The organism is Streptomyces sp. NPDC001728 (genome assembly GCF_040297565.1).
Lineage (GTDB): Bacteria > Actinomycetota > Actinomycetes > Streptomycetales > Streptomycetaceae > Streptomyces.
This window is the reverse complement of sequence record NZ_JBEOZK010000024.1, coordinates 57,287-114,957: the sequence shown is the minus strand read 5'-3', so window position 1 is coordinate 114,957 and position 57,671 is coordinate 57,287. Positions and strand designations below refer to the sequence as shown.

Below are 57,671 nucleotides of genomic sequence, written 5' to 3'. Positions count from 1 at the left end.
GCCAGCGTCTCGTAGAAGTGCATGAGGCCTAGGTCGTCGACCGAGCCCGCGTTGACCGCCTTGGCCAGGGGGGTGCCCTGGAGCAGGCGCTTGACCGGGACTTCGATGCGCTTGCCGGTGAGGGTGTGCGGGACGCCCGGGACCTCGATGATCTCGTCGGGGACGTGACGCGGGGACAGTTCCGCGCGGATCGTGCGCTTGATGCGGGCGATCAGCTCGTCGTCGAGGGTCGCGCCCTCCACGAGGTGCACGAAGAGCGGCATCCAGTAGCCGCCGTCCGGCTCCTCCAGGCCGATCACGAGTGACTCGCGGATCTCCGGGAGACGCTCGACCGCCTCATAGATATCGGCGCTCCCCATCCGCACGCCCTGTCGGTTCAGGGTGGAGTCGGAGCGGCCGTGGATGACGACCGAGCCGTGGTCGGTGATCGTGATCCAGTCGCCGTGGCGCCAGGCGCCCGGGAACATCTCGAAGTAGCTGTCGCGGTAGCGGCTGCCGTCGGGGTCGTTCCAGAAGTGGATCGGCATGGACGGCATGGGGTTGGTGACGACGAGTTCGCCGACCTCGCCGATGACGGGCTTGCCGGAGGGGTCCCAGGACTGGAGGTCGGTGCCGAGGCCCGCGGCCTGGAGCTCGCCGATGTGGACCGGGAGGGTGGGGACGGCGCCGGCGAAGCAGGAGCAGACGTCGGTGCCGCCGCTGACGGAGGCGATCCAGAGGTTCTCGCGGACCTCGTCGTGCAGCCAGCGGAACCCGTCGGGGGGCAGCGGGGAGCCGGTGGTGGCCACGCACTTCACGGAGGACAGGTCGAAGTCCCGGCCCGGGTGCACGTCCGCCTTGGCGCAGGCCATGACGTACGCGGCGGAGGTGCCGTACAGGGTGGCGCGGGTGCGCTCGGCGACGCGCCACTGGGCGGCGGTGTCCGGATAGCCGGGGCTCCCGTCGTACAGGACGACGGTCGTACCGGTGAGGAGGCCGGAGACGAGGAAGTTCCACATCATCCAGCCGGTGGAGGTGTACCAGAAGAACACGTCCTCGGGGCCGAGGTCGCAGTGCAGCCCCAGCTGCTTGACGTGCTCGACGAGGATGCCGCCCTGGGACTGGACGATCGCCTTCGGCAGGCCGGTCGTGCCGGAGGAGTACAGCACCCACAGCGGGTGCGAGAACGGGACCTGCTCGTAGACCGGCTCGACGTCGGCGGCGACGAGGTCGGCCCAGGCGAGGGTTCCCTCCGGGGCCGGGGTGCCGAGCAGCGGGATGTGGACGACGGCGCGCAGGGTGGGCAGCTCGGCGCGGAGTTCGGCGACGGTGTCGCGGCGGTCGTGCTCCTTGCCGCCGTAGCGGTAGCCGTCGACGGTGAAGAGGACGACCGGCTCGACCTGCTGGAAGCGGTCGAGGACGCTGCGGGCGCCGAAGTCGGGGGCGCAGGAGGTCCACACGCCGCCGACGGCCGCGGTGGCGAGAAGGGCCACGACGGACTGCGGGACGTTGGGCAGGTAGCCGCTGACGCGGTCGCCCGGCCGTACGCCGAGGGCGCGGAGCTCCGCGGCGAGGGAGCCGACCTGGCGGCGCAGCTCCGACCAGGTGGTCGGCATCGTCTCATGTGTCTCGTCCACATGGAGCAGTGCCGTGTCATGGGGGCGCTCGTCGGCGGCGCGCAGGGCGTGCTCGGCGTAGTTGAGGGTGGCGCCGGGGAACCACTCGGCACCGGGCATGGAACGGTCGCCGAGCACCCGCTCGTACGGGGTGGAGAAGCGGACGTCGAACCACTCGACGACCGCGTTCCAGAAGGCTTCGAGCTCGTCGACCGACCAGCGGTGGAGCGCCGGGTACCCGCCCTCGGCGGGGGCGCCGTGGTGCTCGGCGGCCCAGGCCTGGAAGCGGGTGACGGCGGCCGAGGCGATGCGTTCCTCGTCCGGCTGCCAGAGCGGCTCGGTCTGCGCGGATGTCATTGGGGCGGCTCCCTGGCTGTACACGGGGTCGGCGTGTGTCCCGCGCACGTGCTGGGGTGTGCGCGCGACGCGGCTGACAGGACGATGCCATGTGATCGTCTTTCGCACCAGGGCTGCCCGCCCATGGTCAGGCAGTTGAATATGTGCTCCCACCACGGGTGAACGGTAGTTGAACGGAGCCTGTTCCGCCCCGGACGGATGGCAGGCTGAGCTGCATGGACGGTCGTGGACTGGTGCGTTCGATCAAGGTGTTCGGTTCGGTGCGGGGGTTGCGCACGGTGCGGGTGGCGTGGCGGCAGCGCCGTACCGATGCATGGGGCCTGCCGGCGAGGGGTCCGGAGCGGGCCAGGGTTCCGGGGCTCGCGACGGGGGCGGAGGCAGCGCCGGGCGGGGGGACCGTCAGGTTCGCCCGCTCCTCCTTGCGGGTCTCCGTGTCGGCGGGCGGGACCGTCTTCTGGGGGTGGGACGGGGCCGAGCCGCTTCCCTCGTACGCCTTGGCCGGCGAGGCGCCCGATCCGGACCCCCGGGCCTCCCTGGAACCGGACACGGACGGCGGCTGGCGGATCGTGTCGGAGCGGGTGACGGTGGCGGTCTCCCGTCATGGCGCGGTGGAGATCCGGACGCCGGGCGGGGTGATGCTGCGCAGGGACCTGCCGCCGCGGTGGTGGGAGCCGGTGGCCGAGGACGGCGCGGGCGGGGCGCGCTGGGTGCAGCGCAGCGAGGTGCCGGCGGACGCGCGGTTCTTCGGGCTGGGCGGGCGGTCCGCGGGGCCGCGGCTGCGGGACGGCACGTACCGGCTGTGGAACACCGACCCGAAGGGGCATTTCGGCCCCGGGGACGACCCGCTCTACCTCACGATGCCGGTGCAGTTCGTCGTCTCGGACGCAGGTACGCACCTGGCCTTCCACGACAACTCCTGGGACGGCCGGGTGACCCTGGCCGAGGGCGAGGAGGGAGCGGGTTCCGGGCACGACCGGCCGGGGACCAGCGAGGTTCGGACGGACGGCGGGCCGCTTCGCTGCTGGGTGGTGGTCGGCACCCCCGCGCGCGTGCTCCACGGTTGGGCGGCGCTGACCGGGGCGCCCGCGCTGCCGCCTGACTGGGCGCTCGGGCCGCAGCACGCGCGCTGGGGCTTCGGCAGCGCCCGGGAGGTGCGGCGGATCGTGGCCGGGTACCGGGAACGGGGCCTCCCGCTGTCCGCCGTGCACCTGGACATCGACCACTACGACGGGCACCGGGTGTTCACGGTCGACCGGGAGCGGTTCCCCGACCTGCCGGGGCTCGCGGCGGAGCTGCGGGAGCGGGGCGTGCGGCTGGTCTCGATCGTGGACCCGGCGGTGAAGGCCGAACCGGGAAACGCGGTGTACGACAGCGGGCGGGCGGTGGACGCGTTCGTGCGGGACGCCCGGGGCCGGGAGGTCCACGGGGTGGTGTGGCCGGGCGAGTGCGCCTACCCGGACTTCACCGACCCGGCGGTACGGGAGTGGTGGGGCGGCCTCTACGAGGAGCGGCTCCGGCAGGGCTTCGCCGGGGTGTGGCACGACATGAACGAGCCGGTGTCCTTCGCGCCGTTCGGCGACTCGACCCTGCCGCGCTCGGCGCGGCACGCGCTGGACGGGCGCGGCGGCGACCACCGCCAGGCGCACAACGTGTACGGCCTCACGATGGCTCGCGCCGGATACGAGGGGCTGCGCCGGCTGCGGCCCGACGAGCGGCCGTTCCTCTTCTCGCGGTCCGGCTGGGCCGGTATGCAGCGGTACGGCGGCACCTGGTCGGGCGACGTGTCCACGGGGTGGCCGGGGCTGCGGGCCTCGCTCGCCCTGGTGCTGGGGCTCGGGCTCTGCGGGGTGCCGTACTCGGGTCCCGACGTGGGCGGTTTCGACGGCAGCCCGACACCGGAGCTGTTCCTGCGCTGGTACCAGCTGGGGGCGTGGCTGCCGCTGTTCCGTACCCACGCGGCCATCGACGCGGGGCGGCGCGAGCCCTGGGAGTTCGGGCCGGAGGTCCTGCAGCACGCGCGCGTGGCGCTGGCCGAGCGTGAGCGGCTGCGGCCGTACTTCACCACGCTGGCCCGGCTCGCCCGGATGACCGGCGCGCCGTACGTCCGGCCGGTCTGGTGGGGGACGCCCGAGGACCGGGCGCTGCGGGACTGCGAGGACGCGTTCCTGCTGGGTGACGCGCTGCTGGTGGCGCCGGTCCTGACCCGGGGCGCGGACCGGCGGGCGGTACGGCTGCCGCGCGGGCGCTGGTACGACACGGCGACGGGGCAGGCGTACGAGGGGCCCGGGCAGGTGCTGCTCGACGCGCCGCTCTCCCGGGTGCCGGTGCTGGCGCGAGCGGGGGCGGTGCTCCCGGTGCGGGGTGAGGGGGGCGGTCCGGCCCTGGAGGTGTGGGCGCCCGCCGCCGGGCGGACGGGCGGCGGACTCGTCGTACGGGACACGGGGGACGGCTGGGAGCCGGCCGAGATCGAGCGGTACCAGTCACGGCTGGTGGACGGCCGGGTGGTCGTGGAGCGGGTGACGGACGACGGGGTGGCGGAGGTGGAGCTGCCGGTGCGGGTGCGGGGGCTCTGAGGGCCCACGCGCGTGCGTGGCCGTCGTTCGCGCACCCCCGCCCCAGTCCGCGCCTCAGCCGTACTCCCCCGCGAACCACTTCCGTACCGCCTCCGTGTGGAGCGGGAAGGCCAGTTCCTCCGGTGCGTGGAGCAGGTGGTGGCCGCTCGTCTCGTCCGTCGGCGTCGACGGCGGGAGTTCGGCCGCCCGGCGGGACGGGAGGAGGCCGAAGAGGAGGAGGTGGCCGGCCGGGGAGCTCAGCGCGTCGGCGAGGCGGACCTCTTCGGCGGAGGCCCGGATGCCGGTCTCCTCGCACAGTTCGCGGGCGACGGCGGCGCGCCAGTCCTCGCCGTGGTCGATGAAGCCGCCCGGCAGGGCCACTCCGCCCCGCGCGGGTTCGATGGTGCGGGTGATGACGACGAGGCCCGTGCCCGTTCCGTCCGTGACGGGGAGCAGGGCGACGGCGACGGGCAGCGGGTTGCGGTAGGCGGTCGCGCCGCAGGCCCGGCAGCTGCGGGGCCAGCCCGCGTCGGCCGGGTACGCGGCGCCGCAGGAGGAGCAGTGGGAATCGCGGGTGTCGCGGGTGTCCTTCACGGGCCGACCGTATGCGATCACCCTTTCCCGGCGCTGCCGGAACTGATAGAGGGTGCGCATGACAGTACTCGTTTCCGCTCTCCGTACCCTCGCCGTCACCGCCGCGGCCGGACTGCTCGCCGCCACGGGCACCCTCGCCGCCCCCGCTCCCCCGGCGTCGGCCGCGCCGGAGCCGAAGGCGCCGAGGGAGTTCGTGGCCCTGAGCGCGGTCGACCCGACGATCGTCCAGGAGATGCGCTACACGACGGCGCACAACTTCGTGGGCGAACCGGTGGACGGCTACCGGCAGCCGCTGTGCATCCTGACCCGGCCCGCCGCCGAGGCGCTGCACCGCGCGCAGGTCCGGCTGCTCGCCCGGGGGTACACGCTCAAGGTGTACGACTGCTACCGGCCGCAGCGGGCCGTGGACCACTTCGTGCGCTGGGCCGAGGACCTGGCGGACGAGCGGATGCGGGAGGAGTTCTATCCGCTCGTCGACAAGTCGAGGCTGTTCGCCGACGGATACATCGCGGAGAAGTCCGGGCACAGCCGGGGATCGACGGTGGACCTGACCGTCGTACGGCTGCCGGCCGCGCCCACGCGCGCGTACGTACCCGGTGAGCGGCTGGTGGAGTGCTACGCCCCGCAGGCGGAGCGGTTCCCGGACAACTCCGTGGACATGGGGACCGGGTACGACTGCTTCGACACGCGCTCGCACACCGACGACCCGCGCATCCAGGGTGTGCAGCGGGCCAACCGGCAGCTCCTGAAGGGGGCGCTCGGTGAGCAGGGGTTCGTGAACCTGCCGGAGGAGTGGTGGCACTTCACGTTCAGGCCGGAGCCGTTCCCGGGCACGTTCTTCGACTTCCCGGTGGCCCGGCGGTCGGTGGCCGGTCACTGAGCCTTCCGCGTCCGGGGGCTCCCGTGGCACACTCCTGACGGTTCGTCAGTTCTTTGTGAGCGGTGGCACGGGAGGCCTCGATGGCAGGGACACGCAGACCGGTGGTGGCCGGCTGGTTCACCGACGACACCGTGCCTGAGGCGGAGTTCCGGCTGCTCGGCACCCGGTGCACGGCCTGCACGTCGGTGTTCTTCCCACGCGAGGACGACGCCTGCCGCAATCCGGTCTGCGCGGGCGGCGGCGAACTCGCCGAGGTCCCGCTCTCCCCGCGCGGCCGGGTCTGGTCGTACACCGACGGGCGCTACCGCCCGCCCGCCCCCTACGTGTCCGACCCGGACGCGCCCTGGGAGCCGTACACCCTCGTCGCCGTCGAGCTGGCGGCGGAGGCGATGGTGGTGCTCGGGCAGGCCGCTCCGGGCGTCACGACGGCCGACCTCGCGGTCGGGGCGGAGGTCGAGGTGGTACCCGGGGTCCTGAACGAGGACGACCGGCACATCTGGACCACCTGGAACTGGCGGCCGGTCGCGCGGCCGGAGCGGACCGACGCGGCGGAGCGGGAGGAGCGGTCGTGAACGACATCGCCGTGCTCGGAGCGGGCATGCACCCCTGGGGCAAGTGGGGCCGCGGCTTCGTCACCTACGGGACGGCCGCCGCCCGGGCCGCGCTGGCCGACGCGGGGCTCGACTGGACCGATGTCGGGTCGGTCGTCGGCGCCGACACCATGCGGTGCGGCTACCCGGGATACGTCGCCGGGGCGACCTTCGCCCAGGCCCTCGGGTGGCAGGGGGCGCGGGTCACCAGCGTGTACGCGGCCTGCGCGTCGGGCGCCCAGGCGATCGGGACCGCGCGGGCCCAGATCCTGGCCGGGCTCGCGGACGTGGTCCTGGTGGTCGGTGCGGACTCGACGCCCAAGGGCTTCTTCGCGCCGGCCGGCGGCGAGCGCCCCGACGACCCCGACTGGCTGCGGTTCCGGGTGCTCGGGGCCACCAACCCCGCCTACTTCGCCATGTACGCGCGCCGCAGGATGGCCCTCTACGGGGACACCCCCGAGGACTTCGCCCAGGTGAAGGTGAAGAACGCGGCGGCCGGAGCGCTCAATCCCCGGGCCCGCTACCGGGCCCGGGTGACCGCCGAGGAGGTCGCGGCATCCGCCGTCGTCGCCGATCCGCTGCGGCTCCTCGACATCTGCGCCACCTCGGACGGGGGCGCCGCGCTCGTCCTGTCCAGCATGGACTTCGCACGCCGCCGCGGACACCCCGACCCCGTCAGGGTCAGGGCCGTGTCGACGGTCTCCCCCACCTACCCCAGGGCCGTGCTCGACCTCCCCGACATCGCGACGGACTCGGCGGTTGCCGTCTCCCCCGCCACGCACGGCTTCCGCGCCTCCATCGCACGCGCCGCGTACGAGGAGGCGGGGATCGGGCCCGAGGACCTGTCCCTCGCGGAGGTCTACGACCTGTCCACGGCCCTGGAGCTGGAGTGGTACGAGGACATCGGCCTCTGCGCGGCGGGCGAGGGCGCCAAGCTGCTCAGGGACGGGGCCACTGCCCTCGGCGGACGGCTGCCCGTCAACACCAGCGGTGGGCTGGCCTCGTTCGGGGAGGCGGTGCCCGCGCAGGCCATCGCGCAGGTCTGCGAGCTGACCTGGCAGCTGCGGGGCACGGCGGGCGACCGGCAGGTGCCGGGGGCCCGGGTCGGCATCACGGCGAACCAGGGCCTGTTCGGGCACGGGTCCGCGGTGGTGGCGGTCCGGTGAGGGTCCCTACGGGCCGGGGGCCTCACCGCCCGGCCCGTAGGGGCTGAGGCCCCGGCCGTCAGGTCCCTCAGGTCGCGGCCGTCGCGTGGCTCCTGTCCGCGAGGACGAGGGCGTGCTCGACGACCGCCACCAGGACGTTCTTCACGGACTCGCGGTCGCGCGCGTCGCACATCAGCAGCTCGACCTCCGGGTCCAGGTCGAGCGCCCCGCGTACGCTCTCGGCGGGGAACCGCCGCGAGCCCTCGAAGCAGTTGACGGCCACCGTGAACGGGATGCCGCGCCGCTCGAAGTAGTCGATCGCCGCGAAGCTGTCCTCCAGGCGGCGGGTGTCCGCGAGGACGACCGCGCCGAGAGCGCCCTGCGCCAGCTCGTCCCACAGGAACCAGAAACGGTCCTGGCCGGGGGTGCCGAACAGGTACAGGACGAGATCCTCGCGGAGAGTGATCCGGCCGAAGTCCATGGCGACCGTGGTGGTCTTCTTGGCCTCGACCCCGTGCAGGTCGTCGACGGGCCGCCCCGCCTCGCTGAGGATCTCCTCGGTCCGCAGGGGACGGATCTCGCTGACCGCGCCGACCAGTGTCGTCTTGCCGACCCCGAACCCGCCCGCGACGAGGATCTTCAGGGTTGTCGGCTCGACGTACGACTGCTTGCGGCTAGAGCGCCCGAAGGCCATTGATCACCTCGCGGAGAATGCTCACGTCCGGCAGCTCGGCCGGCGGAACGGGGCGGGTCACATGGACGAGTTCGTCCTCGACGAGATCACCGACGAGAACCCGGACCACCCCTACGGGGAGGTCGAGTCCGGCGGCGAGCTCGGCGATCGACTGGGGCTGCTCGAAGCAGCGTTCGACGATCTCCACGTGTTCCGGGGAGAGCGACTGGTCCCGGCCGGGGTCGTCCGCGGCGGGTTCGGGAACGACCACCGCGATCAGGTCGAGTCGGTGACGGGTGGCGGCGCTCGTCCGTCCGCGGGTCATCGCGTACGGACGGACCACCGGCCCGGCCTCGTCGTCGAACCAGTGGTGGTGGCCGGGGGTGTGGCCCTGGTTCAGCTGGTTCCGCTCGGCTGCGTCAGTCATACCGTCCCGCTCACCCTCCCGAGGGCAGACCGGACCGGGGGGCCGTCGTGAGGTGGGCCCCGACCCGCTTCACCATCAGCGTCATCTCGTAGGCGACCTGGCCGACATCGGAGTCCGCGTCCGCGAGCACGGCCAGGCAGCTGCCGTCACCGGCGGCCGTAACGAACAGGAAGGCGTCCTCCAGCTCGACGACCGTCTGCCGCACCTTGCCCGCCTCGAAGTGGCGGCCGACGCCCTTGGCGAGGCTGTGGAAGCCGGAGGCCACGGCGGCCAGGTGCTCGCCGTCCTCGCGGGTCAGATCCCGGGAGGCGCCGGTGGGGAGGCCGTCGCTGGAGAGCACCAGGGCCTTCCGGATGGAGCCGACGCGCTGGACGAGCTCGTCCAGGAGCCAGTTCAGCTCGCCGTTTCCGTGAGCGTGGCCGGACGTGGTGCTGGGTGCTGCGGCGTTCGGTGCGGTCATCGACCGTCCCCCTCGGGTGTCGTTCCTGGTGCTGTCGGTTCGTCCGGAGCGGCGTTGTGCCGCCGGCCGCGCTGCCAGCCGCGCTGCATGGCGGCCATGCGCGCGCGTACCTCCTCGGCGTCGCGTTCGAAGGAGTCGGGGTCCGCGGCGCCGCTCGTACGGGCGTCGGCGCGGGCTCCCGTACCACCGTCGCCCGGGCCCTCGGAGGCGCGCAGCTGCGGCGCGAGGCTGGCCTGCCGGACACGGCGGGGCAGCCCGCCGAACGCCTCGGGGCTCCCCGGCGGTTCGGAACCCTCCGGAGCCGGCCGGGACTCCCGCGGCAGCGGGGGCTCCGGCGGGAGCGAGGCCTCCGGCGGTACGGGTACGAGGGTGGGTCCGGTGCTCCTGGCGGTCACGGGCCCGTCGGTGAGCCGGCCGGGGGCGGGATGCGCCCGGCCGGTGAGGGGCTGGTCGCGGTCCTGGAGGTGGTGTTCGCGGTCGCGGTCCTGCACGTGGTGGTCCCGGTCGGGGAGGTGGTGCTCGCGTTCCGGCTCGTCGACGCGACGGCCGTGGTCCACCACGAGCGTCGGCGTGCGGCGGCGCGGCAGCGGCACCGGAGCGAGGACCCCGCCGTCCGCGGAGTCGTCCTCCTCGCCCGGGCCGTCCGCCCGGTCCCGGGCCTGGCTCCGCTGCTCGTCGGCGGGCGCGAGCCCGGCGCGGCGCCGGCTGCGGGGCCGGAAGAGACCGCCGCGCTCGCTGTCGCTGTCGAGGAGGTCCGCGGAGCGGTCGAGGAGCACGTCGAAGTCCTCGGTGCCGATCGGCCCCTCGAGCTCGACGGGACCGTCCAGCGGGCCGGGCGCCCGGGTGACGTCGGGGACCCTGGCGAGCGCCGGGCGCCGGCTGGGCAGTACGCCGGTGTCGTCCGCGTCGTCGCCGGCCGGGCCGGTGCGCTCCAGGGTCTTGCGGTCCAGGCGGAATCCGGCGCCCTGGGTCTCGGGTGCGTCGGTGAGCAGCGCGGCCGGGATGAAGACGACCGCGGTGGTCCCCCCGTACGGCGAGGTCTGGAGCGAGACCCGGACGTTCTGGCGCTGGGCGAGCCGGCTGACGACGAAGAGGCCGAGGCGGTCGGTGTCCGAGAGCTCGAACTCGGGGGTCTCGGCGAGCCGGAGGTTGGCGTCCAGCAGGGCGTCGGGGTTCATGCCGAGGCCGCGGTCGTGGATCTCCAGGGTGAAGCCGTTGGCGACGCGCTCGCCGAGGACCTGGACGGCGGTGTGCGGGGGTGAGAACACCGTGGCGTTCTCGAGGAGTTCCGCGATGAGGTGGGTGAGGTCCGCGACGGCGGGGCCGCCGACGCCCAGGCGCGGGAGCCTGCGCACCTCGATCCGCTCGTAGTCCTCGACCTCGGCGACGGCCGCCCGGACCACGTCCATGAGCTGGACCGGCTTGCGCCACTGGCGGGACGGGGCCGCGCCGGAGAGGATGACGAGCCCCTCGGCGTGGCGGCGCATACGGGTGGTGAGGTGGTCGAGCCGGAAGAGGTCGGCCAGCTCGTCGGTGTCCTCGGTGCGCCGCTCCATGGTGTCGAGCAGGGTGAGCTGGCGGTGCAGCAGGACCTGGTTGCGGCGGGCGAGGTTGACGAACACCTCGGAGACGCCGCGGCGCAGCTCGGACTGCTTGACCGCGGCCTCGACGGCGGCGCGCTGGAGGGTGTTGAGGGCCTGGCCGACCCGGCCGACCTCGTCCTCCCCGTACACCAGGTGGGGCACCTCGGTGCCGACGTCGACCTGCTCGCCGGCGGCGAGCCTCCGCATCACGCTGGGCAGGCGGACGCCGGAGACCTCCTGGGCCTCCTTCTGGAGACGGCGCAGGTCGCGGACGAGCACACGGCCGATGCGGACGGAGATGACGATCGAGGCGAGCAGGGCGAGGAAGCCGAGGACGCCGGCGACGCCGACCTTGAGGAGGACGCTGTACGCGGCGGGCTGGACCCGGTCCTGGTAGCGGTCGCCCGCCGCGGTGTTCTCACGGGCGAGGTCGTCGAGGACGGGTCCCGCCTGGTCCTGCCAGTAGGCGGCGGTGACGGCGTTCGGGCTGTCGGTGGGGCCCTCTTCGATGATCGCGTTCTCGGCGGTGCGCAGCGGCCGGGTGTCGGGGCTGCGCCAGTACTTCTCGAAGTGGTCGCGTTCGGCGGCGGGCAGGAGTTCGAGGTTGACCTCGTAGAACTGGGTGCGGTTGGCGACCAGGTCGGAGATCGCGCGGATCTCCTCGGTGGTGACGCGGCCCGCGACGAGCGCGGAGAGGACGAGGGCGTCCTCCCGGGAAAGCAGCTCACGCGCGCGCGTGACGCCGACGAGTGCGCGGCCCTGCTTGTCCATCTCCACGTTCTCGAGGGCGTCGAGGGTGATGAGGAAGCTGTAGCAGGGGTCGACGAGGCGGTTGTAGAAGTCGAGGGCCTGCATCCGGCCGATGTCCCGTTTCTCCACCGAGCGGCGCAGCGAGCCGAGGCCGTCGAGCGCTTCGAGGAGGGAGGCCAGCCGTTGGGCGGTGACCGGCCGCATCTCCTCGCGTACGCCGGGGTCGGCGGCGTTGGCGCGAATGCGGGCGATCTGGCGGTCGGTGGCCTCGCGGGTCTGGTGCAGGGAGTCCAGGGCCTCGGAGCCCCGCGGGTCGGCGAGGTAGATGAGGGACTGCCGACGTTCGAGCTGGATGACCCTGGCGGTGTCCTCCAGGGGGTAGCCGATCTTCTCGACGACGTAGCGGACGTCGAGGAGTTGGTTGGCCTCGCGGCCGGTCAGGACCGTGGCGAACCCCCACAGGCCGGTGAGGGAGACGAGCGGTACGAGCAGCAACGCCACGATCTTCCGGCGGATGGACTTCCCGCGAAAGCGCATGGCCTCCCCCAGCTCGGCCCCCGTGCGCCACGGAGGTCCTTCACGTTCGTGACGTCCGGCGTCAACACGCGGCGTCAACCTTGAGTTTCAACAAACGGCGGCGTGAGCCTACTACTGCATCGAGGCCATCTCGAAGGCATGTCCGGGCTATTTTCAGCCTGTCGAGTGAGTCTTGATCATGAGATGTCCCGGTATTCGGGGAGTTGGGATCGGCCACTGTGGCGCAGGACACCTGGTGGTGTGCCATTTCTCCCGCCTGGGGGAGATGGCTGGAACTGTTCGCTCCGGTCGCCTGCGTCCCCGTTCATCCGGGGGCCGGGCGAAACCTTTTCCCTCCGGCGTGCGTCAATAAGTACGGGGAGGGCTCTGTCCGCGTAAACGCGCTCAAGACGGGCAGCCACCCCTGGAGTCGTTCAGTGGTGGGGAGTGACAGGACAATGGAACACGAGGCGCGGTCCACCCGGCAGTTGTGGGTGGAGGACGAGCGGGGCAGACAGCGGATGCCCGACCCCGTGCGCAATGCCGCGGTGCGCGCGGTGATGATCACGTCGGTGACGCTGATCCAGGCCGTGGTGGCCTTCTTCAGCAGCGTCGCCGGCTCATGGCTGGCGTTCCCGATCACCGTCACGGCGGTGGCCTCGACCGTCGTGGCCACCTGGAGCGTCCTCGACGTGTGGATCACCCGTCAGGTGTGGCGCCAGCGCAACGGCGTCGTGTCCGAGCCGAGCAGCACCGCACGTCCGCCGCTGCGCGCCAAGCGCGGAGCGGACCGGACGGAGAGGGCGCCGCTGTCCGAGGCCGCCTGAGGCGTACTCGGAACCGGCGGTACCAGGAGCAGTAACCGCGAGGAACGGCGAGCGGCCCGGCACCTTTTCTGGGGGCCGGGCCGCTCGCCGTCTCGCTAGTGGGATTCCGCGGGCGCCGGCGTCTGTGCCGGTTCGTCGGAGGTGTGGCGGCGGAACATCCGCGTCGCCGTGATCTCCCCGTGGATCGTCTCGCCCTCCCCGCCGGACTGCGGCAGGCCCGGACGCAGGTGCTCCTCCACGCTGATGTACTTCAGGCCGGCCCGCAGGTCCGCGTCGTTCCGGAGCCGGATGACGAGCGGGAACTCGGCGAGCGCCGTCGTGTCGAACAGGCCCGTCGTGTAGAGCAGCTGGACACCCAGCGCGTCCGACACGGCCCGCTGGAGCTCCAGGAGGTACGTGGCGTTGGCGCGGCCGATCGGGTTGTCGAGGAACAACGTGCCCGCGTGCCGGTGCTTGTCGCGGCCCCGGTCGTTGGAGCGGAGCGCCGCCATCGTGCAGTACAGCGCGATGGCCGCGGTGAGCAGCTGGCCGCCGGAGAACACGTCGCCCATCTGCCCGACGGGAACCCGCTCGGCGCGCAGCACCGCGTCCGGCTTGAGGATCTCCACGGAGACGCCCTTGGGTTCGAGCGCCGCCTGCACCCCGCGCAGCAGCAGGGACATGCCGTCGCGGCGCAGGTCGGAGTTCTTCTTGACGGCGGCCCGGGTGGCCTCGTCGACGACCTCGCCGAGCCGCTCCGCGAGGGTGGCCTGATCCGGCTCCTCGAAGCGGATCCGCAGGAACTCCTGGCCGGACCACTCCCCGAGGCCCTCGGGGAGCCGGGAGAGCCGCTGCGCGGAGCGGAGCGTGGCGAGCGAGGACTCCACGAGGCCCCGCAGCCGGTCCACGATCGAGTCCCGGTTGCGCTCCAGCTGCTCCAGCTCGTCGGTGAGGACCCGCAGCCGGGGCGCGAAGGCCTCGGCCCACTTGGCGGCGTGCTCGGGCAGCGCGGACGCCGGGAGTTCGCGGATCTGCTGGCGGGCCGGGGTGCGTACCTGCTCGTAACGGGTGGAGTTGGCGTGCCGTACGAGGATGTCGCTCGCCTCGCGCACGGCGGCGTCGGCGGAGGACAGCTCAGCCGTGCAGCCGCGCAGCGTGCGGCGGGCCTCGGAGGCCGTCGTACGGGCCTCCTCCAGGGTCCCGGGGTAGGCCTCGGCCTCCTCCCGCTCCTCGTCGGTGTGGTCGCGGAGCAGGTCGCGCAGGAGGGCCGCCGTCTCGTCGAAGCCGCCGACGGCGTCCTCGGCGGCCCGGTGGTCCCGCAGAAGTCCGGCGTGGGCGGCCCGGGCCGCTTCGAGGGCGTCGGTGCGGGAGGCGAGTTCGGTGGTGGCCGTACGCAGCAGGGCCTGCGCGCGCTCGGCGTCGGCGGGCACCTGGTCGTCGGGCAGCTCGGTGTGCGCCTCGCCGTCCTCGGGTGCGAGCCGTTCGGCCTCGCCGCGCAGCCGGCCGAGCTTCTCGCTCGCCTCCGACGCGCGGGTCTCCAGCATCTGGACCAGGGCCTCGGCGCGGGCCGCCGCCGCCTGCCGGGACGGGCCGTCGGCGCCGTCGGTGGACTCAAGGAGCTGTTCGGCACGGGTGCGGACCTTGTTGGTGAGCCGGTCCAGCTCGGCCACGGCGGCGGACTCGTCGCTCTCGGCGCGGGCCTGCTCGGCGCGCAGGTCGGCGCCGACGCCGACCTTCTCGTACAGCTGGGACGCGGCCCGGTAGGCCTCGCGCAGGGTGGGGAGCGCGGTGCGCGGCGCGGCGTCGTCCCCCTCGGGGAGGGTGTCCGGGGCGCCCGCGATCTCGGCGCGCTCGGCCCGCAGGGCGCGGGCGGTGCGGTGGGCGTCGTCGGCGGAGCGCTGGGTCGCGCGGCGGTCCTCGTCGGCGGCACGCGCGCGTTCCAGACAGGTCTGGGCGCGGGCCTCGGCCTCGGCGGCGTCGTCGGCGAGTTCACGGAGTTTGGCCTGCCAGGCGGACCGTTCGCGCAGCCGGAACGCCAGGCCCGCGAGGGCGTCGGCGACCCGGCGGGCGCGCTGGGCGGCGTCCTGGCGCTCGTCCCGTACCTGAGCGGCCTCGGCGGCGGCCTCGTCGGCCTCCGTACGTGCCGAACGGGCCTCGTCCAGGGTCGCGGCGGCGGCCTCCGCGGTCTCGCGGGCGGTCGCGGCGACGGCGGCGAGCTCGGCGAGCATGCCCGGCGGGCAGTCGGCGCGCCAGGCGCCGACGCGGGAGGCGAGGGAGCGGTCTCCGGCGAGCCGGGCGGCGAGGGTGCGGATCTCCTCGTCGCGGGCGGTGGCACGCGCGCGCAGCGCGTGGCGTTCCTCGTCGGCGGCGTGCTCGTCGTGCATGGCCGGGTTCGGCGGGACGAGGAAGACACCCGTGTCGTCCGTCGGGTCCTGCGCGGGTACGGGGGCGAGCAGCGCGGCGGCGGTGCCGACGGCAACGGCGGAGCGGGGCAGCAGGGCGGCGCCGCCGAGGACCTCGCGGGCGCGTCCGTACGAGACGGGGTCGGTGATCACGACGCCGTCGACGAGCTCCGGGCGCGCGGCGAGGACGCGGGCGTGGTCGGCCGGGTCCACGGCCTGCGCGAGGTAGCGCCAGCCGGGGAGGGCCGGGATGCCGTGCTCGCCGAGGTACTCGACGGTGGCGAGGACGTCGGGACCCGGCGGCAGCAGGCCGCCGTCGCCGAGCGCGCCGAGGATGCGGGAGTCGTCGGCGGCGGCGGTGCGCAGTTCGAAGAGCTGGCGCTCGGCGGAGGTGACGGCCTGGTCGAGCATGCCGCGCAGGTCGTCGGCGTACCGGTCGAACTCGGTGACGGTGAGCGGGCCCTGAGCCGCGGAGCCGGTGCCCTCCTCGGGCGCGTCCTCGGTGTCGGCTCCGGTGCCGGAGGTGACGGCCGCGCGCTGCCCGGGCAGGGGCGAGCCGGTGGCCGGGAGGCTCAGGAGTTCGGCGAGGCGTTCCTCGCCGGCGAGGAACTCGGCGGCCCTGCGCTCGGCGTCGTAGGCGTTGCCGGCGGCCTCGGCCGCGTCCGCGGCGCGGGCGGCGGCGAGTTCGGCGCGGGACTCGGCGCCCGCGGCCTCGCGCGCCCGGTCCGCCGCCACGCGCGCGATGTCGCGGGCGGTGTCCCAGGCGGCGACCGTGGTCTTCTCGGCGTCGCTCGCGGCGAGCGCGGCGCGGGCCGGGTCGGCGTCGGGGGCGGTGTCGTCGAGCCAGCCCGCCCGTACCGCCTCGGCGGTCTCCTGCTCGACCTCGGCGAGCCGCTGGCGCAGGTGCCCGGCCTCGCTGCGGGCCCGCTGGGCCTCGGTCGCGGCGGCCGTGGCGTCCCGGTGGGCGGTCTCGCCGGCCTCCTGGAGTGCGGTGGAGCGTTCCTCCTCCTCCGTCGCGTGCCGCTCGCCCTCCTCGGCGGCGGCGGCCAGGGCCCGTACGAGATCGGCGGCTGCCTCGGCGCGGGCGGCGAGGGCCGGTGCGGCGTCCCGCTCGGCCTCGCGGATGGCGGCGGCCACGCGCGCGGAGCGGTCGCCCGCGGCGCGGTGCCGGAGGACGACCTCGGCGGCCTGCCACGCGGAGTGCATCGTGCGGGCGTCGGTGAGTTCGCGGCGCTGGGAGGCCGCGCCCTTCTCCGCGACGGCCAGCGCGAGGGAGGCGTGCCGGTAGGCGAGTTCGGCGGCGATGAGGGCGCCGCGCCCGCGCCCGGTCTCGGCCTCGGCGACGGCATGGGCGGCGGAGGTGACCTGCTGGGCGAGTTCGGCCCCGCGCGCCCGCTCCACGGCGGCGCGGGCGGAGAGCCGGCGGGCCAGGGTGCGGGTGCGGCGCTCGGCCGCCGTATGGATCTCGCGCGCGTGGGAGCGGGTTTCGGCGGCCTCGACGATCCGGTTGAGGAGGTCGACGGAACCGGCGGTGAACGCGCGCTCTGCGTTCAGCTCGGCGCGGCGGCCCAGCTTGTTGCCGAAACCGCCGACGAGGTCCGCGAGGCCGTCGGTGTCCCGGGTGTCGGTGACCGCGCGCAGCAGCAGGTCGGTGAAGTCGGAGTCCTTCTTGACCGCGAAGAGGCCGGCGGCCTCGCCCTCGTCGGCATTCATCTCGCGCTGGTAGCGGAAGAGTTCGGGGTCGAGACCCAGCTCACCGAGGTGCTCGTTCCAGCGGTCGTGGATCTCCTCCCAGTAGACCTCCAGGTGCGGGTACGCCTTGCCGGCCTCCGTGATCGCGTCGCGGAAGCCCTTCATCGTGCGGCGGCGGCCGGTCGCGCCGGAGGCGCCCTCGACGGGCGGGCGGACGGAGGTCGCCTCGGCGACGGGGAGGTTGTCCAGGCTCAGTCCGGGGCCGGGCCGGAAGGAGTACCAGCCCTCGGCGAACTTCCTCGGGTCGGAGGAGACCTGCCGTCCGCGCCACTCGCTGGCCTTGCCGACGACGACGAGCTCTCCGGTGAGGGTGTGCTGCCACTCCAGGGCGACGTGTCCGCAGTCGTCGGCGAGGAGGAACTTGCGCAGGACGCCGGAACTGGCGCCGCCCAGGGTGTTGCGGTGGCCGGGGAGCATGACCGAGAAGATCAGCTTGAGGAGGACGGACTTGCCGCCGCCGTTCTCCAGGAAGAGCACGCCCGCGGGGGCGGGGCGGCGCGGCGGTCCTACCGGTTCCTCCTCGAAGAACTCCGCCTGGGTGGGGGCGGGGTGGGGCACGGGCGCGCCGACCCCGCGCAGGTCCAGGACGGTGTCGGCGTAACGCGCACCGGCGGGGCCGATGGAGTAGAGGCGGACCCGGGACAGCTCGTACATGCGGCGGACTCTCGTCGTCTCGTTCGGGTGGTGCGCGGGTGTTACGGGTGGAAGGGCAGGCCGGCGTCGGCCGCGAGTTCCAGGTCGTCGCCCTCGGGCGGCGGGAGGAGGGTCGCGGAGCCGTCGCTGACGGGGACGACGCCGAGTTCGAGGAGTTCGGCCATGGCGGCGGAGCCGGCCATGTCACGGACCTGGAGCTGGTAGCGGGCGGTGGTGCGGTAGGAACCGCCGCCCTCGTCGCCGGTGCGCTGGAGGAAGCCGGAGTCGGTGAGGAAGGCGGCGGCCTTGCCGACGATGCCGGTGGTCGATCCGGCGAGACGGCGGGCGTCCTTGGTGGCGCCGGTCGCGCTGCGGCGGGCGTAGATCCGCCAGGCGGCCTCCAGGCCGGGGGCGTCGGAGGCGGGGTCGGTGTTCTCGCCCTGCTCCTCGGCGCGCTGTTCGAGCCGCAGACAGGCCTGGCGTACGAACGCGTCGACGCCGTTGACGGTGAGGCGGCCGATGTACGCGTCGTCCGCGAGGTCCTCGGGGCGGGGGAACGCCATGGCCGCGACGGCGAGGTGGGCCAGGCCGTGCAGGAACCGGTCGGCGGAGTCCGTGGACGCACGGCGGGCGTAGTCGCCCATCCGGACGGCGAAGACGGAGTCCTCGCCCGCGGTCACGGCCATCCCCGCGCGCGGGGAGACCTCCAGCACGACGAGGCCCAGGCCGGTGGCGACGGCGTCGGCCAGGCGCGCGAAGGCGGGGTTCTCGCGGTAGCGGCGGAGCAGTTCGCCGTACTCGGCGTCACGGGCCGGGAGCAGCTTGGGCTGGAGCCCGAAGGAGACGAGCCGGGCCGCGTCGGACGCGTCGGCGGGGGTCACGGCGGGCGCGGTGGCGGCGGCGCTCGGTGAGGCGGCCGGGGGCTGCGGGGGCTCCGGCTCGCTCCACGCGTCGGCGTACTCGGCGTGGGTTTCGCTCACGGCTGGGGCTCCTCGGTACGGCTCTCGGTCGGTGACGGGGTCGTGGGTGACGCGGGCGCGGGCGGCGTCGGGGTCAGGGGTGATCCGGGCGCCGGGGGTGCTGGCCGCGTCGGTGTCGCTACGGGGCGGGGCACGGGCAGCGGGACCGGGGTGACGGTCGTCGGCGCGGGGCGCTCGACGGGCGCGGCCGGTCCGTCCGTGAGGCGCACGGCGCGCACGGACGGGAGGGCTCTCCGCCTGGCAGGCACCGCGCGGGCGGGCTCCGGCACGGCCACGACACCGAACCGGGGCGGGCCACCGGGCACGGCCGGCCGGGGCCGTTCGTCGCCGCCGGCCGCCGACGCGGGGGCGGGCGGGTCGACGAGGACGGGGTGGAGACGGGGGCCGGGGGCGGGTGCGGGCGGGGGGACCTGCGTGGGTACGGGTGTGAGCACCGGCAGCGGCTCGGCCTCAGGGGCCGCCAGCGCCTCGGGCTGGTTCTCCGGCACCCGTACACGCGCGCGCGTGGGGACGGTCGCCCGCTGCGGCTCCGGCCGGGACGGCTGCTCGGGGCGCCTGCTCGTGGTGCGGGGCTCCGGGGCCGACGTGGTCGCGTGGGGGCCGGTTTCCGTCGGGTCCGCCGGCACGGTCGTCGGGACGAGGGTCACGAGGCCTCCGTGCGGTCGGCGGCCATGCCCGCCGCGTCGAGCAGGGCCGTGCCGACGATGAGGTCCGCGCCGCCGAACTCGGGGTCGTCGAGCGGGGTCCCGTCGTCGACGGCGAACAGCAGGCGCTCCTCGCCCTGCCGGTAGGCCGTGCCGACCGGCGGGCTCGCCGCGTGGACGGCGAGCAGGGCGACGAGGTACGGCAGGTCGGCGTCGAGGCCGCGGGCCTCCGCGAGGAGTCCGGAGAGGCGGCGCGGGGCGTCGTGCTCCAGGTCGAGCAGGCGCAGGGCGCTCGCGAGCTGCTCCTCGCTGAAACGGGAGTCGTCGGGGGTGGCGATGAGGTCGGGCTCGGGCATCTCCGCGCCGAGGTGCTCGCGCTCCACGGGCGGGGTGAGGAGCAGGTCGACGAGGTCGCCGAGGCGTACGGAGGCGGGGGTGCGCAGTCCGGTGCCCTTGGCGAAGAAGGCGTCGGTGACCCGGGCTGCCTGCTCCACGGGGAGCGGCAGGGTCGGCGCGACGAGCTGCCCGTACAGGTCGAGTCCGGTGTACGCGGTGGGGGCTGCGAACGCCTGCCGGTCCTGCTCGGCGCGGAACAGCGGGCCGGCGTCCAGCAGGCGGGACTGGAGCTGGGTGTGGCGCCGGATGCAGTCCTTCACTATGTCGACGAGCTCGGCGGCGCGCCGCTTGTGCTCGGCCGTCTTGGCGTCGGACGCGGCCTCGGCCTCGTCGCGGGCCCGGCGGATGTTGGTGAGGATGGCGTTCTCGTGGCGGTAGCGGTCGGCGACGTGGTCGAGCGCCTCCGCGATCATGTCGGGAACCGCGTTCAGCCAGTCCACCGCGCGCACATTGCGCCGGGTGGCCTCCAGGGTCTTGCGGAGAGTCTCGGCGTACTGCACGGTCCGGTAGCGCGCCTGCTCGGCGGCGAGCTGGGCGTCGGCGAGGCGGCCCCGGTTGATGAGGACCTCCAGCTTCACCTCGGCGGCGATCTGGGCGCTGGTGACGTCGGTGTCGAGGGCGCCGACGAGGACGTTGACCGCTTCGTCGGTCGTCCGGAGGTACACACCGCCGCCGTACCCCGGGACCTCCTCGATGAGCTTGAAGTCGTAGTCCCTGCGGACGTACACGCCGTCGGCCCCGAAGGTTCCGTAGACGGCGCGGAAGCCGCGGTCGACGCTGCCGACGTTGATCAGGTTCTCCAGGACCCAGCGGGCCACGCGCTCGTGCTCGGCGGCGGGGCGGGTGGGGGCCTGGGCGGCGACGCGGGGCAGCAGGCGGGCCACGATCTGCTCGTGGTCGGCGCCGGTGTCGAAGTCCATGTTCAGCGTGATGAGGTCGATCGCGGAGAGGGCCACCTCGGCCATCGCGTAGACCGTGTACTCGCCGGCCAGGTTCGCCTTGCGGGCGTCGAGGTCATGGAGCGGGGCGGTGCACGCGAGCGCGCGGAGGCGCCGCGCGAGCCCTTCGTCGGCGGCCGGACCCTGCGCGGGCCGCGGCCCCGCGCTGAGCTGGGGCGGAGCGAGGTCCGTCGAGGCAGGCGAAGTCACGGTGCACAGATTAGGTCCTCGAACTGACAACGGTCGAAACGGCGCAGATGCGACCGGGCTCGCGGAGGGGGTCCGGAGGCGTCCGACGCGGGTCCGGACGGTGCCTTGAGAGCGTCCGGAAGTGACCCTGGCGTGGCCCCCGACGTGGGTCCGGAGCCCGGCCCGAGGGCACCTCGGGCTGTCCCGGGGCGTCAGCCGGCCCGGCCCGCCGGGGCGTCGACCGCCCGCGCGTAGGCGGCGGCGACGCGGGTGCGGGAGTCGTCGAGGTAGCGGGCGAGAAGCCGTTCTGCGGTGATCCGCTCCCCGGCGCGCAGCGCGTCCAGGATCTCCCGGTTGCGGGCGAGGTAGGGCTCGTGGAGCACGCGGGGGTCGCCGACGACGTGGAAGGCGAGGCGGAGTTCGGCGAGGACGCCCCGCATCAGCTCGTCGGTACGGGCGCTGCCCGCGAGGGCGACGAGTTCGCGGTGGAAGTGGATGTTGGCCGTGGAGACCTCCCGCCACGCACCCGCGTGAGCGGCGGTCTCACCGGCCAGGACGGCGGCGGCGAGACCGTCGAGGCGGTACGGCGGCTGCCCGAGGCCGCGCACGACGGCGCACTCGACGAGGCGCCGGGTGCGGTGGATGTCTTCCACGTCGTCGGCGGTCAGGACCCGGACGAAGACCCCGCGGTTGAGTTCGTGGACGAGCAGACGTTCGTGGGTGAGGAGCCGGAAGGCCTCGCGCAGGGTGTTGCGGGAGACGCCGAGGGCGCCGCCGATGCTGTCCTCGGAGAGCCGGGTGCCGGGCGGGAAGTAGCCCTCCGCGACCCGGCTGCGCAGGATGTCCGCGACGCGCTCCGCGGTGCTGGTGCGCCCGAGCAGCGCACGGTCGTCGGCCAGGTCCCCGGCTTCGCTCGCTGCCACGGGCTCTCCCTCTCGTACGTCGTCCCGCACGGCGCCCCCCCGGTGTGCGCGGCGAGTCAACCGCACGGCCCGGGGACTGACAACCGTCATCTTGTCGGATCGTTCAACGATCCTCTACGTTGACCGCACCGTACGGTCCCCGTGCCGCCCCGGCACGCCCTCCCTCCTCCCCCGCGAGGTGCAGATGCCGCGCACAGCCCCGGCCCCGAGCCCGGACACCGTCGAGCAAGCGGTCTCGATCGACCTCAACGCCGATCTCGGCGAGGGCTTCGGCCGCTGGACGCTCACCGACGACGAGCAGCTCCTCTCCGTGGTGACCAGCGCCAATGTGGCCTGCGGCTTCCACGCCGGGGACGCGGCCACCATGCGGCGGGTGTGCGAACTCGCGGCCGGACGCGGGGTGCGCATCGGGGCCCAGGTCTCGTACCGCGACCTGGCCGGCTTCGGGCGGCGCTCCATGGACGTCCCGGCGGCGGAACTCGCGGCCGAGGTGGCGTACCAGATCGGGGCACTCGAGGTGTTCGCCCGCGCGGCGGGCGCGCGCGTGGCGTACGTGAAGCCGCACGGCGCGCTCTACAACCGGGTGGTCCGCGACGAGGAGCAGGCCGCCGCCGTCGTCGAGGGCGTCCTGCTCGCGGACCGGACCCTGCCGGTCCTGGGGCTGCCGGGCTCGCGGCTGCACGAGGCGGCGACGGCGGCCGGACTCCCGGTCGTGCCCGAGGCCTTCGGCGACCGGGCCTACCGGGCGGACGGCTCCCTGCTGCCGCGCGGGCAGACGGGCGCGGTCGTCAGCGATCCCGAGGCGGTCGTGGAGCGCTCGGTGGCCATGGCCCGGTCCGGGGTGGTCACGGCCCACTGCGGGAGTCCCGTCGCCGTCCGGGCCCGGTCGCTGTGCCTGCACGGCGACACCCCGGGCGCGGTGGACCTCGCCCGCCGGGTGCGGGAGCGCCTGGAGGCCTCCGGGGTACGGGTGGAGGCCTTCGCGTGACGGCCTCCGCCGTGCGCGTGCTGCGGGTGGGCGAGCGGGGTCTCCTGGTGGAGCTGGGCGGCGGCGAGGAGACGGAGGCGTTCCACGCCGAGCTGCTGCGGCGGCGGAAGGACGGCACCCTGCCCGCCGTACGGGAGATCGTGCCGGCGGCACGGACGGTCCTGCTCGACGGGGTGGCGGACCCGGAGCGGCTCGCGGCGGAGATGACCGGCTGGCGGCCGGGGCCGCCGCACGCGCGCGTGGGCGAGGCCGTCGGGATACCGGTCCGCTACGACGGCCCGGATCTGCCAGAGGTGGCCGAGCGGTGGGGGGTGTCGGTCGAGGCGGCGGTACGCATACACACAACGGCCGAGTTCCGGGTCGCCTTCTGCGGCTTCGCGCCGGGCTTCGGATATCTGACGGGTCTCCACGAGCGGTACGAGGTGCCGCGCCGGACCACTCCGCGTACCGCCGTCCCGGCCGGCTCGGTCGCGCTGGCGGGCCCGTACACGGGCGTGTACCCGCGCTCCTCCCCCGGTGGCTGGCAGCTGATCGGCACCACGGACGTGGTGCTGTGGGACACCGGCCGGGAACCGGCCGCGCTCCTCGCCCCCGGCACCCGTGTCCGGTTCACGGACGCGGGTCTTCCGGGACAGGGGCGTCCTGTTCGGGATTCCGGAGCGGAGGGCGGGCGATGAGTGACAGGGCCGTCGCCGTCGTGCGGGCCGGGGCGCTGACCACGGTCCAGGACCTGGGACGCGGCGGGTACGCGCACCTGGGAGTGCCCCGTTCGGGGGCCCTCGACCCGGCGGCCGTAGGACTCGCCAACCGGCTCGTCGGCAATCCCGGGACGGCGGCCGTCCTGGAGACCACCGTCGACGGCTGCGCCCTTCGGCCCCGCTGCGCGGTGACGGTCGCGGTGGGCGGCGCCCCCTGTCCGGTCCGGGTCGACGGGCACCCGGCCCCCTGGGGCACCTCGGTCCGGGTGGGCGCCGGGTCCGTGCTGGAGATCGGCGCGGCGGTGCGCGGCCTGCGCGCGTACGTGGCGTTCGGCGGGGGGATCGATGTCGAGCCGGTACTCGGCAGCCGCTCCACCGACCTGCTGTCCGGACTGGGTCCGGCGCCGCTGGTGTCGGAGGCGGTGCTGCCGCTGGGGCCGGGCCCGGCCGTGCGTCCGCCGGTGGACGCGCCGCCCTGGCCGGGGCCGCCGGACGCGCTCGTCCTCCGGGTGCGGTTCGGGCCCCGCGACGACTGGTTCACCGCCGGGGCGCTCCGCGCCTTCGCCACGCGCGCGTACCGGGTGTCCCCGGCGAGCAACCGCATCGGGCTGCGCCTCGAAGGCCCCGCTCTGGAGCGGGCCGTGCCGGGAGAGCTGGCGAGCGAGGGCATGGTCCTCGGTGCGGTCCAGGTGCCGCCGGACGGGCGCCCGGTCGTGTTCCTCGCGGACCATCCGACGACGGGGGGCTATCCGGTGGTCGGGGTGGTGCGTGGGGCCGATCTGGGGGCGGTGGCGCAAGCGGTGCCCGGGACGCCGGTGCGATTCATTCCGGTGCGCTGACATCCTCCTGGGGCGGCGGGCCGGGCGGCGGTCCGTAGCCCCCGCCGCCGGGGGTGCGCAGGACGAGGACGTCGCCGGGGCCCACCTCCGTGGTGGCGGATCCGCCGAGGTGCTCCACGGTGCCGTCGGCCCGTTCCACCAGGTTCTCGCCGAGGGCGCCGGGTTCGCCGCCCGCCATGCCGTACGGGGGGACCCTGCGGTGTCCGGTGAGGAGGGCCACGGTCATCGGTTCCAGGAAGCGGATGCGGCGCTCCACCCCGTGTCCGCCGCGCCAGCGTCCGCGCCCGCCGGCGTCCTGCCGTACCGCGAAGGAGTCGACCCGCACCGGGTGGCGCCATTCCAGGATCTCGGGGTCGGTGAGCCGGGAGTTGGTCATATGGGTCTGGACGGCGTCGGCGCCGTCGAAGCCTTCGCCCGCGCCCGAGCCGCTCGCGACCGTCTCGTAGTACTGCACGCGCGCGTTGCCGAAGGTGACGTTGTTCATGGTGCCGGAGCCCTCGGCCTGGACGCCGAGGGCGGCGTAGAGGGCCCCGGTGACGGCCTGGGAGGTCTCGACGTTCCCCGCGACGGTGGCGGCGGGGTGCACGGGCGCGAGCATGGAGCCGGGCGGGACACGGATCTCCAGGGGTTCCAGACAACCGCTGTTGAGCGGGATGTCCTCGTCGACGAGGGTGCGGAAGACGTACAGGACGGCGGCCGTGACGACGGCCGTGGGCGCGTTGGCGTTGCCGGGGAGCTGAGGCGAGGTCCCCGTGAAGTCGAGGACGGCGGAGCGCCGTTCGCGGTCGACGCGGACGGCGACCCGGACGACCGCGCCGCCGTCGGTCTCGTAGCGGAAGGCGCCGTCGTCCAGGCGGGCGACGAGCCGGCGTACGGACTCCTCGGCGTTGGCGCGGACGTGCCGCATATAGGCCCGGACGACGTCGAGCCCGAACTCCTCCACCGTCCGGCGCAGTTCCTCGATGCCCTTCTCGTTGGCGGCGATCTGGGCGCGCAGGTCGGCGAGGTTGGTGTCGGGGTCGCGGGAGGGGTACCGGGCGCCGGTGAGCAGGGCCCGGGTCTCGGTCTCGCGCAGTCGCCCGTCCCGTACGAGGAGCCAGTTGTCGAAGAGGACGCCTTCCTCGTCCACCGTCCGGCTGAACGCGGGCATGGAGCCGGGGGTGATCCCGCCGATCTCGGCGTGGTGGCCGCGTGAGGCGACCAGGAAGCGGAGTTCGTGCCCCGTGTCGTCGAAGACCGGGGTCACGACGGTGACATCGGGCAGATGGGTGCCGCCGTGGTAGGGGTCGTTGATCGCGTAGACGTCGCCGGGGCGCAGGTCGTCGCCGCGTCGGCGCAGTACCTCCTTGATGGATTCGCCCATGGAGCCGAGGTGGACGGGGATGTGGGGCGCGTTGGCGATGAGGTTGCCCTCGGCGTCGAAGAGCGCGCAGGAGAAGTCGAGGCGTTCCTTGATGTTGACGGACTGGGCGGTGTTCTCCAGCCGGACGCCCATCTGCTCGGCGATGGCCATGAAGAGGTTGTTGAAGACCTCCAGGAGGACGGGGTCCACGTCCGTTCCGGCCGCCACGCGAGCGGGGCGGGGGGTGACGCGGCGCAGGACGAGGTGTCCGGGGTCGGTGGCGGTGGCCCGCCAGCCGCTGTCGACGACGGTGGTGGCGTCGGCCTCGGCCAGGAGCGCGGGTCCGTCCACGGTGTCACCCGGCCGCAGGTCGTCCCGGCGGTGGAGGGGCGCGTCGTGGGGTGTGCCGGCGCTGTGCATCCGGACGGTGGTGCGGGGCGGTCCGGCGCTGCCGGCCCGCTCGTCCGGTGCCGTCGGCTCGACGTGCACGGGACCGTGCGGGCCCGCGCTGCCGACGGCTTCCATGGTGACGGCCGCGACGACGAGCGGCCGGTCCATGGTGAATGCGTACCGTGCGCGGTGGACGGCCGTGAACTCGGTTTTCAGCTGTTCTGCGGGGGCGAGGTCGACGGGCAGGCTCGCGTCCGTTCCGGCGTATCGCAGGAGTACGCGTGCGTGTGTGGTGATCGCCCGGTCCGGCAGGCCGTCGGCGCGCAGCTCCGCGCGCGTCCGCTCGGCGAGTTCCTCGCACAGGGCCGTCACGCGCGCGTGGGTGCCGGGGTCGTCGAGTTCGGCCTCTACGGACCGCTCCCGCATCGCGGTGGCGTCGGCGAGTCCGATGCCGTAGGCGGAGAGGACACCGGCCAGCGGCGGTACGAGGACGGTGTCGACGCCCAGGGCGTCGGCCACGGCGCAGGCATGCTGGCCACCGGCGCCGCCGAAGCTGGTGAGGGCGTACCGCGTGACGTCGTGTCCGCGCTGGACGGAGATCTTCCTGACGGCGTTGGCCATGTTGAGGACGGCGATCTCCAGGAACCCCGCGGCGACCTCCTCGGGGGTGCGGTCGCCGCCGACCTCCTCGGCGAGGGCCGTGAACCGCTCCCGTACGACTTCGGCGTCCAGGGGCAGGTCGCCGTTCTCCCCGAACACGGCGGGGAAGTGGGCCGGCTGGACGCGGCCGAGCATGACGTTGGCATCGGTGACGGTGAGGGGTCCGCCCCGGCGGTAGCAGGCGGGCCCGGGTACGGCGCCCGCCGAGTCGGGGCCCACCCGGTAGCGGCGCCCGTCGTAGTGGAGGACGGATCCACCGCCCGCCGCGACGGTGTGGATGCTCATCATCGGCGCCCGCATCCGCACCCCGGCGACCTGGGTGCCGAGTTCCCGCTCGAAGACGCCGGCGTAGTGCGACACATCGGTCGAGGTGCCACCCATGTCGAAGCCGATGACCCGGTCGTGCCCTGCCTGCGCGGAGGTGCGCACCATGCCCACGACGCCGCCGGCCGGTCCGGAGAGGACGGCGTCCTTGCCACGGAAGTGGGCCGCCTCGCGCAGTCCGCCGTTGGACTGCATGAACATGAGGCGGACCCCGGCGAGTTCGCGGGCCACCTCGTCGACGTACCGCCGCAGGATCGGCGACAGATAGGCGTCGACGACGGTGGTGTCCCCGCGCGGGACGAGCTTGATGAGCGGGCTGACTTCGTGCGAACAGCTGACCTGGGTGAAGCCCGCTGCGGTGGCGAGGGCCGCGACCCCGGCCTCGTGGTCCGGGTGGCGGTAGCCGTGCAGGAGGACGACGGCGGCGGAACGGAGCCCGTCGCGGTGGGCGGCGGCCAGTGCCTCGGTGACGGCCCGCTCGTCCAGGGGCCGGACGACCCGTCCGTGGGCGTCGACGCGTTCGGGTACCTCGATCACGCGCGCGTAGACCGATTCGGGGAGCACGATGTGCCGGTCGAAGAGCCTGGGCCGGTTCTGGTAGGCGATGCGCAGGGCGTCCCGGAAGCCCTCGGTGACGAGGAGGACGGTCGGCTCGCCGCGCCGCTCGAGGAGCGCGTTGGTGGCGACGGTGGTGCCCATCTTGACGACGGCGATCCGGTCGGCCGGGACGGGGTCGTCGGGCCCGAGGCCCAGGAGGAGACGGATTCCGGCGACGGCCGCGTCGGCACGGCGGGCCGGGTCGTGGGAGAGCAGCTTGCGGGTGACGAGCCGCCCGTCGGGCCGCCTTCCCACGATGTCGGTGAAGGTGCCGCCCCGGTCGATCCAGAACTCCCAGCGCCCGTTCATCTCCCCATTGTGGCCGCGAGCGCGGCGGCGAGGGCGTCATCGGCGCGGGTGTCGAGCGGGGCGGTTCCGGTGCCGTCGGCCCAGTGGCGCAGTTCGGCGGCGGCGAGCAGAAGGAGCAGCGGGAGCAGGTCGCGGCTGCGCCGCAGGAGCCAGCCGGTGCCGGCGGTGGCGAGCCACAGCGCGCCCTCGGCGCGGGTCGGGGGCGGCAGGACGGGCTCGCGCCCACGAGGTGCGCCGTGGGCGAGTCCCCGCTCGGCGAGCATCTGGTGGAAGCCCTCGGCGACGGCCCGGTGGCCCCGCTCGCCGGGATGGAGCCGGTCGGCGCTCCACAGGGCGCGGTCCCGGGTCCAGGCGTCGTCGGCGAGATGCAGGTGGACGGCCCCGTACCGGGCGGAGAGGGCGTGTACGACGGCGTTCACCGAGCGCTGGCGTCGGGCGAGCGGGCGGGCCAGTGGCGGCGGCAGGCCGAGCATCCGGCCGGGGTCGGGCAGGCACGCGGTGAGGAGCACGGCCCCGACGGCGTCCAGGTCGGCGCGGACTCGGTTCAGGTGGCGGGCGACGCTCCCGATGTCGAAGCCGTGGCGCAGGGTGTCGTTGACCCCGACGACGACGGAGGCGAGGTGCGGGCCGAAGGCGAGGGCGCGGGGCGCCTGGCGTTCGGCGACATCACCGCAGAGGGCCCCGCTGACGGCGAGGTTCAGGAAGGCCGTCTTCCCGCCGTCGGCGGCGAGCCCGTCGGCGAGGAGCGGTGCCCAGCCCCGCCAGACCCCGTCCACCCGGTCCCCCACGCCCTCGCTGAGCGAGTCCCCGAGCACGACGAACCGGGCCACAGGCACCCGTACCGACGGGGCCGAGGGCGCGACGGCCGACGGGCGCGCGAGAGCGGCCGTGGTGGGCCCCTCGTCCGGTGTCATCCGCGCACCTCCTCGGGCAGGCGCGGCTCCGTCGCCGGGACGGTGGCGTCGTGGGCGCGGAGGAAGGCGGCTACGGCGCGGTCCCAGGTGAAGACCTCGGCACGCGTGCGTGCCGCCTCGCGGCGGGCGGTCTCCGGGAGGGCGAGCAGCCCGCGCGCCGCGGAGGCGAAGGCGCCCGGGGTGTCCCCGGCCGAGGCACCCGCGGTGCCGACGACCTCGGGGAGTGCGGAGGAGGCGCTGACGACGACGGGGGTCCCGCAGGCGAGGGCTTCGAGGGCGGAGAGCCCGAACGTCTCCGCCGGTCCGGGGGCGAGACACACGTCGGCCGCCGCCTGGAGGTCCGCCAGGGCTTCCCTGTCGGCGACGTGCCCCAGGAAGCGCACCGGCAGCCGCCGTTCCCTCGCGCGCCGCTCCAGGGCGCCCCGCAGCGGTCCGTCGCCCGCGACCACCAGGGCCGCCGCCACGCCCGCGTCCCGCAGCTCGGCGAGGGCGTCCAGGGCCGTGCCGGGCCTCTTCTCGACCGAGAGGCGCGAGCAGAGCAACAGCAGCACCCGCTCCCCGTCCGCGTACCGGGCCCGCAGGACGGTGCTGCGCCGGCCGGGCCGGCACCGGTCCAGGTCCACGCCGAGCGGGGCCCGTACGACGTTGCGGGCCCCGATCCGTACGAACTCGCGTTCCGCCCACTCCGTGGTGCAGACGATCCGGGCGAACGCCCAGGCGGTACGGCGGTTGAGCCGGTCCGCCGCGCGGGCCGCGAGGGCCGGCGGCGCGCCCCAGGTGCGCAGCACCCCGTCGGCCGTCTCGTGGGAGACCATCACCGACGGCACGCGCGCGCGTCGCGCCCACTCCCCCGTCCACCGCAGGGTCGTACGGTCCGAGACCTCGATCCGGTCGGGTGCGAGGTCGTCCAGGACCCGGCGCACCCGGCGCCGGTCGGCGAGCACCCGGTATCCGCCGGTGCCGGGCAGGACCGGGCCGGGCAGGGTGATGACCCGCCCCTGCTCGGTACGGACGTCACTGGCGACGTCGCCGGGGACGACGAGGACGGGTTCGTGCCCGGCCGCCAGATAGCCGCGGCCGAGCTGGTCGAGGGCGGTCCGCAGGCCGCCCGAGGTGGGCGTCACGAAGTTCGCGAGCCGGACGATCCGCAGCCCGCCGCCCCGGCTGTTCACACCCCCGTCCCCGTTCACAGCCTCATAGCGGTTCACACCCTCGTAGCGGTTCACACCTCCGTGGCCGGTCACGCCGCCACCGCCGTCCGCTCGCGCAGGACCTCCAGGTAGTGGCCGATCAGCTCGTCGCCGAGGGCCTCCCAGGTGCGGCCCTCGACGGCCGCCCGCCCCGCCAGGCCGTACGCCGCGCGCAGTTCGGGCGAGGCGGCGAGGGAGGCGACCGCCGTACGGAGCGCGGTCGGGTCGCCCGGGGGTACGAGGAGTCCGGTGCGCCCGTGGTCGACCAGGTCCAGGGGTCCGCCGGCGGCCGGGGCGATCACCGGGACGCCGCTAGCCATGGCCTCCTGGACGGTCTGGCAGAAGGTCTCGAAGGGGCCCGTGTGGGCGAAGACGTCGAGTGAGGCGAAGATCCGCGCGAGCTCGGCGCCGGTGCGGCGGCCCAGGAACCGGGCGCCCGGCAGCGCGGCGCGCAGCGCCGGTCCGCTCGGCCCGTCCCCGACGACGACCACCCGTATGCCGGGGAGTCCGCCCGCTCCGGCGAGGAGGTCCACGCGCTTCTCGGGGGCGAGGCGGCCCACGTAGCCCACGAGGAGTTCCCCGCCGGGGGCGAGTTCCCGGCGCAGGGCGTCGTCGCGCAGCTCGGGCCGGAAGCGGGTCGTGTCGACCCCGCGCCCCCAGAGCCGGACGCGGCCTATGCCGTGCTCCTCCAGGTCGCGGACGGCCGCGGAGGACGGGGCGAGGGTGCGGTCGGCGGCGCCGTGGACGGCCCGCAGACGGCGCCATGCGGCGCTCTCGCCGGTTCCCACGTAGGTGCGGGCGTATCCGGCGAGGTCGGTCTGGTAGACGGCGACGGCGGGGATGCCGAGCCGTGCGGCGGCCGTCATCCCGCGTACTCCGAGGACGAACGGGCCCGCGAGGTGGACGAGGTCGGCGCGGTGGGCGGCGATGGCGGCGGCGACCCGGCGGCTGGGCAGGGCGACCCGTACCTGCGGATAGCCGGGCAGGGGGAGGGAGGGCACCCGGACGACGGCGCACGGCGCTTCGGCGTCGGCCGTCTGGTCGGCTGCGGCGGGGGCGATGACGAGCGGGGTGTGGCCCCGCCGGACGAGGTGGCGCGCGGTCTGCAGGGCGCAGTGCGCCACACCGTTGACGTCGGGAGGGAAGGATTCGGTGACGATGACGACACGCATACGGGTGTTGTCGTCGCGTCCGGCGTGTCCTCGTCAACGTCGATCTGGACAGGGAGGGAACGTCCCATGAGCGTTTCGCGCGGTGCCCGTCCGGGGCCGGGCGGGACCGGCTCCGGGGCGGTGGGTCCGGGGACGGCGCCGGTCGTGAACCGAGCCGGGAACGTGCGGCCGGGAACCTGCGGCCGGGTACGCGCGGCGAGGAGGCCCGGCAGGTCCCCCGCCGCCCCCGTGCTCCGGGGCGGGGCCACGCTCGGCGGGTTCTCCGCCGGGGGCCGCGCCGCCCCGGAGCCGGGTGACGGGCTGACCGGGTCAGACCTGGAGGTCGGGCCCTATCCGGTTGCGCACCGCCGTCTGGACCTCGACTTCCTCGGCCGGGTCCGCGGCGAGGCGGCGCAATCGTTCGGCGACGCGTACGTCCCCGGTCTCGGCGTGCTGGGCCGCCACCTCGCGGGTGGTCTCCTCGCAGTCCCAGAGGCATTCGACGGCGAAGCCCGTCGCGAAGGTGGGGTCGGTGGCGGCGAGGGCGCGGGCCACGCGACCGCGGAGCTGGGAGGAGGCCGTCTCACGGTAGACGTGGCGCAGTACGGGCGCCGCGCAGGCGATGCCGAGGCGTCCGGCGCCGTCGACGAGACCGGCGAGGACGGGGGCGTCGGGGCCTTCGGAGCGGACGGTGTCACGGAGCGCGCCGAGGACGGAGGGGGAGTCCTGGGCGGTGCCGCGGCAGGCGAGCACATCGGCGGCGGCGGCGCCGAGGGCGTCGGTCCTGCGGACCCACGCGCGGGCGCGAGCGACGGCGTCATGGCCGCACATCCGCCGGTAGGCGGCGACGGCGGCTTCGGCGACCTCGTGGGAGTCTCCGTCGGCGGCGGCCTCGACCAGGTCCAGGACGGCGGGGTCCTGTGACTGGGCGAGGTGGTGCAGGGCGGCGCCCCGGGCTCCCGCCGCGCCGTGCCGGGCGGCGGCGAGGAGTTCGGGCCGGTCCTCGGGTCCCGCGACGGCGGTGAGGCAGCGGGCGGCGGGACCGTACAGCACGGCTCCGCGTTCGTACCCCTCCTGCGCCCAGTCGAGGACGGCGCGCACGCTCCAGCCGGGACGGGGCCCGGCGGGGCGCATCTGGCGCTGCCAGCGGTCGAAGGAGCCCTGTTCGCGGGCGGCCCTGATCCGGGCGCCGACGGCGTCGCGCCGGTCCTCGGCCCACAGGCGCCACGGGCGGGGCTCGTAGGCGTCGCGCACGACGCCGGCCAGTTCGGCGTCGCCCTCGGCGTCGGCCGGGAAGCGGGCGAGTACGGGCAGGGCGAGCGAGCGGAGTCCGGCGTCGTCGTCGCGGAGCGCCAGCTCGTCGAGGGCCCAGGCCCAGTTCGTGCCGGTCGCGGCGTAGCGCCGGAGCAGGAGCAGGGCGTCCTGGCGGCCGTAGGACGCGAGGTGCCCGAGGACGGACAGCGCGAGCCCGGTCCGGGACTCCTCGGTGTCGAGGTGGTCCTCGGCGCCGAAGAGGTGGGCCTCGATCTCGTCGAGACCGCCGTGGAGGTCCAGGTAGAGACGGGCGTAGTACAGGGAGCGGTTCTCGACCCGCCAGTCGTGGCGGGGGTCGTCGAGAACGCAGTGGTTCAGGGCCGCGAGGGCCTCGGCGCGTGGCGCGGCGAGGGCGTGCAGGGTGCCGTCGCCGCGGCCCCGCTGCAGCAGGCCGAGCAGGGTGCCGCTCGGCGCTATGACTGGATCGAACATGGGAAGACGCCTCACATCAAGCTGTCGACACGACCGGGGGAGACCGGGATGACCCGGGTCGGGCGGTACATCGCCCGTACGCCTAGGCCGCGCGGCAACATGTCGGGCCGCTCGTCGTGTTTCGCCTGCCAGTGACCATCTTCCTCAGCCTCTCGTCGGTGGCCCGTTTTGCCGGGCCCGACGTCATGATGACCCACCCATTTCGCCACCGCGACCACATTTACGACGCCGCTCTCACCTGGGGTTCAGTGTCCGTTCACCGGACTCCGAACAGCTCCAGGAGTTCGGTCTTGCCGAACATCCTGGCGGTGTCCACGGCGGACGGAGTCCCGGCTTCCGGATTCGCGCCGCCGGTGAGGAGGGCGCGGACGACGGCGTCCTCGCCCTTGAAGACGGCGCCGGCGAGCGGGGTCTGGCCGCGGTCGTTGGCGCGGTCGGCGTCGGCACCGCGCGCGAGGAGGGCGGCGACCGCGGCGGCGTGGCCGTGGTAGGCGGCGAGCATGACGAGGGAGTCGCCCTTGTCGTTGGTGAGGTTCGCGGGCACGCCCGCGTCGACGTAGGCGGCCAGCGCGTCGGCGTCCCCGGTGCGGGCGAGGCCGAAGACCTTGGCCGCCAGCTCGATGACCTCGGGGTCCGGAGTCTCGCTCATCGGGTGGGACCGCCTCTCCTGCTGTGTCGGGCCGCGCACGGCGAGCGCCGCCGTACGAGTGAATCGACAGGGTACTGCCCGTTCGGTGACATGACCTCGCCCGACCGAGGCAAAGATCACGGCAGTCCGCGGCCGGAACCCTCCTCTAACGCACGCCGGGCATTTCGCCACTCGGAGGCCTGTTCGACGTCCGCCGGTCAAGTGAAATCACCCGTTTTTCACTCGAATGCACCTTTAGTCACATAGATACTTGCTGTGAACTTGGAAGGACTCATGGTGACTGTCCCCTCAACCAGGAGAACAACCAATGATCCTGTCCATCTCAGGCGTGGTCCTGCTCGGCATCATCTGCTTCCTGTTCTTCAAGAAGGACGGGATGAAGGCCTCGCACGCCCTCGTCAGCGCGCTGTTCGGCTTCTACCTCGCGGGTACCGCCATCGCCCCGAGCATCACGGCGGGCGGCCAGAGCCTCGCCGGCCTGCTGGGCGGGATCAAGTTCTGACGCCCTTCCGTCCCTTCCACCACTTCAGGAGTACTTCGTGGCCCGGCGACCACTCCCCCGCATTCTGAGCAGCGGCAGCGCACAGATCGCTCGTAGCCGAGAGATCGCGCGAACGGCCGCCGACAGCGCCACCGACGTGCTCCATCCGCTGATCACGGTCTCCCGCGGTCTGCGGAAGCTGGCCGCGACCGCGCGCGCCAAGTGGGCCGCGACCCCCAAGGAGCGGCGTGGTCCCACGCTGCTCCTGGTCGCGGCCTGCGTCCTGGTCATCGCCCTCGTGCCGTACGGGCCGCTCCTCGCGCTCGTCACGCTCATGGGCGCGGCCGCGTGGAAGGGACGCGAGCGCCCGGTCGTGAAGACCGGGCCCGACGACGCGGAGATCGCCCGGCTCAAGGGGCTCTACGAGGCCCTCGTGCCGTACTTCTCCGTGGCCGAGGACCCCGCCCCGCTGTTCGCCCACGGCGGCGACTGGAGCGAAGCCTTCGACGAGTACGCCTTCGACGAGGACGGGCGGCCCACCCGGCTGAGGATCGCGTACCCCCCGTACTTCACCGATGGCGAGCCCACCGCACGCGCGCGCATCGAGCAGCTGCTGCACGCGAAGTCCGGGCGCGGCCGGGAGTACCGCTTCGACTGGGACGAGGAGGGCAACCGGCTCGTCCTGAGCGTGCTGCCCGCCCTGCCCACCACGATCGCCGCCCAGCGCTTCGTGACCGTGCCGGGCGAGACGGTGCTCGGCTTCACCGACGCGGACGCCGTCCAGCGGACCGTGCCGGTGGTCGCGGCGGACGGCACCGAGGACGCGCCCGCCGTGGTCTGGCGCACCGGCCCCCGCTCCACCGAGCCGCATCTGCTCGTCGTCGGCCAGCCCGGCAGCGGCACCACGTCCCTGCTGCGCTCGATCGCACTCCAGGCCCTCCCCCACGGCGACGTCCTGATCGTCGAGGGCGGCGGCACGGGCGAGTACGCGTGCCTCACCGGCCGGGACGGCGTCCTGGCCGTCGAGTGCGGCCTCTCCGGCGCCCTGACCACCCTGGAATGGGCGGCGCACGAGACGGAGCGCCGGCTGATCGCCGCCAACCGGGCCCGCCAGGCGGGCCACACGGCGCCCGAGGACACCCGGCGCCCGCTGTGGATCCTCCTCGACCGTCCGAGCGTCCTGGGGCACCTGGCCGCCGCCGACGGCCGCCCCGACCCGCAGGAGCTGCTCCAGGTCCCGCTGCGGCACGGGCGCGCCGCGCAGGTCACCGTGGTGGTCGCCGAGCAGTTCGACAGCGCGGACACGCTGAGCGAGGCGGTACGCGCCCACACCAGGGCCCGCGTCGTGCTCGGTCCGGCCGCGCCGGAGCAGATCGCGGCGGTCCTGGGCGCCTCGCCGCACACCACTCCCACGCCGGAGGTCCCCGCCGGCCGCGGGTACGCGCGCCTGGGCACCGGCCCCGTCCTGCGGCTCCAGGTGCCGGCCACGCCCGACCCGTACGACGACGCGACCAGCGAGGCCCACCGCAAGGCCGTGCTCGAACTGCTCCCGGAGCGCCGGACGGTCACCACCAAGGCGGTCGAGACCGTCCCCGGCTCGGCCGTCGAACCGGCTCCGGCCCCGCGCGCCGAGCCCGACCCCGGACCGGCGCCGCTCCACACGCCGGTCCCGGCGGAGGGCTGAGCCCCGGAGAACCCGAAGAGGCCGGTACGGACTCCAGGTCCCTACCGGCCTCTTCGCGTGCGGGCCGCTCCACGCGCGCGTGGGAACGCCCACGCGCGCGTCACGCCCAGCGCCTACGCCACGAAGGACCGAGGCGGCTCGGCCCCGCCGCCCGCGCCCGACTCGACCAGCCGGGCCGCGGCGGCCAGTCGCGCGGCGGCCTCGTCCGCGACCGGGCCGCCGACCGTGAAGGGCAGCCGTACGAAGCCCTCGAAGGCCCCGTCCACGCCGAAGCGCGGGCCCGAGGGGACACGGACGCCGACCCGCTCCCCCGCCTCGGCCAGCCGGGAGCCGGAGAGGCCGCCGGTGCGGACCCAGAGGGTCAGACCGCCGCGCGGAACCGAGAACTCCCACTCGGGCAGCTCCCTGCGCACCGCCGTGACAAGCGCGTCCCGGTTCCCCCTCGCCTGGTCGCGGCGGAGGGCCACCGCCTCCTCCCAGCCGCCCGTCCGCATCAGCCAGTTCACGCCCAGCTGCTCCAGGACGGGGGTGCCGAGGTCCGCGTACGCGCGCGCGGCCACCAGGGAACGGATCACGTCGGGCGCCGCCCTGACCCAGCCGATGCGCATGCCGGCCCAGAAGGCCTTGCTGGCCGAGCCGACCGTCAGGACGGTGGAGCCCGCCGGGTCGAAGGCGCAGACCGGGCGGGGCATCTCCAGGTCGTCGTCGAGATGCAGCTCGGTCATGGTCTCGTCGACGACGAGGACCGTCCCGGCCGAGCGGGCCGCCTCCACCAGCTGCCGGCGCTGGTCCTCGTCGGCGAGCGCGCCGGTCGGGTTGTGGAAGTCGGCCACCACGTACGCGAGGCGGGGTGCCGCGTCCCGCAGCACCTGGCGCCAGCGGCCCAGGTCCCAGCTCCCCAGTCCTTCGGACATGGCCACGGGGACGAGCCGGGCACCGGCCTCCCGCATCAGCTGGAGGATGTTCGCGTACGAGGGGGACTCGACGGCGATCCGCTCACCGCGTCCGGCGAAGAGGTGGCAGATGGCGTCCATGGCGCCCATCGCCCCGGTCGTCACCATGATCTGCTCGGGCATGGTGGGGATGCCCCGTGCCGTGTAGCGGTCGGCGAGCATCTGCCGCAGCGCGGGCAGTCCCGCCGGGTAGTCCCCGTGCGTGTGGGCGTAGGGCGGCAGCTCCTCCAGGGCACCCTGGACGCCCCGGGTGAGCCAGGGTTCGGGCGCGGGCAGCGCGGCGCAGCCCAGGTCGATCATCGAGCCGAGGGCCTCCGGGGGCAGCGGTTCGAGTCCACGCGCGGGAAGCGGGTTCCCGGCCGGTACGGCGGTCCAGCTGCCGGCTCCCCGCCGTGACTCCAGGAAACCTTCGGAGCGGAGCGCCTCGTAGGCGGCGGCCACCGTCGTACGGCTGACCGTGAGGGCGACGGCGAGTTCCCGCTCGGCGGGCAGGCGGGCGGCGACCGGGACCCGGCCCTCCAGGACGAGCAGACGGATGCCGTCGGCGAGGGCCCGGTAGGCGGGGGGCTTGCGGGCGCCGGGGCCGGCGGGCCTGGGCTGCTGCGCCTGGAGCTGCCGGGCGAGCTGAGCCGGTCCTACCGCCGAAGTCCACTGGGCCATCGAAATCAGTCCACCTTCCGCGAATTGGCCATGGTTGGCCCCCGGTCCACCGCCACAGAGTGTCATGAGCCAGTCCACCGACACCACCCTGGGGGAAAGTCCCTTGTCCATCGCCTCCGGCCGCCACGGCCGGCACCTCGGCCGCCGGCTCGTCCAGCTCTACATCGGGCTGACGCTGTACGGGGTCAGCTCGGCACTGCTGGTGCGCAGCGGTCTCGGCCTCGAACCCTGGAACGTCCTCCACGAGGGCCTGGCCGAGCGGACCGGTCTGACCATCGGAGTGGTGTCGATCATCGTGGGCGCGGCGGTACTGCTGCTGTGGATACCGATCCGGCAGCGCCCCGGTCTGGGAACCGTCTCCAACGTGTTCGTGGTCGGCCTGGCGATGGACGGCACCCTGGCCCTGGTGCCGGACGTCCACCCCCTGACCGGGCGGATCCCGCTCCTCGCGGCCGGGATCGTCCTCAACGGGGTCGCGACCGGTCTGTACATCGCGGCCCGCTTCGGCCCCGGCCCGCGCGACGGCCTCATGACCGGACTGCACCGGCTGACCGGCTGGTCCATCCGTCTGGTGCGGACGGCGATCGAGGTGGCGGTTGTCGCCACCGGCTTCCTGCTCGGCGGCTCGGTCGGCGTCGGCACGGTGCTGTACGCCCTGGCCATCGGACCGCTCGCCCAGTTCTTCCTGCGCCGGTTCGCCGTGCCCGAGCCGGACTCCGGCAGCACCGCCGTCGCCCCGGGGACACCGGAACAGGCCATACTGCGGCCGTGACTCGCGTACGCCACCCCTATCTCGACCATCCCTCACCCCTCCCGTTCGCCCACCGCGGCGGCACGGCGAACGGCCTGGAGAACACCGCGGCCGCCTTCCGCCGGGCCGCCGCCGCGGGCTACCGCTACTTCGAGACCGATGTGCACACGACCTCGGACGGGGCGCTCGTGGCCTTCCACGACGCGACCCTCGACCGCGTGACGGACGTCTCGGGCCGGATCCGCGACCTGCCCTGGGACGCGGTGCGGGAGGCCCGTGTGGCGGGTGAGGAACCGCTGCCGCTCTTCGCGGACCTCCTGGAGGAGTTCCCCGAGGCCCGGTGGAACGTGGACCTCAAGGCCGAGTCGGCCCTGCTCCCGCTGATCGACCTGATCCGGAGGACCAACGCCTGGGACCGGGTCTGCGTGGGCTCCTTCACCGAGGCCCGGGTGGCGCGGGCTCAGCGCCTCGCGGGCCCCCGGCTCGCCACCTCGTACGGGGTGCGCGGGGTGATCGGGCTGCGGCTGCGTTCGCTCGGCATCCCGGCGGCGCTGCGGGCCGGGGCCGTGGCGGCGCAGGTGCCGGAGCGGCAGGGCGGCATCCCGGTCGTGGACAGGCGGTTCGTCCGGGAGGCACACGCGCGCGGGCTCCAGGTCCACGTGTGGACGGTCAACGATCCGGCCCGCATGCACTCTCTCCTCGACCTGGGCGTGGATGGCATCATGACCGATCAACTGGAGACGCTGCGCTCGGTGCTGACCCAGCGGGGTGTGTGGGTCTGAGCGCACGTGCCGGTGACACCGTTCCGGGCTCACCGGGCCGGTCCACGGGGATGAACGAGGGGGCGGCCTTGACCGCAGAGACCACAGAACCGGAGGAGTACGCCATCGGGCCCGCCGAACGCCGGCGGGAGCAGCGGGGCTGGTACTTCTACGACTTCGCGTGCTCGGTGTACTCGACGAGCGTGCTGACCGTGTTCCTGGGGCCGTACCTGACCTCGGTGGCGCGGGCGGCGGCCGACGCCGAGGGCTTCGTGCACCCGCTGGGGATCCCGGTGCGGGCGGGCTCGCTCTTCGCGTACGCCGTGTCGGCCTCGATCGTGGTCGCGGTGCTGGTGATGCCGCTGGTGGGCGCGGTGGCCGACCGTACGGGACGGAAGAAGCCGCTGCTCGCCGCGTCGGCGTACCTGGGCGCGACGGCCACGGCCGGGATGTTCTTCCTGGACGGCGACCGGTATCTGCTCGGCGCCTTCCTGCTCATCGTGGCGAACGCCTCACTGTCGGTCTCGATGGTGCTCTACAACGCCTATCTGCCGCAGATCTCCGAGCCGGACGAGCGGGACGCGGTGTCCTCACGCGGCTGGGCCTTCGGCTACACGTCCGGCGCCCTCGTCCTCGTACTGAATCTGGTGCTCTACGCGGGCCACGACTCCTTCGGCCTCACGGAGGGCGAGGCGGTCCGGATCTGCCTGGCCTCGGCCGGTGTGTGGTGGGGCGCCTTCACCCTGGTGCCGCTGCGGCGGCTGCGTGACCGGCGGATCGGCCCGGAGGGCCGGGAGCGGTCCGGAGGGGGCTCGGTCGGCAGCGGCTGGCGCCAGCTCAGGGAGACCCTGAAGGACATGCGCCGGCATCCGCTGACGCTGTCGTTCCTGCTCGCCTACCTGGTCTACAACGACGGCGTGCAGACGGTGATCTCGCAGGCCTCGGTGTTCGGCTCGGAGGAGCTGGGCCTCGACCAGACGACGCTCATCACGGCGGTCCTGCTGGTCCAGGTGCTGGCGGTGGCGGGGGCGCTCGGGATGGGGCGACTCGCCCGGTCGTACGGCGCCAAGCGGACGATTCTGGGATCGCTCGCGGTGTGGACGCTGATCCTGGTGGCGGGGTATTTCCTGCCCGCCGACGCGCCGGTGTTCTTCTACTGTCTGGCGGCCGCGATCGGCCTGGTGCTCGGCGGGAGCCAGGCGTTGTCGCGTTCGCTGTTCTCGCATCTGGTGCCGCGCGGCAAGGAGGCGGAGTACTTCTCGGCGTACGAGATGAGCGATCGGGGGCTCAGCTGGCTGGGGCCGCTCGTGTTCGGTCTCGCGTATCAGCTGACCGGGAGCTATCGGGATGCGATCATCTCCCTGGTGATCTTCTTCGTGGTCGGCTTCGCCCTGCTCGCCCGGGTCCCGGTGCGGCGCGCGGTGGAGGCCGCGGGGAACCCGATACCGGACCGTTTTTAGACGTGGAACCGAAAGGGCGGTAGTGTACGCGTTTGGCCTGCCAGGCGGACCGTTACTGCGTGCTGCTTTGGTGAAGACACCGGGTTACTTCTGCCGCCAGATGTGACAAAACGGGCACTGGTGGGTACAACAAGGGGCGGCACGACGGGCGACGCATGTCCCGGCACGGGAATCTTTACCGCCGACCGGACGTTGACCGGATAACGACGACAGCGACACCTGTCCTGTGGGCGACAAGCCCGGGAGGCACGATTCATGAGTGAGCGAGCTCTTCGCGGCACGCGCCTCGTGGTGACGAGCTACGAGACCGACCGCGGCATCGATCTGGCCCCGCGCCAGGCCGTGGAGTACGCATGCGAGAAGGGCCATCGTTTTGAGATGCCCTTCTCGGTGGAAGCGGAAATTCCGCCGGAGTGGGAATGCAAGGTCTGCGGAATCCAGGCACTCCTGGTGGACGGGGACGGACCTGAGGAGAAGAAGGGCAAGCCTGCGCGTACGCACTGGGACATGCTCATGGAGCGACGCACCCGCGAGGAGCTGGAGGAGGTCCTCGCCGAAAGGCTGGCCGTCCTGCGTTCCGGCGCCATGAACATCGCCGTGCATCCGCGAGACAGCCGCAAGTCCGCCTAGCGGAACCGGCACGAACGACGCCGCGGGGCCCGGTACACGATCTGTGTACCGGGCCCCGCGGCGTTCGGCGGCGTTCGTGCGCGACCACGACGCCACCGTGCCCCCGCTCCCGGGCGGGAGCGGGGGCACGGTGGCAGTGGGACCTCAGGACGTCAGGGCATCAGCGGCGGCCTGGGCTCGTCGGCCCTGCGGGGGCCCTGGGCGCCGTCCTCGCGAACGACCTCACCCTGCACGACCTTCCTCCCGTCCGGCCGGTGCATCCGGGCCTGCTGAAAGGCGTCCTGGAGGCTGCCGGGCGGCGCGGCGCTCATCCGGCGCTCGACGGCCTTCTCGGCGTACCGCCCGAGGAAGGAGCGGACCGGCGGGACGAGCAGGAGCAGACCGACCGCGTCCGAGAGCAGCCCGGGGATCATCAGGAGCAGACCGCCGAGCATCAGGAAGCCGTTGCGGTCCTCGGCGCCGGTCCGCTCCGGCGCGCCGGGCATCGCGCCCGTCTGCGCCGCGGCCTGGGCCTGCTGGAAGGTCGAGGTGAGGTTGGCGAAGGCACGCCGGCCCGCCCGCTTGACGACGGCGGCACCGAGTACGGCGCCGCCGACGAGCAGGGCGAGGACGGTGAGCCCGCCCGCCGCGTTCGCCACCAGCGTGAGCAGCCAGATCTCCAGGACCAGCCAGGCGGCGATGCCGAGCGGAAGGTACTTGCGCGCGCGTGAGCGCTTGGGGGCGAGGGGAGGCGGTGCGCCGGTCGTCATGATGCCCAGTGTGCCTGGCGCCCCGCCGGAACGTCGTAAAGGGAAGATCAGAAGGGGCTCAGGAGGACTTGCGGCCGAGCAGCTTGCCGACCTTCTCCGCGCGCGCCGCCAGACCCCAGCCGGTGACCCGCCACAGCGCCTCGACGACGATGTTCCGGCTCATCTTCGAGTCGCCGATCTCCCGCTCCACGAAGGTGATCGGGACCTCGACGACATGGAAGCCGGCGCCGATCGCGCGGCGGGCCAGGTCGACCTGGAAGCAGTAGCCGGCCGAGGCCACGTCGTCCAGTCCCAGGCCCTCCAGGGTCTCCTTGCGGAAGGCCCGGTAGCCGCCGGTGACATCGCGGAGCGGCACGTCGAGCATCACGCGCGAGTAGAGGCTGCCGCCGCGGGAGATGAACTGGCGGGACTTCGGCCAGTTCACGATCCGCCCGCCCGGCACCCAGCGGGAGCCGAGGACGAGGTCCGCGCCCTTGAGGGCGGTGAGCAGCCGCGGCAGTTCCTCGGGCTGGTGGGAGCCGTCGGCGTCCATCTCCACGAGCACACCGTAGCCCTGCTCGATGCCCCAGCGGAAGCCGGCGAGGTAGGCCGCGCCGAGCCCCTCCTTGCCCTTGCGGTGCAGGACGTGCACATGGTCGTCCTCGGACGCGATCTCGTCCGCGAACTTGCCCGTGCCGTCGGGGCTGTTGTCGTCGGCGACGAGAACGTGCGCCTCGGGTACGGATTCCCGTACCCGCGCGACGATCGGCTTGATGTTCTCCGCCTCGTTGTAGGTCGGAATGATCACCAAGGCCTTGCCGAGCGGGCCGTAACGCCTCTGGCCACCGTCGTTCACTACTGCCCCTTCGGATACATACACAGGGCCCCCACCATAGCGAGGTCCTCGGCGTGCTCCGGCGCGGCGGGTCGGGTGGGACGGGTGACACGGTGGGGCGGAACGGACCACCGGGACAGATCGCGTGCGGTGCGGGGCCCGTCGTCCTTCGGTCCGACCTGGGATCCGCTGGCTGCGGGTCGACCGAGAGCCGTTGTCTACTGAACGTCCGGGCCCCACCCGGGTCGCACCTTCCTCCGGAGAAACCTTCCCTCGCGGCCGAGGCGCGGGCGGCGTACGGCGACTGTGCGGGGAGTGCGGTCCGGTCGGACGTCCTTTGGTGGACGCGGAGAACCTACCCGCCCCCGACGGGCGACTGTCAATACCTGCTTGACCTGCGAATACGTGGCAAAACCGCAGGCCGGAGGGGAAGATCCGCAGGTCGGGGACAAGCGTGCGGAACAGGCGCCACGGGTGGGACCTATCCCTACATCACTCGTTCGGCCGTACGAACACCGTCCGCCCGTGCACGACCGTGCGGAGGCAGACCGGGAGATCCGCGCCGGGCGACAGATCGGGCAGACCGGGCGTACCGGAGCGCGGGTCGGTGGACCAGCGGGCCACCCGGTCGTCGGGGGCCTGGACGACGAGTTCCTCGGTGCGCCAGACCGCGTAGTCGGCGGGGGCGCCGGGGACCAGCGTCCCGGCGTCGTCCCGGCCCACCGCCCGCCAGCCGCCCCTGGTGTGAGCGGTGAAGGCGGCCCGGGCGGAGATCCGGTGCTCGGGGGTGCGGTGGAAGGCGGCGGCCCGGACGGTGCCCCAGGGGTCGAGCGGGGTCACCGGGCTGTCGGAGCCGAAGGCCAGCGGCACACCGGCACGCAGCAGGGCCGCGTACGGGTTGAGGGTGCGGGCCCGCTCGACGCCGAGCCGGTCGGCGTACATGCCCTCGTCGCCGCCCCAGAGCGCGTCGAAGGCGGGCTGCACCGAGGCCGTGAGGCCCAGCTCGGCGAAGGCGGCGATCGTCTCCGGGGTGAGCATCTCGACATGCTCGACGCGGTGCCGGGCGGCCCGGATCCTGGCCAGGCCGAGCTTCTCCGCGGCGGCCCTGACGCCCTCGACGACGGCGGTCACGGCGGCGTCCCCGATGGCGTGGAAGCCCGCCTGGAGGCCGGCCTCGGTGCAGGCCACGACATGGAGGGCGACGGCGGTCGCGTCCAGATGGGCGGCGCCCGAGTGGGTGGCGTCGGAGTGGTCGGCGTACGGCTCGTGGAGGCAGGCCGTGTGGGAGCCGAGGGAGCCGTCGGCGAACAGGTCCCCGGCGGCGCCGAGGGCCCCGAGGGCGCGCGCCCGCTCGACGTCGAGGTCGGCCCAGTAGCCGACGACGCGGGGCCCGGCCTCCTCGCGGGCCAGGTCCAGGAGGCCGGTGAAGTCCTCCTCGGAGGAGATCTGCGGGCCGCCGCACTCGTGCAGGGTGCCGATGCCGAGGGAGGCGGCGCGGCTGCGGGCGGCGCGCTGGGCCTCGGTGCGCTGGCGGGCGGAGACGGCGCCGAAGGCCGCGGCGCGCACGGCGTGGTGGGCGTCCCCGGTCAGCGGCCGCTCTCCGTCGTGGAACCCGTCCAGGTCGCGGACGCCGGGGACCAGGTCGAGGAGGGCGGTGGTGACGACGGCCGAGTGGACGTCGATCCGGGTGAGGTAGAGCGGCCGGCCGCCGGCGAGTCCGTCGAGTTCGGTACGGGTGAGGGGCCGGCGCTCGGGCCACCTGGAGGCGTCCCAGCCGTGGCCGACGAGGATGCGGTCCTCGGGGCGGGCGGCGGCGTGGGCGCGGACCATCTCCGCCGCCTCGGTGAGCGAGGCGGCCGAGGACAGGTCGAGCCCGGTGAGGGCGAAACCGGTGGCGGTGGTGTGCACATGCGCGTCGACGAACGCCGGAGTGACGAGCGCGCCCTCCAGGGCGACCACCTCGTCCACGCCGGAGGCGAACGCGTCGGCCGCGCCCTCCGAGCCCACCCAGGCGACATGACCGCGCTCCACGACCATGGCGGTGGCGAAGGGGTCGGCAGGGCTGTGGACTTCCCCGCCGCGCAGCAGCACGGTGCGGTGTTCGGCGGGAGACGCGGCAGGCATGGACTCACTCATGCGACCAGGCTAGGACCTGCCGGGACCCGGTTTGTCCGGCAGGTCCCCCTCGGCGGGGTCGGCCGCGTCACAGGACCGGCCGACCGGCGCCGGATTCCGGCCGGGCCACGGGCACCCGCCCGGCCGCCCGGCGTCACACGCGGGGCGGTCCGGCGTCACACCCGGGGCGGTCTGGCCTCGTACGGGGTGGACAGGACGACGGTGGTGCGGCTGGAGACACCGGCCTGCGAGCGGATGCGGCTGAGCAGGTGTTCCAGCTCCAGCGGCGTGGCGACGCGGACCTTGAGGATGTAGTTCTCGTCACCCGCGACGCTGTGGCAGGCCTCGATCTCCGGGATGTCGGCGAGCCGGTCCGGGGTGTCGTCGGGCGAGCTGGGGTCGAAGGGTTTGACCGAGATGAAGGCGGTCAGGGGCAGCCCCACGGCCTCCGGGTCGACCACTGCGGCGTAGCCGCGGATGACTCCGCGCTGCTCGAGGCGGCGGACGCGCTGATGCACCGCCGACGTGGACAGGCCGGTGGCCTTGCCCAGGTCGGTGTAGCTCATGCGCCCGTCCTTGACGAGCAACTCGACGATCTGACGATCCAGCTCCTCCATGCGGTGACCCTATTGCTCCCGGACGCGCGCGGCAGCGACGGGGTCGACCACTATCAGGGGGTATGGGCCGCCACGGGGCACCTGCGACGGGCATGTGACGAACGCCACAGGTTTGCGTCTGCCCTGAGGTACTGCCACACGGTTATGCGGACGATCGCATGGGAAGTGCTTGCTGTGGTCGAGGCCGCACAGATCCGGCCGACCCACCCGAGGGGGAGATTCTCCATGCAGGAGCCTGTTGATTCGGTCGACACGTCCGACGAGCTCGACGCGTACGACACGTTTGAGATGTTCCGGGTCGTCTGCCCGGAGTGCGTGCAGCCCATCGCACTGCTCGCGGACGAGGACGTGCTGCCGGAGCACGCGCTCTGCCCGACGCCGTGGAACCCCTTCGTCCTGACGGTCTGCCCGGGTACGGGCCTGTCGGCGTCCGTGGCCCGTCCGGCCGACGAGACCCTGGAGGTCCAGGAGCAGGACACGGCGCTGCTCCTGACGCTCCCCCAGGGTCTCGACTGGCGTACGCAGCCGTTCTCGCACGTCGGCGGTCCGGGCTCGCGCCCGATCCGGGTGCCTCAGATGCGGCGCGCGGCCTGAGCCTCCCCGCTCACCAGTAGGTTCCCCGCACCATCGCCGCGAGCGTGGCGTGGTGCAGGATCAGGCCGTCGGGGTCCGCGGGCACCTCGACCTCGCCGAAGTGGGCCTGCCGGTACGCGATCCGAAGCATCACGATCGCGTGCCTCAGCGCCGCGTACAGGGTGTGGAACTCCATGGTGCGCGGGGTGTGTCCGGTCAGCTCGGCGTAGCGCCTTTCGATCGCGTCGCGCCGCAGGAAGTCCGGCAGGCCGGGCTGGCCGAAGCCCACGGTCAGGTCCTGGAAGAAGCGGTGGAGGTAGACCGCCCAGCCGAGGTCGACCTCGCGCGGGACGCAGGCCGCCATCTCCCAGTCCAGGACGGCGGCGGGGGTGAAGCCGTCGTAGACGATGTTCCCGATGCGCGCGTCGCCCCAGCCGAGGACCGCCGGCCCCTCGTCGACGGGCCAGTGCGCCTCCAGCCAGTCGAAGGCCGACTCGATGAGTGGCGAGGGGGCGAGACCGTTCACCACCCAGGCGTAGTAGGCGCGTTGGGCGTCGACATGGCGGCGCAGCGGGGTCCCGGCGCCGTCCGGCAGCAGGAACTCCGCCTCCTTCGCCGGGAACTGATCGTGCAGCCGGGCGAGTACGGAGACGGACTCGGCCTCCAGGAGGGCGCGTTCGGCGTCGGTGGCGGCGTGCAGCCAGTTCCCTTCGTACGTGTAGGGCATGACGTCCGGCGGTACACGCCCCTCGGCGCGGGTCATCACGAAGAACGGGGCGCCCAGCGGCCCCGGGTCCTCCTCAAGCCACAGCACGCGCGGCACGGGTACGTCGGTGTGCGCGCCGACCAGTTCCATGACCCGGTACTGCCGTGCCATGTCGTAGACGGGGAAGACGGTGTACGCGTCGGGGTCGGCGGCGAGCCGCAGGGCGCAGCCGCGGACCGGGGCGTCCGGGTGGTCGAGGTCGAAGAGCAGGGTCTCGCTGGACATGCCGTTGGAACCGGGGACGGCGAGACCGGTGACACGGGCCCCGGGCAGCTGCCGGTCCAGCCAGGCGGTGAGCCGGCGGCCCAGCTCCTCGGGGTCGCGGGTGCTGGTGCGGGGGCGGGGTGCGGTGGCCAAGGGGGCCTCCTCAGAGGGCCGTTGACGTGTGGTCGACGAAGCCGCTGGGGTCGTGGCGGCCGAAGGAGCCGTGCTCGAAGATGCCGTAGCCGGTGTGGCCGTCGAGGGTGAAGCGGGCGGCGTGGTCGGTGACGCCGTAGGCCGCCATGGGATGGGCGGCGGGGTCGGAGAGGTCGTAGACCCGCCGGTCGGTCCAGTTGCGGCCCTGCCAGGTGCCGTGCTGCCAGTCGGTGGCGGGTGGATAGCCGGCGCCGACGGCCAGCGGGGAGGAGGCGAGGATCTCGACCCCGACCTCCAGGGGCTTCCCGGTCGGGTCGGTGAGGTGGACGACGGCACGTTCGGGGTGGCGGGTGCCCTTACGGTACGTGATCTCGGTGCGGGGCCAGCCGAGTTGGCTGTCGCGGTGGCCGTTCCGTACGAGCAGGGCCTCGTTGAGGGTGCGGTAGCCGTCCGCGTCCTCCTGGGCGATGACCATGAGGAAGCGGTCCTCGAAGCGCATCGGGATCCAGAGCCAGTGGAAGCCCTCGGGCCGGAACTCCGCGGCCCTGCCGGGCTCCTCGCCGGGGATGGGACGGACTCCCCAGCTGCGGTCGCGGGTGCCGGTCCACTCCCCCGGGGTGACGGCGAACTCCTCACCACCGGCCCTGATCGTGCCCGCGCAGTGCCCGGCCTGGACGAAACGGCGGCCTTCGAGGGTGAGCCGGCCGCCGTGGCGCTGGGTGTGGTGGGGTTCCCAGGCGGCGGGGAAGTCGCCGGTCCAGCTGAGGTCGTACGAGAGCCCCTCGGGGTCGTCGGGGTCGGCAGCGCAGCTCAGGGTGAGGCGCTTGAGGGGTTCGTCGACGGTGAGGGTGAACGGGCCGACCGAGAGGTTCATACGGTCGTCGCCGAGGGCGTCGGAGGCCCGCACGGCGTGCAGGCGGTCGCCGACGCGAAGGGTGGCGTAGGCGTCGATGACCCCGGTGTTGGGGTAGACGCCGAGGCCGGCGATGAGCAGGGCGCGGCCGGTGTGGTCGAAGACGTGGAAGATGCACCGGTCGTAGGCGTTCCGGTCGCCGCTGACGTGGTGCTTCATGGAGAGCGGCGCCTGGTGCACGGGGTATTCGTCGAGGGCGACGGGCCGGTCGTCGTGCCGGTGCACGGACATGGCTGACCTCCTGGTCGGCGAGCGCTTCCGCGCGGGACGCTGACGGTACGTCAGGTCAGCGCCGAGGGGCCAGAGTCGTGCAGCGGGTACCGGGCGAACTGCCGCTCGATTCCGTTCGGGGGTGACCACGGCCGCCGGGACGCGTTGGTCCGGGCATGACCACGCTGTACACCACACCCAGCGGAGTCGGCCGGCACCGGCAGACGGAACCGCCCGTTGAGGAATCGGTTCACCACCTGACGCGGGCGGAGACGCAGGCCTCGTCGCGGCCTCAGCCCCCCGGGCAGCCGGCGCAGCCGGCGCTGCCGGCGCAGATGCCGGTGTCGGCGCAGATGCCGGTGTCGGCGCAGATGCCGGTGTCGGCGCAGATGCCGGTGTCGGCGCAGATGCCGGTGTCGGTGCCGGAGTCGGGCGGGGGGCCGGTGCCGGTAGCGGCCCCACGGCTGGGGACCACGTCGATGGCCGCGCCTGCGCCGACGATGGTCTCAGCGCCGGTGGCGGTGCCAGTGCCCGTGCCCGTGCCCGTGGCGATGCCAGCTCCCGTACCGAAGACCGTCTCCGCGCCCGTGCCCGCGCCCGCACCTGTCCCCGTACCGGCGAAGGCCCACGGCCACCCGCAAGTCCACCCCCACCTGCCCCAGGACCCACCCATCTACAAGGCTGTGCTGTCCCTCTGGGCGAGCCAGGGCCGTGCCCTGCCGGGCCACCGTGACCAGGAGTGGGCGAGGCTGGCGGCCGGCCAGGTCTGGGCGGACCGGACGGTACGGGTCAGCGGGACTCTGGTCCGACCAGGTGACGGGCGATGACCACGCGCTGGATCTGATTGGTCCCCTCGACGATCTGCAGCATCTTGGCCTCGCGCAGATACCGCTCCACGGGGAAGTCCGCCGTGTAGCCGTACCCGCCGAGGACCTGCACCGCGTCCGTCGTGACCTGCATGGCGGCGTCCGTGCAGAAGAGTTTGGCCATCGCCGCGCACCGGCCGAACGCCCGCCCCTCGTCCCGGAGGCGCGCCGCCTCCAGGTACAGCGCCCTGCCCGCCTCGATCCGGGTCGCCATGTCCGCGAGGAGGAAGCGGAGCCCCTGGAAGTCGGCGATCGGCCGGCCGAACTGCCGCCGCTCCCGGGCGTAGGAAACGGCCACGTCCAGGGCCGCCTGAGCGAGGCCCACCGCGCAGGCGGCGATGCCCAGGCGCCCCGAGTCGAGGGCGTCGAGCGCGATGGCGAAGCCCTGCCCCTCCGCGCCGAGGCGGCGAGCGTCGGAGACCCGCACCCCGTCGAAGTGGAGCTGCGCCGTCGGCGAGCCCTTCATCCCCATCTTCCGCTCGGGAGGGGCCGCGGTCAGTCCGGGCGCGTCACCGGGGACGAGGAAGGCGGTGATGCCACGGGCGCCGGGGCCGCCGGTACGGGCCAGCACGGTGCAGAAGTCCGCGATCCCGCCGTGGGTGATCCAGGCCTTGGTGCCGTCGATGACCCAGTCACCGCCGCCACCGGTGTCCGCACCGTCAGCCGTCTCCCGGACGGCACGGGTGCGCAGCGCCGCCGCGTCCGACCCGGCGGAGGGTTCGGAGAGGCAGTAGGCGCCGAGGAGGCCGCCGCCGAGCATCGCGGGCAGGTGGGCTGCCCGCTGCTCCTCGGTCCCGTAACGGGCGAGCGCGTGGCAGGAGAGACTGTGGACGCTCACCCCGAGGCCCACGGTGAGCCGGGCGGCGGCGAGTTCCTCCAGCACCTGGAGGTACACCTCGTAGGGCTGGCCACCCCCGCCGTACTGGGGGTCGTACGGCAGTCCGAGCAGCCCGGAACGCGAGAGCAGGGCGAACAGCTCACGGGGATAGATCCCGGCGGCCTCCTCCTCGGCGGCGCGGGGAGCGATCTCCCTCCGGGCCATGTCCCGAGTCAGGGAGAGCAGCTCACGGGCCTCGTCGGTGGGCAGCCGACGTTCCACGCCGTCGGCGGTGCGGTCATCCATGGCGGGACGCTCCTCCCTGCCGGGCGCGGACGCACCGCGCACGGGTCGCGGGTCGCGGGTCGCGGGTCGCGGGTCGCGGGTCGCGGGTCGCGGGTCGCGGGGAGTATGCCCGCTGGGGCGGGCGGCATCACGCTGGCGGGAAGGATCACACGGACGCCGGGAGCGGAGAGCTGCCTCACGGCCCCCCTCCCCCGGCCACTGACGCCGCACGGTACGAGCGGGCCGGGCGGCCTCTCGGGTGCCCGGCCAGTCTGCTGTCGAGCGGTCGGACAGCGGGGCTTTCGGTTGGCCAGTCCGGCCTATGCTCCCGGCTCTGCGCGCCGAGTGGTCGGCGGCCGTCGCCAGCGGGGCGGCAGGCAGGAGCGGGCGGCGCTCACCGGCCGCCGGCGCGCGGCGGCCCGCGTCAGCGGGACGCTCTTGAATCAAGTAAAGAAGAACGGCGACGAACCGCCGTTCCCCTGCGCTGTGTCCGTCCGCTGCCGTTGCCGTTGCCGTTGCCGTTGCCGTTGCCGTTGCCGTTGCCGTTGCCGTTGCCGTCAACTACTGCCGTCAGACGCCTCAGGTCACGGCAGCCGTTCCCACCGGATCCATTTGCGACGGGGACGGTCTACCTCTTTCCTGCAATACCCGAGAGTGCCCTCGATGTTACCCGGACATACGGACCAGGTTTATGAATCTTCTACATCGAGTCGCTCCGCCGCATCGAGCAAGTGCTGCGGCAACTTCGAACTTGCCGCCAACACCTCGATACCGACGAGGCGCCCCTCCCCATCGAAGTCAAGGTTGATCATGCCTCCAACCTCGACGGGATCGCAGGGATACATGCGCGACACTTCTTTGCGTGTTTGCGAATCGGTGAAATATATGTATGCCGCATCCACCTGCTGATCGTATGTGACTCTGACATCCACCATAGTCAGCGCCTCCCCTGGAGGCGGTTGATGTAAGCCTGACTCACGTCAGTCATCACTGTATTCACATTCCCATCAATGGTCTTGGCAACAAACACTTTGGAGTTGGGATCGTAGTAGCCCGTTTTCCACTGATCATCATGACGATAGGAGAAAGGCTCTCGCCCAAGAACGGCTCGAGCATCCTCTGCCGAAACCCCACGCTGCTCCAAGCGCTGCAGCGCATGACCAGTAAAGGAATCAGTCGGACTGGCGGCCCGAGGGACCTCCTTGGGCGTGATATCCCCGATGCCCTCACACGTGCACGACTCCGCATGGCCCGGGAAATAGCCGTCACAGTTGTGAACGAGAACCGGCGTCGCCCCCGCCAGCACATAGTACGTATGCAGGTCATCGACCGTGAGGTTGTGGACCCGCCTGTGCTGGGTCCACGCGCGCACTGCGCTCACCTGGGTGTACGTGCCATTGCCGGTCCGCAGCAGCGTTCCGGGGGTGATTTCCTTGGCGTAGACCCACTTGCCCAGTTCGGGCGCCCAGAACGGGTGGTTGTCCGTCGCCACGACCTTGCCCGGGTTCCCGCCGGGGTTGGTGACAGTGATTTCAACCAGGTTCTTCTCGCCCTCACCGGTGATGAGCGCGGTGACCGTGCGAGGGCCGGTTTCTCCGGTCACCGGGTCGGTGGCGGTGACCGTGTCGCCTACGCGCACCTGCTCTATCGCCTTGTTGTTGCCGTCGGCCATCACGACCACGGTGTCCGGGGTGAAGCTGTTGCCGGTGCCACAGCCCCCTCCCCCTGCCCCGGTGTCGGCCGGTTTCGGTGCGGGAGGGCTGTCCGCCGCCTTCGGTACGGGGGCGGTGTCGGCCGCCTTCGCTGTCTTTGCCGCATCGGCGGCGTTGTTCGCGGTCTTGGCGGCCTGTGCGGCGTCGAGTGCCTTGTTGCCGTACTTGGCGGCGTTCGCCGCGTAGCCCGCGCCCGGGATGGCCGAGGCGGCGGAGAGACCGGCGTTGACGTAGTCGCCTTCCGCGGCGTACCAGCCGGCGTTGGCCAGGTCGCCGACCTCACCGACGACCGGGACCATGCCGACGACGTCGAGAGTGGTGTGGCCGATCGTCTTCCACGAGGGCATCTTCGGCCACTTGCCGGTCGGGTCGGTGAGCTTGACCGGGTTGTTGTGGGTGTAGGTGTAGGCGGCGAGGTTGCGCGGCTCGGCGATGCCGCCCGCCATGTCCCCGTCGAGGTAGTCGGGCAGCGCCGGGTCGGTGCTCGCCCAGAGCTGGGTCCGTGGGTTGTAGTAGCGGGCTCCGTAGTAGTAGAGCCCGGTCTCCTCGTCGAGTTCCTTGCCGGTGAACTGGTAGGGCGTGTCGGCCTGTCCGGTCCGTTCCTCCACCCAGGTCTCCCCGTACGGGAAGTACTCCAGGTGCTCGATGACCTTGCCCTGCTTGTCGGTGACATAGCCGGAGGAGCCGATGTGGTCGGCGTGGAAGAACTGCTGGGCGTCCTCGGGACCGGTGGTCTCGACGGTCTTGGTCGTCACTCGGCTGTCGCCGACGAAGACGTGCTTGTAGCCGGTGGCGTCGCGTTCGCTGTAGTAGCGGTTCGGGTACAGCGAGAGCCCGTCCTCGCTCCGCTTGACCAGGCGGTCGCCCTTGTCGTCGTAGACGTAGGAGACGGTGGCGCCGGCGCAGCCGTTCGGGTCCTGCGCGAGGGTGCCGGTCGCCGTGTCCTGGTTGCAGACGAGGCGGTTCTCCTCGTCCCACACGTACTGCCGGCGCTTGTCGGCGACGGCGGTGTTGACCGTGGCTGTCAGGTTGCCGTTGGCGTCGTACGCATGGCTGATCGGACCGACCTCGGTCGGGGCATGCGGCTTGGCGCCGTCGTAGGCGTACGTGTAGTCGTAGGTGGTCCGGTCCTGGACGTCGCCCGGGTTGGACGGGTCCTCGACCGGTTCGATCGGCCCGGCCCCGCCGCCTCCGACGGGGAAGGCCGGGGTACCGCCGGTGACCTCGTGGGTCTGCGACTTGCTCGTGGTGTTGTGGATCGAGTCGTAGCCCAGGCTCAGTGTGTACGTGTTGACCGCGTCGTTCTTGTCCGTGTACCGGCCGGACGCGGAGGTGAGCCGGTACTGGTCGTCGTACCCGTAGGTCTGGCTGCTCGGACCGCCGATGTCGCCGCCCTGCGGCGCGTCGTTCACCAGCGAGGTGATGTTGCCGATCTTGTCGTACGCGTAGCCCAGGTTCTGGAACGCGGTGCCGCCCGGCGCCACGGACTTCAGTGCCCCGAGCCGGCGGTCCTCGGCGTCGTAGGCATAGGTGGTGCGCACGCCGTTGCCGGTCTGCTGGAGGATCTTCTGCCCGAACTTGTCGTAGTCGATCCGGTCCAGGTACGTGTAGTCGGTGCCGTTCTTGGATCCGGTGGCCCGGCCGACCTGGCCGCCCGAGTCGTAGTCGTAGGTCAGGACCTCTCCGTCGGGATAGGTCATCTGCAGCACACGGTTGAAGGCGTCGTAGCGCCAGGCGGTGGTGTAGGTGCGCGGGGCGTCGCGGACCGCGGTGATGGTGCGGGTCTCCTCGATCACCTCGCCCAGCGCCCCGTAGGCGCGCTTCACCGTTCCCGCCGCGTCGTGGACCTCGGTGACGCGCGAGGCCGCGTTGTTCGGTGCGCCGGGGGCTCCGTACTCGTAGGAGACGTTGTTGCCCGGGAACGTCGGGTATCGGATTGCCTTCAGGCGCGAGTACTCGTAGTCGTACTCGACGGCCTTGCCCGCTGCCCGCAGATTCGCGGTGATCTTCGACGTGACGTTCCCGGCGAGGTCGTAGCGGGTCTCGGATCGCCCGGCGTCCGGGCTGTCGAACGACGTGCGGCGTCCCAGCGCGTCGTAGCCGGCGCGCGTGACGTTGTTCTTGTCGTCGGTGATCGTCGTGACCTGACCGGTGGGGTCGTACGCGTAGCTGGTCCAGATCTCCGAGGAGCCGTCGAACTCCTTCACCGAGGTGATGGCACCTCGGATGTCGGTGTAGGTGCGGCGCTCCTTGCCGTTGCCGTCGGTCACCGTCCGCTCGAAGCGGGTCGTGCCCGCCCGGTCCTCGCCGAAGCCGTATCCGGTGCCGGTGGTGACGCCGTCCGGCTGCACGGTCCTGACCGACCGGTCCAGGACGTCGAAGGTCTCCTTCGTGGGTGCCACGGAGTCGAAGGAGGCGTTGAACGTGGTGTTCGCGGCTCCCTTGTCCTCGGTCACCGGGTAGTACTTCTCCACGGCGCGGCCGACGGAGTCGAACTTCAGCCGGCCGGAGACCGTCATCACCTGGGTGGGCGTGGCCCCCGGCGAGGCGGACACCGAGGCGTCCTTCTTGGTCTGCAGGACACGCTTGAGGCCGTCGCTGAAGGTGACGGTGTCGAGGGTGTCGTCGCGTACGCCCGAGGCGGCACGGTCGAGGTGCTTGGTCGTGGCGTACGGCACGGTCGCCTCGGGGTGGTAGCCGAAGGTGATCGTGGCCCGGTCGCCGTCCTTCTCGTAGGGCCCGGTCACCGTGTCGAGCCGGCCGACGCTGTCGTAGGACATCCGGAGCGGCTGGCCGTTGTGGTCGGTGTTCCGCTCGGGCTGCCCGTACTTGAGGTTGTATGCCGTGGACGAGCGGTAGCCGAAGCTGTCCTCGACGGACTCGACGTGTACGCCGACGGTGGTGTCGTAGCCGTACTCCAGCGTGTAGCGCTGCCCCTTCGCGTTCGCCGGACCGGTCACCGACTTCAGGTTCCCGTCCGGGTGGTACGTCAGGTCGGAGACGGCCGGGGTGTCGTCGTCGAGGTACTCGCGTGTCTGGCGCACCGCGCCGGTCACGCAGTCGACGGTGGATTCGCGGTGGCGCAGGAGTGCGCCGGTGGCCGCGGCCTTCTGCCGAATCGCGTTGGCGATGCCGACGAGGTACCGGTCGCGGCACCGCGCGTCGGAGCCGCTGTAGGCGAAGACGGTCTCCAGGTCGTCCGCGGTGCCCTCGTCACCCGCGTCGAAGGTGCGGATGACGTTGCCGTACTCGTCGTAGGAGAGGTCGGTGAAGGTGGACTTCTCCGCGGCGGCGGCGCCTTCGTAGTGCTTTTCCTCGATACGCGTGAGCTGCGGGAAGATGGTGGCGGTCCGGCTCTTCGGGTCGGCCTCCTGGCCCGTGGCGGTGTCGAGCAGCCGGTAGGTGTTGAGTGTCTCGCGGTACGGGTGGCCGGCGCCGTCCTCGGTCAGCGTGCGGGTGAGCAGGCCGCGGCTCACATATCCGTCGGTGCGGTACTCGTCGGTCAGCGTGCGGCGAACAGCCTCGTCCGTACCGGTGTCGCGGTCCTCGGTGACCACGCGGCCGAAGCCGAGGAACTCGCGCTCCAGCCGGTCGTAGCGGCCCTGCTCGTAGCGGAAGGTGGTCAGGCGCGTGTCGGCACCATCACCCGCGAGGCCGTCGAACACCGAGGTGCGGGACAGCACCCAGCGGCTCTCCTGCATGTCGGCGGTGTTGCCCGATCGGGTGTAGTCCAGGTCGATACGGGCGCCCATCGGCCGGCTGACCGAGCGCAGCAGGTTGGTGCGACCGGTCTTGTTGACCGCCACCAGGAGTTCGTTGTCCCGGGTGGACTTGACGTGGTCGGCCAAGCCGTCGCCGTTCACGTCCCGGAGGCTGGTTTCGGCCCGGCTGATGCCGGTGGACGCGTTGACGCCGGGGTTGAAGACGAAGACGCCGACGGGAGTGGGCAGGCCGACGGTGAAGTAGACGCCCGCGCCGAGACTGGCGTTCTTGTCGACGGCGATCTCGGGGAAGCTGCCGCGGAAGGGGGCGGGCGCGGTGAAGCCGGTGCCGGTGTTGACCGCGACCTTGATCGGGTTGGCCCCGTCGGTGAAGACCCGGTCGGTGAGGCCGTCGCCGTTGACGTCCGCCATGCTCGCGTTGGTGAACGAGGTCCCCAGCTCGGCGGACACACCGCCCGCGAAGCCGTAGCGGTCGACGTTGAACCCGAGGTTGACGCCGACGTTGCGGGTGGACGCGTCGTTGATCGGTCCGGCCGACCAGGGTTCGCGGGCGGCGAAGGAGTAGCCGAGGTTCAACTGGACGTCGCCGTTGCCGAACACCTTGTCCGGCAGCCCGTCCCCGTTGATGTCGATCAGGTCGACACGGACGTCGGACTCGCCGCCGCCGAGGCTGCCGCCGATGCCGAGCGACGGTTGGACCGCGCCGGTGGTGGCGGTGTTGGCGCTGGTGCCCGCGTCGGGCGCGGCCATGCCCAGTGCGCTGGCGATGGTGGCGGTCTCGCTGCCCGCGGAGAGCGACACGTTGCCGGAGACGTTGTCCGCCTCGCGGACGTTGCCGCCGAGGGTGCCGCGCGTGGCGCCGAGCGCGCCGGTCATGTCGGAGAACTGGATCTCCTTGGCGCCCACGACGTCGGGATAGCCGTCGCCGTTGAGGTCGAGGTAGTCGACCGAACCCGCGGTGATCCCGCCGACCACGGTGCCGCCGAACGGGCCGGCCGCGAGGGTGGCCGACACCTGGCCGGTGACACCGCGGCGCATCACCGCCCGGTCACCCGCCACATCGGCGTCGGTGACGATGTCGATGGTGTCCGCGCCGAGGCGCGAACTGGTCGCCATCGCGGCGGTGACCCAGGAGGACTCGTCCTGAGCGGCCCAGCCGCCCTTGGCGGGAACGGGGGCGAACACCGCGAGGCGTGGCATGGTGAGCCGGGGATTCGCGGCGAAGGGCGCGACGTCCGCTTCCTTGGGCTCCTTGGGAAGCGCGTCCTTGAAGCTCTGGTCCAGCGTGAGTTCGGCCTGCTTGAGCGGTTGGGTGGCGCGGTCGCGGTTGCCCTGGTAGCCGATCACTCCCCAGCCGCGGTAGGGCTGGGCGAAGGCGCCCTGCCCGACGGAACCGTGCATGGCGCTGGGCGCCGGGGTGAAGGTCGGCCAGCCGGAGGTCACGTCATAGGTGACCGACGCGGACTGCCCGGTGAGCTGGGCGAGCAGTCCGGTCTCCGTCGTGGAGTAGTCGATGTAGAGCTCGTCGCCGGCGGTGACCGGTACGGTCAGGTCCAGGTTCGGACCGCCGAAGAAGGTGTCCTTGGCCTGGAAGATCCGTTTGCCGAGCAGCTGCCCACCACGCTTCTTCACCGTGAACGCGATCTTGGCGTCACCGAGGAGCCCGAAGTTGAGGGACACCTTCGGCCGCACCTTCAACTGGCCGGTCTTCGTCGCCCGGTAGGACTGCTGCGGTGCGGTGAGGGTGTCCGCCGGGAACATGCTCAGGTCGTACGGCGGGTTGATCACCATCGTGGGATCGCCGGCGGCGTCGACGACCGACTCGACCCCCTGGGCAGCCGTGTAGTGCGCCTTCGGCGCCCAGCTCACCGCCGAGGGGTCGATCGGGGAGTCGGTCTTCAGCTTCCACGACATCTTCTCGAACGTGCTGACCGGAATGCTCACGTCGATCGCGGTGGTGCCGGTCGACGCGGCGGGCAGGACCTTGCGGAACACCTCCGCGCCGGGGTGGACGCCGTTGCCCTTCTCGATCACGACGGTCACGTCGTCCGAGGTCGCCTTGGTCTTGACCACGTCACCGGTCAGCCGCAACGTGCCGTTCACCGGCACGGTCACCAAGGACGGCCTGCCACCGAAGCTGAAGTCGGCCGACGCGCGGAACACGGTGTCCGCCAACCCGTTCGCGTCCGTGCC

General features: G+C 73.2%; 43 protein-coding genes (2 of these 43 running past the window's edge). 15 read left to right on the top strand and 28 right to left on the bottom strand.

What is annotated here, in order from left to right; translation table 11 throughout:
• Window positions 1–1,952 carry the 5' portion of an acetoacetate--CoA ligase gene (locus ABT154_RS29045; protein WP_351860620.1) on the bottom strand. 19 nt of this gene lie to the left of the window's left edge, so only the first 1,952 of its 1,971 coding nucleotides appear in the window; its start codon is at window positions 1,950–1,952; its stop codon lies off the left edge, out of view.
• Between the two features lie 215 nt (window positions 1,953–2,167).
• Between ABT154_RS29045 and ABT154_RS29040 the strand changes: the two genes are divergently transcribed.
• Window positions 2,168–4,525 carry a glycoside hydrolase family 31 protein gene (locus ABT154_RS29040; protein WP_351860618.1) on the top strand — a complete coding sequence of 786 codons (2,358 nt, stop codon included), beginning with the start codon at window positions 2,168–2,170 and terminating at the stop codon, window positions 4,523–4,525.
• Window positions 4,526–4,579: 54 nt separating this feature from the next.
• On the opposite strand, the gene ABT154_RS29035 is transcribed toward ABT154_RS29040, so the two are convergent.
• The gene (locus tag ABT154_RS29035; protein ID WP_351860616.1) at window positions 4,580–5,158 is read right to left on the bottom strand and encodes an NUDIX domain-containing protein; all 579 of its coding nucleotides are present in this window, start codon (window positions 5,156–5,158) and stop codon (window positions 4,580–4,582) included.
• Between ABT154_RS29035 and ABT154_RS29030 the strand changes: the two genes are divergently transcribed.
• The 3 genes from ABT154_RS29030 to ABT154_RS29020 all read left to right on the top strand — a co-directional run bounded on the left by ABT154_RS29030 (window position 5,157) and on the right by ABT154_RS29020 (window position 7,734).
• Complete coding sequence (locus ABT154_RS29030; protein WP_351860615.1) at window positions 5,157–5,978, top strand: M15 family metallopeptidase; 822 nt, start codon at window positions 5,157–5,159, stop codon at window positions 5,976–5,978. The genes ABT154_RS29035 and ABT154_RS29030 overlap by 2 nt on opposite strands.
• Before the next feature lie 80 nt (window positions 5,979–6,058).
• The gene (locus tag ABT154_RS29025) at window positions 6,059–6,550 is read left to right on the top strand and encodes a Zn-ribbon domain-containing OB-fold protein (RefSeq protein ID WP_351860613.1); all 492 of its coding nucleotides are present in this window, start codon (window positions 6,059–6,061) and stop codon (window positions 6,548–6,550) included.
• A gap of 26 nt (window positions 6,551–6,576) precedes the next feature.
• A complete protein-coding gene (locus ABT154_RS29020) occupies window positions 6,577–7,734 on the top strand; it encodes a lipid-transfer protein (RefSeq protein WP_351860649.1) in 1,158 nt (385 codons plus the stop codon).
• 67 nt (window positions 7,735–7,801) lie between these two features.
• On the opposite strand, the gene ABT154_RS29015 is transcribed toward ABT154_RS29020, so the two are convergent.
• The 4 genes from ABT154_RS29015 to ABT154_RS29000 are packed head-to-tail and all read right to left on the bottom strand — an operon-like array spanning window position 7,802 to window position 12,143.
• Complete coding sequence (locus ABT154_RS29015) at window positions 7,802–8,407, bottom strand: GTP-binding protein (protein WP_351860611.1); 606 nt, start codon at window positions 8,405–8,407, stop codon at window positions 7,802–7,804.
• Window positions 8,388–8,813: a DUF742 domain-containing protein gene (locus ABT154_RS29010; protein ID WP_317877830.1), complete on the bottom strand. Its 426-nt coding sequence runs from the start codon at window positions 8,811–8,813 to the stop codon at window positions 8,388–8,390. The genes ABT154_RS29015 and ABT154_RS29010 overlap by 20 nt, the downstream gene beginning before the upstream one ends.
• A gap of 10 nt (window positions 8,814–8,823) precedes the next feature.
• Window positions 8,824–9,273: a roadblock/LC7 domain-containing protein gene (locus tag ABT154_RS29005; protein WP_351860609.1), complete on the bottom strand. Its 450-nt coding sequence runs from the start codon at window positions 9,271–9,273 to the stop codon at window positions 8,824–8,826.
• Entirely contained in the window at window positions 9,270–12,143 is a 2,874-nt protein-coding gene (locus tag ABT154_RS29000; protein WP_351860607.1) for a nitrate- and nitrite sensing domain-containing protein, read from the bottom strand. The genes ABT154_RS29005 and ABT154_RS29000 overlap by 4 nt, the downstream gene beginning before the upstream one ends.
• Window positions 12,144–12,580: 437 nt before the next feature.
• Between ABT154_RS29000 and ABT154_RS28995 the strand changes: the two genes are divergently transcribed.
• Entirely contained in the window at window positions 12,581–12,949 is a 369-nt protein-coding gene (locus ABT154_RS28995) for a hypothetical protein (RefSeq protein ID WP_351860605.1), read from the top strand.
• Window positions 12,950–13,044: 95 nt separating this feature from the next.
• Here ABT154_RS28995 and ABT154_RS28990 read toward each other — a convergent pair whose 3' ends face one another.
• The 5 genes from ABT154_RS28990 to ABT154_RS28970 form a co-directional block, all read right to left on the bottom strand.
• Window positions 13,045–17,736 (bottom strand): hypothetical protein, encoded by a 4,692-nt coding sequence (locus tag ABT154_RS28990; protein ID WP_351860604.1) that lies wholly within the window; start codon window positions 17,734–17,736, stop codon window positions 13,045–13,047.
• A 41-nt stretch (window positions 17,737–17,777) separates the two neighbouring features.
• Window positions 17,778–18,695, bottom strand: a complete 918-nt coding sequence (locus tag ABT154_RS28985) for a hypothetical protein (RefSeq protein WP_351860602.1) — start codon at window positions 18,693–18,695, stop codon at window positions 17,778–17,780.
• Complete coding sequence (locus ABT154_RS28980; RefSeq protein ID WP_351860600.1) at window positions 18,692–19,342, bottom strand: hypothetical protein; 651 nt, start codon at window positions 19,340–19,342, stop codon at window positions 18,692–18,694. Before ABT154_RS28980 ends, ABT154_RS28985 begins: the two co-directional genes overlap by 4 nt.
• Window positions 19,339–20,883, bottom strand: coding sequence for a hypothetical protein (locus ABT154_RS28975; RefSeq protein WP_351860599.1), 1,545 nt, complete (start codon window positions 20,881–20,883; stop codon window positions 19,339–19,341). Before ABT154_RS28975 ends, ABT154_RS28980 begins: the two co-directional genes overlap by 4 nt.
• Before the next feature lie 191 nt (window positions 20,884–21,074).
• Window positions 21,075–21,785 (bottom strand): GntR family transcriptional regulator, encoded by a 711-nt coding sequence (locus ABT154_RS28970; protein ID WP_351860597.1) that lies wholly within the window; start codon window positions 21,783–21,785, stop codon window positions 21,075–21,077.
• A gap of 184 nt (window positions 21,786–21,969) precedes the next feature.
• Between ABT154_RS28970 and ABT154_RS28965 the strand changes: the two genes are divergently transcribed.
• From ABT154_RS28965 to ABT154_RS28955, 3 genes are read left to right on the top strand one after another with little or no spacing between them, the layout of a single operon-like run.
• Window positions 21,970–22,773 carry a LamB/YcsF family protein gene (locus ABT154_RS28965; protein WP_351860595.1) on the top strand — a complete coding sequence of 268 codons (804 nt, stop codon included), beginning with the start codon at window positions 21,970–21,972 and terminating at the stop codon, window positions 22,771–22,773.
• Complete coding sequence (locus ABT154_RS28960; RefSeq protein WP_351860593.1) at window positions 22,770–23,450, top strand: 5-oxoprolinase subunit B family protein; 681 nt, start codon at window positions 22,770–22,772, stop codon at window positions 23,448–23,450. The genes ABT154_RS28965 and ABT154_RS28960 overlap by 4 nt, the downstream gene beginning before the upstream one ends.
• A complete protein-coding gene (locus tag ABT154_RS28955; protein WP_351860591.1) occupies window positions 23,447–24,310 on the top strand; it encodes a 5-oxoprolinase subunit C family protein in 864 nt (287 codons plus the stop codon). The genes ABT154_RS28960 and ABT154_RS28955 overlap by 4 nt, the downstream gene beginning before the upstream one ends.
• On the opposite strand, the gene ABT154_RS28950 is transcribed toward ABT154_RS28955, so the two are convergent.
• The 6 genes from ABT154_RS28950 to ABT154_RS28925 form a co-directional block, all read right to left on the bottom strand.
• Entirely contained in the window at window positions 24,294–27,932 is a 3,639-nt protein-coding gene (locus ABT154_RS28950) for a hydantoinase B/oxoprolinase family protein (protein WP_351860589.1), read from the bottom strand. The genes ABT154_RS28955 and ABT154_RS28950 overlap by 17 nt on opposite strands.
• Window positions 27,929–28,846 (bottom strand): SGNH/GDSL hydrolase family protein, encoded by a 918-nt coding sequence (locus ABT154_RS28945; RefSeq protein ID WP_502969609.1) that lies wholly within the window; start codon window positions 28,844–28,846, stop codon window positions 27,929–27,931. The genes ABT154_RS28950 and ABT154_RS28945 overlap by 4 nt, the downstream gene beginning before the upstream one ends.
• The gene (locus tag ABT154_RS28940; protein ID WP_502969611.1) at window positions 28,843–30,018 is read right to left on the bottom strand and encodes a glycosyltransferase; all 1,176 of its coding nucleotides are present in this window, start codon (window positions 30,016–30,018) and stop codon (window positions 28,843–28,845) included. Before ABT154_RS28940 ends, ABT154_RS28945 begins: the two co-directional genes overlap by 4 nt.
• A 68-nt stretch (window positions 30,019–30,086) precedes the next feature.
• Window positions 30,087–31,208: a glycosyltransferase family 4 protein gene (locus tag ABT154_RS28935; protein WP_351860587.1), complete on the bottom strand. Its 1,122-nt coding sequence runs from the start codon at window positions 31,206–31,208 to the stop codon at window positions 30,087–30,089.
• A gap of 309 nt (window positions 31,209–31,517) precedes the next feature.
• Window positions 31,518–32,933, bottom strand: a complete 1,416-nt coding sequence (locus tag ABT154_RS28930) for a HEAT repeat domain-containing protein (protein ID WP_351860585.1) — start codon at window positions 32,931–32,933, stop codon at window positions 31,518–31,520.
• A 256-nt stretch (window positions 32,934–33,189) separates the two neighbouring features.
• Window positions 33,190–33,582, bottom strand: coding sequence for an ankyrin repeat domain-containing protein (locus ABT154_RS28925; protein WP_317878811.1), 393 nt, complete (start codon window positions 33,580–33,582; stop codon window positions 33,190–33,192).
• A 307-nt stretch (window positions 33,583–33,889) separates the two neighbouring features.
• Here ABT154_RS28925 and ABT154_RS28920 point away from each other — a divergent pair, with 307 nt between their 5' ends.
• Window positions 33,890–34,084 (top strand): hypothetical protein, encoded by a 195-nt coding sequence (locus ABT154_RS28920; RefSeq protein WP_015032212.1) that lies wholly within the window; start codon window positions 33,890–33,892, stop codon window positions 34,082–34,084.
• A 37-nt stretch (window positions 34,085–34,121) separates the two neighbouring features.
• On the top strand, window positions 34,122–35,747 hold the full coding sequence (locus ABT154_RS28915) for a hypothetical protein (RefSeq protein WP_351860583.1): 1,626 nt from the start codon (window positions 34,122–34,124) through the stop codon (window positions 35,745–35,747).
• A 113-nt stretch (window positions 35,748–35,860) separates the two neighbouring features.
• Here ABT154_RS28915 and ABT154_RS28910 read toward each other — a convergent pair whose 3' ends face one another.
• Window positions 35,861–37,360, bottom strand: coding sequence for an SCO1417 family PLP biosynthesis transcription factor (locus ABT154_RS28910; protein WP_351860581.1), 1,500 nt, complete (start codon window positions 37,358–37,360; stop codon window positions 35,861–35,863).
• Window positions 37,361–37,424: 64 nt separating this feature from the next.
• On the opposite strand from ABT154_RS28910, the gene yczE reads away from it, so the two are divergent.
• The 4 genes from yczE (at window position 37,425) to ABT154_RS28890 (ending at window position 40,962) form a co-directional block, all read left to right on the top strand.
• Window positions 37,425–38,132 carry a membrane protein YczE gene (gene yczE, locus ABT154_RS28905; RefSeq protein WP_351860579.1) on the top strand — a complete coding sequence of 236 codons (708 nt, stop codon included), beginning with the start codon at window positions 37,425–37,427 and terminating at the stop codon, window positions 38,130–38,132.
• The gene (locus ABT154_RS28900) at window positions 38,129–38,893 is read left to right on the top strand and encodes a glycerophosphodiester phosphodiesterase family protein (RefSeq protein WP_351860578.1); all 765 of its coding nucleotides are present in this window, start codon (window positions 38,129–38,131) and stop codon (window positions 38,891–38,893) included. Before yczE ends, ABT154_RS28900 begins: the two co-directional genes overlap by 4 nt.
• Before the next feature lie 50 nt (window positions 38,894–38,943).
• Window positions 38,944–40,332, top strand: coding sequence for an MFS transporter (locus ABT154_RS28895; RefSeq protein WP_351860576.1), 1,389 nt, complete (start codon window positions 38,944–38,946; stop codon window positions 40,330–40,332).
• 255 nt (window positions 40,333–40,587) lie between these two features.
• Complete coding sequence (locus ABT154_RS28890; protein WP_015032218.1) at window positions 40,588–40,962, top strand: RNA polymerase-binding protein RbpA; 375 nt, start codon at window positions 40,588–40,590, stop codon at window positions 40,960–40,962.
• Between the two features lie 152 nt (window positions 40,963–41,114).
• On the opposite strand, the gene fxsA is transcribed toward ABT154_RS28890, so the two are convergent.
• The 4 genes from fxsA to ABT154_RS28870 all read right to left on the bottom strand — a co-directional run bounded on the left by fxsA (window position 41,115) and on the right by ABT154_RS28870 (window position 45,257).
• Complete coding sequence (gene fxsA, locus ABT154_RS28885; protein WP_351860574.1) at window positions 41,115–41,711, bottom strand: FxsA family membrane protein; 597 nt, start codon at window positions 41,709–41,711, stop codon at window positions 41,115–41,117.
• Between the two features lie 58 nt (window positions 41,712–41,769).
• Window positions 41,770–42,546: a polyprenol monophosphomannose synthase gene (locus ABT154_RS28880; RefSeq protein WP_351860572.1), complete on the bottom strand. Its 777-nt coding sequence runs from the start codon at window positions 42,544–42,546 to the stop codon at window positions 41,770–41,772.
• A 471-nt stretch (window positions 42,547–43,017) separates the two neighbouring features.
• Window positions 43,018–44,661, bottom strand: a complete 1,644-nt coding sequence (locus ABT154_RS28875; RefSeq protein WP_351860570.1) for an amidohydrolase — start codon at window positions 44,659–44,661, stop codon at window positions 43,018–43,020.
• A gap of 155 nt (window positions 44,662–44,816) precedes the next feature.
• Window positions 44,817–45,257 carry an Lrp/AsnC family transcriptional regulator gene (locus ABT154_RS28870; RefSeq protein ID WP_317875390.1) on the bottom strand — a complete coding sequence of 147 codons (441 nt, stop codon included), beginning with the start codon at window positions 45,255–45,257 and terminating at the stop codon, window positions 44,817–44,819.
• A 225-nt stretch (window positions 45,258–45,482) separates the two neighbouring features.
• On the opposite strand from ABT154_RS28870, the gene ABT154_RS28865 reads away from it, so the two are divergent.
• The gene (locus ABT154_RS28865) at window positions 45,483–45,851 is read left to right on the top strand and encodes a hypothetical protein (RefSeq protein WP_351860568.1); all 369 of its coding nucleotides are present in this window, start codon (window positions 45,483–45,485) and stop codon (window positions 45,849–45,851) included.
• A gap of 10 nt (window positions 45,852–45,861) precedes the next feature.
• Here ABT154_RS28865 and ABT154_RS28860 read toward each other — a convergent pair whose 3' ends face one another.
• The 6 genes from ABT154_RS28860 to ABT154_RS28835 form a co-directional block, all read right to left on the bottom strand.
• On the bottom strand, window positions 45,862–46,953 hold the full coding sequence (locus tag ABT154_RS28860) for a phosphotransferase family protein (protein ID WP_351860566.1): 1,092 nt from the start codon (window positions 46,951–46,953) through the stop codon (window positions 45,862–45,864).
• A gap of 10 nt (window positions 46,954–46,963) precedes the next feature.
• Complete coding sequence (locus tag ABT154_RS28855) at window positions 46,964–48,097, bottom strand: Rv3169 family protein (protein ID WP_351860564.1); 1,134 nt, start codon at window positions 48,095–48,097, stop codon at window positions 46,964–46,966.
• Between the two features lie 271 nt (window positions 48,098–48,368).
• Window positions 48,369–48,749 (bottom strand): hypothetical protein, encoded by a 381-nt coding sequence (locus ABT154_RS28850; RefSeq protein ID WP_351860562.1) that lies wholly within the window; start codon window positions 48,747–48,749, stop codon window positions 48,369–48,371.
• Window positions 48,750–48,865: 116 nt separating this feature from the next.
• Window positions 48,866–50,065, bottom strand: coding sequence for an acyl-CoA dehydrogenase family protein (locus ABT154_RS28845; RefSeq protein WP_351860560.1), 1,200 nt, complete (start codon window positions 50,063–50,065; stop codon window positions 48,866–48,868).
• Window positions 50,066–50,733: 668 nt separating this feature from the next.
• Window positions 50,734–50,979, bottom strand: coding sequence for a DUF2283 domain-containing protein (locus tag ABT154_RS28840; protein ID WP_351860558.1), 246 nt, complete (start codon window positions 50,977–50,979; stop codon window positions 50,734–50,736).
• Window positions 50,980–50,981: 2 nt separating this feature from the next.
• On the bottom strand, window positions 50,982–57,671 hold the 3' portion of the coding sequence (locus ABT154_RS28835; protein ID WP_351860556.1) for a SpvB/TcaC N-terminal domain-containing protein. It continues 2,121 nt past the right edge of the window; only the last 6,690 of its 8,811 coding nucleotides appear in the window; its start codon lies beyond the right edge, outside the window — the gene reads right to left on this strand; it ends in the stop codon at window positions 50,982–50,984.

Bases quoted from the DNA above. Each gene is read 5' to 3' on its own strand.
- ABT154_RS29040 (WP_351860618.1), top strand. From the start codon at position 2,168: ATGGACGGTCGTGGACTGGTGCGTTCGATCAAGGTGTTCGGTTCGGTG.
- ABT154_RS29030 (WP_351860615.1), top strand. From the start codon at position 5,157: ATGACAGTACTCGTTTCCGCTCTCCGTACCCTCGCCGTCACCGCCGCG.
- ABT154_RS29035 (WP_351860616.1), bottom strand. From the start codon at position 5,158: ATGCGCACCCTCTATCAGTTCCGGCAGCGCCGGGAAAGGGTGATCGCA.
- ABT154_RS29025 (WP_351860613.1), top strand. From the start codon at position 6,059: ATGGCAGGGACACGCAGACCGGTGGTGGCCGGCTGGTTCACCGACGAC.
- ABT154_RS29020 (WP_351860649.1), top strand. From the start codon at position 6,577: ATGCACCCCTGGGGCAAGTGGGGCCGCGGCTTCGTCACCTACGGGACG.
- ABT154_RS29015 (WP_351860611.1), bottom strand. From the start codon at position 8,407: ATGGCCTTCGGGCGCTCTAGCCGCAAGCAGTCGTACGTCGAGCCGACA.
- ABT154_RS29010 (WP_317877830.1), bottom strand. From the start codon at position 8,813: ATGACTGACGCAGCCGAGCGGAACCAGCTGAACCAGGGCCACACCCCC.
- ABT154_RS29005 (WP_351860609.1), bottom strand. From the start codon at position 9,273: ATGACCGCACCGAACGCCGCAGCACCCAGCACCACGTCCGGCCACGCT.
- ABT154_RS29000 (WP_351860607.1), bottom strand. From the start codon at position 12,143: ATGCGCTTTCGCGGGAAGTCCATCCGCCGGAAGATCGTGGCGTTGCTG.
- ABT154_RS28995 (WP_351860605.1), top strand. From the start codon at position 12,581: ATGGAACACGAGGCGCGGTCCACCCGGCAGTTGTGGGTGGAGGACGAG.
- ABT154_RS28990 (WP_351860604.1), bottom strand. From the start codon at position 17,736: ATGTACGAGCTGTCCCGGGTCCGCCTCTACTCCATCGGCCCCGCCGGT.
- ABT154_RS28965 (WP_351860595.1), top strand. From the start codon at position 21,970: ATGCCGCGCACAGCCCCGGCCCCGAGCCCGGACACCGTCGAGCAAGCG.
- ABT154_RS28955 (WP_351860591.1), top strand. From the start codon at position 23,447: ATGAGTGACAGGGCCGTCGCCGTCGTGCGGGCCGGGGCGCTGACCACG.
- ABT154_RS28950 (WP_351860589.1), bottom strand. From the start codon at position 27,932: ATGAACGGGCGCTGGGAGTTCTGGATCGACCGGGGCGGCACCTTCACC.
- ABT154_RS28945 (WP_502969609.1), bottom strand. From the start codon at position 28,846: ATGACACCGGACGAGGGGCCCACCACGGCCGCTCTCGCGCGCCCGTCG.
- ABT154_RS28935 (WP_351860587.1), bottom strand. From the start codon at position 31,208: ATGCGTGTCGTCATCGTCACCGAATCCTTCCCTCCCGACGTCAACGGT.
- ABT154_RS28930 (WP_351860585.1), bottom strand. From the start codon at position 32,933: ATGTTCGATCCAGTCATAGCGCCGAGCGGCACCCTGCTCGGCCTGCTG.
- ABT154_RS28925 (WP_317878811.1), bottom strand. From the start codon at position 33,582: ATGAGCGAGACTCCGGACCCCGAGGTCATCGAGCTGGCGGCCAAGGTC.
- ABT154_RS28920 (WP_015032212.1), top strand. From the start codon at position 33,890: ATGATCCTGTCCATCTCAGGCGTGGTCCTGCTCGGCATCATCTGCTTC.
- ABT154_RS28910 (WP_351860581.1), bottom strand. From the start codon at position 37,360: ATGGCCCAGTGGACTTCGGCGGTAGGACCGGCTCAGCTCGCCCGGCAG.
- yczE (WP_351860579.1), top strand. From the start codon at position 37,425: ATGAGCCAGTCCACCGACACCACCCTGGGGGAAAGTCCCTTGTCCATC.
- ABT154_RS28895 (WP_351860576.1), top strand. From the start codon at position 38,944: ATGAACGAGGGGGCGGCCTTGACCGCAGAGACCACAGAACCGGAGGAG.
- ABT154_RS28890 (WP_015032218.1), top strand. From the start codon at position 40,588: ATGAGTGAGCGAGCTCTTCGCGGCACGCGCCTCGTGGTGACGAGCTAC.
- fxsA (WP_351860574.1), bottom strand. From the start codon at position 41,711: ATGACGACCGGCGCACCGCCTCCCCTCGCCCCCAAGCGCTCACGCGCG.
- ABT154_RS28875 (WP_351860570.1), bottom strand. From the start codon at position 44,661: ATGAGTGAGTCCATGCCTGCCGCGTCTCCCGCCGAACACCGCACCGTG.
- ABT154_RS28870 (WP_317875390.1), bottom strand. From the start codon at position 45,257: ATGGAGGAGCTGGATCGTCAGATCGTCGAGTTGCTCGTCAAGGACGGG.
- ABT154_RS28865 (WP_351860568.1), top strand. From the start codon at position 45,483: ATGCAGGAGCCTGTTGATTCGGTCGACACGTCCGACGAGCTCGACGCG.
- ABT154_RS28855 (WP_351860564.1), bottom strand. From the start codon at position 48,097: ATGTCCGTGCACCGGCACGACGACCGGCCCGTCGCCCTCGACGAATAC.
- ABT154_RS28850 (WP_351860562.1), bottom strand. From the start codon at position 48,749: ATGGGTGGGTCCTGGGGCAGGTGGGGGTGGACTTGCGGGTGGCCGTGG.
- ABT154_RS28845 (WP_351860560.1), bottom strand. From the start codon at position 50,065: ATGGATGACCGCACCGCCGACGGCGTGGAACGTCGGCTGCCCACCGAC.
- ABT154_RS28840 (WP_351860558.1), bottom strand. From the start codon at position 50,979: ATGGTGGATGTCAGAGTCACATACGATCAGCAGGTGGATGCGGCATAC.